Below are 56818 nucleotides of genomic sequence, written 5' to 3' on the forward strand. Positions count from 1 at the left end.
CGCGGATCGACGTTCTTGTTGGTCCAGTCCATTTCGGAGACGTGCACCAGGCCTTCGATACCGGCTTCGACTTCAACAAACGAGCCGTAGTCGGTCAGGTTGGTGACCTTGCCGAACAGGCGGGTGCCTTGCGGGTAGCGGCGGCCCAGGCCGATCCAGGGATCTTCGCCCAGTTGCTTGACGCCCAGCGAGACGCGCTGTTTTTCCTGGTCGAACTTGAGGACCTTGGCTTCGATTTCCTGGCCGACGGACAGGACTTCGGAGGGATGGCGGACACGGCGCCAGGCCATGTCGGTGATGTGCAGCAGGCCGTCGATACCGCCCAGATCCACGAACGCGCCGTAGTCGGTGATGTTCTTGACGATGCCCTTGATGATGGCGCCTTCGTGCAGATTTTCGAGCAGCTTTTCGCGTTCCTCGCCCATGCTGGCTTCGAGCACGGCACGGCGCGACAGCACCACGTTGTTGCGCTTGCGGTCGAGCTTGATGACCTTGAATTCCAGGGTCTTGCCTTCATAAGGCGTGGTGTCCTTGACGGGACGCAGGTCGACCAGCGAACCCGGCAGGAAGGCGCGGATGCCGTTGGTCATGACCGTCAGGCCGCCCTTGACCTTGCCGGTGATGGTGCCGTTGACCAGTTCGCCGGATTCCAGGGCCTGTTCGAGCTGCAGCCAGGCCGACAGGCGCTTGGCGCGGTCGCGCGACAGGATGGTGTCGCCATAACCGTTTTCCAGGGAATCGATGGCCACGGAGACGAAATCGCCGTCCTGGACTTCGAGTTCACCCTGATCGTTCAGGAATTCTTCGAGGGGGATGTAGGCTTCGGATTTCAGACCTGCATTGACCACGACGAAATTGTGGTCGACACGCACGACTTCGGCGGAGATGACCTCGCCGGAGCGCATGTTCTGATCTTTGATGCTGGCCGCAAACAGATCGGCAAAGCTTTCACCGCCCAACGCGGCTTCAGTGGTAAGGGTGGACATGAACAATTAATCCATACGCCCCAAGGGGCAATGATGACACGCCAGGGCGAACCCGGCGGAGTGAACAAAAATCCTGCATGACAGATGCCGGAAATCCCGGTCATGCCCGTCAGGCAGGCCCATGCGCCGATCCACGGCTACGCCACAGATCAAGCACCTGATCAACAACCTGATCCACCCCGATCCGGGATGAATCGATTGTCACTGCGCCTGCAGCCGCGACAAGCGGCGCATGCGCCCGATCCCGATCACGTGCATCACGTAAGCGAAGATCATTTAAAAGGTCGTCTAGATTAGCAGAAATTCCCTTGTCCCTCAACTGCTTATGGCGTCTTTCCGCCCGGACAAGCACATCGGCATCGAGAAAGATTTTCAGAGAGGCATCGGGGAATACAACCGTCCCCATGTCACGACCATCCGCCACCAGGCCCGGCGCCTGGCGAAAGTCCTGCTGCCGGGCCAGCAAGGCCGCGCGCACCGCCGGCCAGGCCGCGACTCGCGACGCCAGGCTGCCAATAGCTTCCTGGCGGATGAGGCGTGTGACATCCTGGCCGTTCAATTGGATCAGGCCGGCGCCAAAGCGCGCATCGAGCCGGCGCGCCTGTTCCGCCGCCTGCTGTTCATCGCTGCCATCCCCCCCCGCCTGCTGCACGGCCAGCGCCGTCAGCCGGTACAGCGCCCCGCTGTCCAGCGCATGCCAGCCCAGATGGTCGGCCACGCGCTGGGCGATGGTGCCCTTGCCCGAGGCGGTGGGCCCGTCAATCGTAATGACGGGAATGGCGGATGTGCCACTGGAATCAGTTTTCATGGTCCGTCTCAGGCCTGCAGCAGGCTTTGGAAATCCTGAAAATATGCCGGATAGGTCTTGGCCACGCAATCGGGGTCCAGAATCGTGACCGGGACAGGACCGAAAACCGCCAGCGAAAAGCACATCGCCATCCGGTGGTCGTCGTAGGTGTTGATCCGGGCCGAACGCCACTGCCCCGCTGCCAGGGGATACACCGTCAGGCTGTCGGCATCGGATTCGACCCGCGCGCCCAGCCGGGCCAGCTCGGCATGCATGGCGTCGATGCGATCGGTTTCCTTGACCCGCCAGCTGGCGATATTGCGCAAGCGGCATGGTCCATCGGCGTACAGCGCCAGCACAGCCGCCGTCATGGCGGCATCGGGAATCAGATTGAAATCACGGTCAAAAGCCCGCAACCGTTCCCCCTGCGCCACCACCGGCCCCTGAACGACGAGCGCGTCGGCTTCGCTGCGCACCTGCGCGCCCATGTCCTGGACGACATCCGCAAAAGCCAGATCGCCCTGGATGCTGTCGGCGCCCACACCTTGCAAGCGGATCGGGCCGCCCGCAATCGCGCCCAGCCCCAGAAAATAGGACGCAGACGACGCATCGCCCTCGATGGCATAGCGACCGGGACTGCGATAGCGCGCGTGAGCCGGAATGGTGAATCGTTCCCAGCCGTCACGCTGCACCGTCACGCCGAAACGAGCCATCAGATTCAGGGTGATCAGGATATAGGGCTTGGAAATCAGCGGCCCGTCCAGTTCGATGACGATCGGCTGGCCGGCGCGACCCGCTGCGATCGGGGCCGCCATCAGCAAGGCCGTCAAAAATTGGCTGGACACCGAACCGCGCACCCGGATGGGCTGATCGGCGCGCAGGCTGCCCTGGGAAATCTTCAACGGCGGATAACCGTCCTGGGCTTCGTAACGTAGATCACAGCCCAGCGCGCGCAACGCGTCCACCAGATCCCCGATGGGACGTTCATGCATGCGCGGCACACCCGACAGGCGATAGTCGCCCCCCATGACGGCCAAAGCAGCGGTCAAGGGACGGATGGCCGTGCCCGCATTGCCCATGAACAGATCCGCCTGGCGCTGCGGCCACACGGATGCGCCGACTACGCGCGCGCCCCCTTTGCCATCGAGCTGCACATCCACACCCAGCGCCTGCAAGGCCGCCACCATCACCCGCGTATCGTCGGAATCCAGCAGGCCGGTCAGCGTCGTTTCACCCTCGGCCAGCGCCGCCAGCAGCAGCGCCCGATTGGAAATGCTTTTGGAGCCAGGCAAGGCCACGGCGCCTGCGGCCCGAACGGACGGCGGCAGAGTCAGGAAGGGGGTGCGATCAGTCATGGCATCGGATTGCGCCCGCCCCAGAACCGGCGCGCCAGCGCCGATTGTTCGAGCAGGGTCTCAAGAGTTTCAGGGTGGGTGTCGTCATTCAGCGCAGCCCGCCAGGTATCGAGCACCTGGACGAAATCATCGAGTTCGCTGAGCACCGCGGAACGATTGGAAAAGAAAATGTCGCGCCAGACTTCCGGAGAGCCTGCCGCAATACGAGTGAAATCCCGAAAGCCGGTGCCGGCCAGGCCCAGCCGGGTATCGGCATCGTCGGCCCGAATGACCTGCGCCATGAAGACCGCCGCCAAGAGATGCGGCAGGTGACTGACGCAGCCCAAGGCCCGATCGTGCGCGGCAGGGTCCATCAGTTGCACTCTGGCGCCGGTGGCTTCCCAGATGCGGATCAGGCGATGCTGGACCGCGCCGGGGGTATCGTCGAACGGCGTCAAGACGACTTTACGACCGTGGTACAGCAAAGAATCGGCAGCTTCGGGACCAGTCATTTCGGACCCGGCGATCGGATGCCCCGGAATGAACTGCACGCAGCGATCGCCCAGGACGTCTCGCGCGATCCTCGCCACGTCGGATTTGGTGCTGCCGGCATCCGTGACCAGCGTCTGCGGGCGCAAATGCGGCGTCAAGGCTTGCAGAATGCCGGTCATCGCGCCCACCGGCGTGGCCAGAAAGATCAGGTCGGCCTGGGCGGCTGCCTGCGGCAGCGTGACGATCTCGTCGATCAGGCCCAATTCGCGGGCGCGCTGCAGGGATGCCGGCTGACGCCCCACTCCCAGCACGCGCCCCACCTGCCCTACCCGGCGCAAGGCCGCCGCAAACGAGCCGCCGATCAGACCGGTGCCCACCACGGCCAGCACCGGCACCAGAGGGTCGGTCACACTGCTCATGGCCGCAGAATATCGGTCAGCGCCTGAATGAAGCGGGTATTTTCCTGAGGCAGACCAATACTGACGCGCAGATGCTGCGGCAGCCCGTCGCCCGCCACCGGACGCACGATGATGCCCCGGCGCAGCAATTCACCGTGCACACGGGCGGCATCACCGATTTTGACCAGGACAAAATTGCTGTGGCTGGGCACATATTCCAGGCCCAGCGCCGCAAAGGCGTTTTGCAACTGGGTTCTGCCCTCGCGATTCAGGGCGTAGGTGCGCGCCAGGAAATCCGTATCCGCCAACGCCGCCCGGGCCGCCAGTTGGGCCAGCGCATTGACGTTGAAAGGTTGGCGCACACGGTTCAACAAATCCGTCAAACCCGGCTGAGCCAGCGCATAGCCCACCCGCAAGCCCGCCAAGCCATAGGCTTTGGAAAAGGTGCGGGTCACAATCAGATTGGCATATTCACGCACCCAGAGGGCGCTGTCCGTCCGCTCGTCGGGGTCCAGATAGTCGTCGTAGGCCTCGTCCAGCAGTACCGTCACGCGATCGCCGTGACGATCCCGAACGGCATCCAGAAAGGACTGCACCTGGGCCGGCGGCACATGGGTGCCGGTGGGGTTATTGGGATTGGCGATGAACACCAGACGGGTATCGTCGGCGATGGCATCCAGCATGGCCGGCAGATCATGCCCGTAGTCGCGGGCCGGCACCTGCACGTGTCGCGCACCGCGCGCCTGCGTGCTGAGCCGGTAGACGACAAAGGCATGTTCGGCGTATACGGCGGACGCGCCCTCGTCCAGCAAAGCCAGGGAAGCCAGTTCCAGCAGATCGTTGGATCCATTGCCCAAGGTAATCCAGGTCGCCGGCACGGCGTGGCGAGCCGCCAGATCCGCCTTGAGGTCGAAGCCGTTGGGGTCGGGGTAACGGCCCTGCAGGCCGGCCACGGCCTGACCAAGCGCATGACGGACCTGATCGGAACAGCCCAGCGGGTTTTCATTCGACGCCAGCTTGATGATGCCGGCTGGGTCCAGGCCGAATTCACGGGCCAGCTCTTCGATGGGCTTGCCGGCCTGGTAAGGCGCAATCGCCCGGATATGATCGGGGGCCAGGGGCTGGGTCATGACGAAATTACCTCATTGCCGGGGATAGGAGCCCAGAATCTTGAAAAAAGCTACCTGCTGGCGCAATTCAGCCAGGGCTTCGCGCACGGGTTCGTCTTGATGATGACCCAGCAGGTCGACATAGAAATAGTATTCCCACTGACCGGTGCGGGCGGGCCGGGATTCGAAGCGCGTCATGGACACATCGTGTCGCGACAGGGGCGCGAGCATATCGTAGACCGCTCCCGCCCGGTTGGGGACAGCCAGGATCAGGCTGGTCTTGTCGCGGTTGGTCGGCCCGGCATCCTGCGCGCCGACCGCCAGAAAACGCGTCTGGTTCTGAGGATCGTCCTGGATGCCGCTGACGACCGCACTGAGTCCCCACGCGGCGGCGGCGGCATCGCCGGCAATGGCGGCACAAGTGGGGTCCTCGGCTGCCATGCGGGCCGCCTCGGCATTGCTGGCAACCGGCAGACGTTCCAGACGGGGATGATTGCGGCTCAGCCAGGCCTGGCACTGGGCCAGCGCCTGGGGATGCCCCAGTACGCGGCGCACCCCTTCCAGCCCCCCCGTCAGGGTCAGCAGATTATGGTGGATGCGGATGGTGCGCTCGCCCAGGACCTTGAGCGAGGAACTGAGCAGCAAATCCAGACTGCGGTTGACGGCGCCTTCGGTGGAATTTTCGACCGGCACCATGCCGACGTCGGCCTGGCCGGCTTCCACAGCGCGAAACACCTCGTCAAAGGATTCGCAGCGCAGGCCGGTGATGGCCCGACCGAAGTGTTCATAGGCGGCTTGTTCCGAAAACGAGCCCTGCGGCCCCAAGAAGGCCACGGTCAAAATGCTTTCCAGGCCCCGGCAGGCGGAAATGACCTGCCCCCAGATAGCTGCAACGGCTGCTTCCGGGATGGGCCCGCTATTGATGGTCTGCAGGCGACGGATGATGAGGGCCTCGCGCTCTGGCTTGAGCACCGGCCCATTGGCATCAAAGCGCTTTTTGACGTCGCCCACCTGCAAAGCCGCCTGGGCGCGCTGATTCAGCAGGATCAGGATCTGCTCATCCAGCGCGTCGATGCGTGCCCGCAAAGGTTCCAGGCTGGCCTGCAGATCTGATTCAGCCATGACGGGCCTCGAAATCCTGCATGAAACTGATCAGCGCCTGGACGCCCTCGAAGGGCATGGCGTTGTACAGAGACGCCCGCATGCCGCCGACGGCTTTGTGGCCCTTCAGGGCCAGCAGACCGGCGGATTCCGATTCCGCCAAAAAGGCGGCATTCAGCGATTCGTCGCGCAGGAAGAACGGGACGTTCATTCGCGACCGGACCGCCGGATGGATGCGGCTTTCGTAGAAGGACGAACTGTCCAGATAATCATAGAACGCACGGGATTTGCGCATGCTGGCGGCGTCCATGGCGGCGACGCCGCCGTTGTTCAACAGCCATTTGAACACCAACCCAGCCATATAGATGGCGAAGGTGGGCGGCGTATTGAACATGGACTGAGCAGCAGCCACCGGCGCATAGTCGAATACCGAGGGACAATATGGCAACGCATGGCCGATCAGGTCCTTGCGCACGAATACCAGCGTCACGCCCGCCGGACCGGCATTTTTCTGCGCCCCGGCGTAGACCATGCCCAAGCGGGAAAAATTGATGGCCCGCGACAGGATATTCGAAGACATGTCCGCCACCAGCGGCACATCCGGCGCCCCCAGATCCGCCATATCCGGCATGACGGCCTGTTCAATGCCGCCAATGGTTTCATTGGCGCACAAGTGCAGGTAGGCCGCATCCGGGCGGACGCGCCACTGATCCTGGGCAGGCAGCCAGCACCAGGGACCATAGGACTGTCCATCCAGATCGACGGAGGATTCAGCCGTGGCCGCCACGGCGACGTCGCCATAGCGCTGAGCCTCGTTGAAGGACTTTCGCGCCCAATGGCCGCTGAGCACGTAATCCGCGCGTCCTAGACCATTTCTGCCCATCAGATTCAGGGGAACCAGGGCATTCTGCGCCGAGGCGCCGCCCTGCATGAACAGGACTTCGAAATCATCCGGCACCGCCAACAGGGTACGCAGATCGGCTTCGGCCTCGTCGCGGATGCGGCTGTAGTGTTTGCCGCGGTGGCTCATTTCCATGACCGAGGTGCCGCTGCCCTGCCAGTCGCACAGGTCCGCCGCAGCCTGCTGCAGCACTTCCAGAGGCAGCGTCGAGGGGCCTGCGGCAAAATTCCAGGGGCGGTTCATGAAGGATCCTTGGGGGAAGAGTCGGCTTCGGGCGCAACATCGCCCGTCGGCGTATCGCCTGCCTGGCCTTCTGCGTGACCGTCGGCGTCGTCGGCAGACGCATCGCTTTCGTCATCCATATCGCTTTCGGCCACGCGACGCACCCCGATCAGGCTGCTGTCCTCGTCCACATTAATCAGCGTCACCCCTTGGGTGGCCCGACCCATCTCGCGGATTTCCGAGACCCGGGTGCGCACCAGCACACCGCTGGTGGTGATCAGCATGATTTCGTCTTCGGGCTGCACCAGCACGGCGCTGACGACCTTGCCGTTGCGCGCCGAGGTCTGAATGGCGATCATGCCCTTGGTACCGCGTCCGTGACGGGTGTATTCGACGATGGACGTACGCTTGCCATAGCCGTTTTCGGTGGCGGTCAGCACGCTTTGCGTTTCGTCCTCGGCCACCAGCAAGGCGATGACGGACTGGCCTTCTTCCAGGAACATGCCCCGCACGCCGCGCGCCGTACGGCCCATCGGACGCACGTCGTTCTCGTCGAAACGCACGGCCTTGCCGGCGTCGGAGAACAGCATGACGTCATGCTTGCCGTCGGTCAGTTCAGCGCCGATCAGGAAATCGCCTTCGTCCAGGCCGACGGCAATGATGCCGGCCTTGCGGGGATTGGAGAAGTCCGACAGCGGGGTCTTTTTAACCGTGCCGCGCGACGTCGCCATGAAGATGTAATGATCGTCGCTGAAAGCCTTGACCGGGAGCACGGCGGTAATGTTTTCGCCATCGACCAGCGGGAACATATTGACGATGGGACGGCCACGCGAATTGCGCGATCCCTGCGGGACTTCCCAGACCTTCAGCCAATAGACCCGGCCACGATCCGAGAAACACAGCAGGAAATCGTGCGTATTAGCGATGAAGAGCTGGTCGACCCAGTCGTCTTCTTTCATGGTGGTGGCCTGCTTGCCGCGACCGCCGCGTTTCTGCGCCCGGTATTCCGACAAGGGCTGGCTCTTGATGTAGCCGCTGCGCGACAAGGTCACCACCATATCCATGGGAGTGATCAGGTCTTCGGTTTCGAGTTCGGTAGCGTTGAATTCGATTTCGGAACGGCGGGAGTCGCTGCCCGGGGCAGAGAATTCCGCACGGATCGACTGCAGTTCGTCACCAATGATGGCCGTCACACGCTCTGGCTTGGACAAAATATCCAGCAGATCGGCGATCGTATCCATGATCTCGCGGTATTCGCCGACGATCTTGTCCTGCTCCAGCCCCGTCAGGCGCTGCAACCGCATGTTCAGGATTTCCTGGGCTTGAACCTCGGACAGGTTGTACTGACCATCGGCCTGCAGTCCGAAGCGGGGTTCCAGCCCATCGGGACGATAGGCGGCCCGCCCGCCGGACGCCACATTGCCATCCGCGCGCGCTAGCATTTCCCGCACCAGAGACGAATCCCAGCTGCGATCCATCAGGGCCTGGCGCGCCACCGGCGGCGTGGGGGCCGCTTTGATGATGGCGATGAAATCATCGATATTCGCCAATGCCACGGCCAGGCCTTCCAGCACATGGCCGCGCTCGCGGGCCTTGCGCAGCTGGAAGATCGTGCGGCGGGTGACGACTTCGCGGCGATGCTGCAGGAAATACTGCACCATCTGTTTCAGGTTCAGCAGGCGCGGCTGGCCGTCGACCAGCGCCACCATGTTCATGCCGAAGGTTTCCTGCAACTGGGTGTTCTTGTACAGATTGTTGAGGACGACCTCGGGCACTTCACCGCGTTTGAGTTCGATGACCAGACGCATGCCGTCCTTGTCCGATTCGTCGCGGATGTCGGAAATGCCCTCGATCTTCTTTTCATTGACCAGTTCGGCGATGCGTTCCTGCAGGGATTTTTTGTTCACCTGATAGGGGATCGCATCGACGACGATGGCCTGGCGATTGCCGTGCGGCAGGTCTTCGAAGTGAGCCTTGGCGCGCATGATGACGCGTCCGCGCCCGGTGCGGTAGCCTTCGCGCACCCCCGACATGCCGTAAATGATGCCGCCCGTGGGGAAATCCGGCGCCGGAATGCGCTCGATCAACTCATCGATGGTGCAATCGGGGTTGCGCAGGCAATACAGGCAGCCCTCGACGACTTCGGACAGATTGTGCGGCGGGATATTGGTGGCCATCCCCACGGCGATCCCGGCGCTGCCGTTGACCAGCAGATTGGGCAGGCGCGAGGGCAGCAGCAGGGGTTCCTGTTCGCTGCCATCGTAGTTAGGACCAAAATCGACCGTTTCCTGATCGATGTCGGCCAGCAATTCATGAGCGATCTTCGCCAGACGGACTTCGGTGTAACGCATGGCGGCGGCATTATCGCCATCCACGGAGCCGAAGTTACCCTGGCCGTCGACCAGCATGTAGCGCAGCGAAAAATCCTGCGCCATGCGGACGATGGTGTCGTAGACGGCTGAATCACCGTGCGGGTGATATTTACCGATCACGTCGCCGACGATACGGGCGGACTTTTTATAGGCCCGATTCCAGTCGTTGTTCAATTCGTGCATGGCGAACAGAACGCGCCGGTGCACGGGCTTGAGGCCATCGCGCACATCAGGCAGGGCACGCCCCACGATCACGCTCATGGCGTAATCCAGATAGCTGCGCCGCATTTCGTCTTCAAGCGAAATAGGCAGGGTCTCTTTAGCGAAGGATTCCATGTGTATGTCCGAAACCGATAGGCGTCAAACCGCCGGGAGGCAATCGGTGATTCTATCATCCACCTCAGGACACCATCGGTGCGGGCAAGCGATGCGGGCGCTCGTCCGAGTCCGGCTGGAAAAGGCCCAGCGTTGCAAAAAGCCCACAACCAGGGGGTCGGTCCCGGATAAATTGCCCTCAGAGTACCGGACGGGGCGTTCAATACTTAACCCGATCAGGGAAAATGCCTTAAGATTTCGGCTAACACGCACCAAGCCCAGCGCAATTGACAGTTTTCCAACTAGACATTGCTATACTGGAAATGTTCTTTCGAGATGCGGCGGGGGTTCGCTGCGGTCACTTTCAAGCATCATGCTCAAACGAGGAGAAACATGAATAAACCCTCCAAAATCGCTATTGGACTCGCCATTGCTGCCATGGCTGCCATGGGTACTGCGTCGGCTTCCGACAACTGGACCAACGTTGATGGCCATGTCTGGAAGAATGCCAGCGGTGAACAATGCTGGCGCGATGCGTTCTGGACGCCCGCCACCGCTGCCGAAGGCTGCGGCAAGCCCGTCGCCGAAGCGCCTGTCGTCGCCCCGACCGCCAGCAAGGTTGTCCTGAACGCCGATACGTTCTTCGACTTCGACAAGTCCACCATCAAGCCCGAAGGCAAGCAAGTTCTGGATCAGGTCGCCCAACAAGCCGGCACCATCAATCTGGAAACCATCATTGCTGTCGGCCACACCGATTCCATCGGTACCGAAGCCTACAACCAGAAACTGTCCGAGCGCCGTGCCAATTCGGTCAAGCAGTATCTGGTCAGCAAGGGTGTTGCTGCTGATCGTATCTACGCCGAAGGCAAGGGCGAACTGCAACCGGTCGCGTCCAACAAGACGCGCGAAGGTCGCGCCCAGAACCGCCGCGTGGAAATCGAAATCGTCGGTACCCGCAAGTAATTCTGCAGGCCGTACGAGCCATCGCGCCCCAGGCGCGATGGCGCCTCAAGGCTCCGCGCATGCGGAGCCTTGTTCATTTCTGGAACCCGAATTCATGCAAACCACCAACGCCGATCCCGCCGAGCTCGACAAATTCAGTGCCCTGGCTTCCAATTGGTGGGATCCCCAAGGCGACCTGAAGACGCTGCACGACATCAACCCCCTGCGACTGGACTGGATCCGCACCCAGGCAGGCGCACTGAAAGGGCTGCGGGTGCTGGACATCGGTTGCGGCGGCGGTCTGCTGACCGAAGCCATGGCAGCCGAAGGCGCTCAGGTCACCGGTATCGATCTGGCCAAGGCGTCATTGCAAGTCGCCCGCCTGCATGGCCACGAATCGGGCGTGCACGTGCAATATGAATGTGTCAGCGCCGAAGACTACGCAGAGCAGCAGCCCGGACAATTCGATCTGGTGACCTGCATGGAATTGCTGGAACACGTGCCGGACCCGGCTGCCATCGTGCAGGCTGCCGCCCGCCTGGTCCGCCCCGGCGGATTGGTCTGCTTTTCAACATTGAATCGCAATCCGAAATCTTTTCTGCTGGCGATCGTGGCGGCCGAATACCTGTTGCGCATGGTGCCAAAAGGCACTCATAGCTACGATCACTTCATCACGCCCAGCGAACTGGCTGCCGCCGCCCGCGCGGCAGGCCTGGAAACCAGCGCGCTCAGCGGCCTGGAATACCTGCCGATCACCCGGCAGTACCGCCTGTCCCCAGATACGGGGGTGAATTATTTCATGGCGGCGCGCCGCCCGGAATGAACCTCATGCAGCCTTGTCTCGTTCTCTTTGACTTTGACGGCACGTTAGCCGATACGGCGCCCGATCTGGCCGCCGCCGCCAACCGTCAACGCAGTTACCGGGGGCTGGATCCCCTGCCCTACGAAGCCCTGCGCCCGTACGCCTCGCATGGGGCGCGCGGTCTGCTGAAGGCCGCGCTGGATCTGGACCCAGGCAGCGAGGAATACGAACGCAGCCGCCAACAATTCCTGCAGGACTATGCGCAGGACATGCTGACGCACACCCGATTGTTTTCCGGCATAGACGCTTTGCTGGATCAACTGGCCGATGCCTCGGTGGGCTGGGGCATCGTGACCAACAAGGTGGAATCCCTGGCCTTGCCGATCGTGCGTCACCTGGGGCTGGAACCCCGCTGTCGCGTAACGGTGGGCGGCGACACGACCCCCCATGCCAAGCCGCACCCCGAACCCCTGCTGCATGCGGCCCGACAGGCGGGCTTCACCCCGGACCAATGCCTGTACGTGGGCGATGACGAGCGCGACATCGTGGCGGGCAAGGCCGCCGGCATGGCGACCGTGGTCGCCGCTTATGGCTACTGCTCGCTGGACGATCCGAACCGCTGGCAGGCGGACGCTATCGCCCGCCAGCCGGCAGATCTGTGGCCCATCATTCAGCGCTGGGCGCAGCAGCGCGAGCCGAACCCGCTGCCGTAAACAGCACGTCGGTCGAGGAATTCAGGGCGGTTTCCGCCGAATCCTGCAGCACGCCGATAATGAAGCCTACCCCGACGACCTGCATCGCCAGGTCGTTGGAAATGCCGAACAGACTGCACGCCACCGGAATCAGCAGCAAGGACCCGCCGGCCACGCCCGATGCACCGCAGGCGCAGACCGCCGCCACAATGCTTAGCAACAAGGCGGTGAACAGGTCCACAGGCACCCCCAGCGTATTCACGGCGGCCAGCGTCAGCACCGTGATGGTGATGGCCGCGCCGGCCATATTGATCGTGGCGCCCAGGGGAATCGAGACCGAATAGGTGTCTTTCTCCAGACCCAGCTTTTCACACAGCGCCATATTGACCGGAATATTGGCGGCGGAACTGCGGGTAAAGAACGCCGTCACCCCCGATTCACGCAGGCAGGTCAGCACCAGGGGATAGGGATTGGCGCGAATCCGCCAGAATACGATCAGGGGATTGACCACCAGCGCCACGAAGATCATGCAACCCAGCAGCAGGGCCAGCAGACGAGCATAATCCAGCAAGGCGCCGAACCCGGTATCGGCAATCGTGGCGGACACCAGGCCGAAGATCCCGAGGGGGGCCATGCGGATCACGACGCGCACGATAAAGGACAGCCCCAAGGACAGGTCGGCCATGATGTTCTTGGTGGTCCCATGTGCATGGCGCAAGGCGATGCCCAAGCCTACCGCCCAGGCCAGAATGCCGATGTAATTTGCTTCCAGCAGAGCATGCACCGGATTGTCCACCACGCTGAACAAGAGATTGCGCAAGACCTCGATCACGCCGCTGGGCGGCGACAAGGTGGCATCTCCCTGTTGCAGCTGAATGGTCAGGGGGAACAGGAAGCTGGCGACCACCGCCACCAGCGCCGCCGCAAACGTGCCCACCAGATACAAGCCCAGGATCGGCCCCAGCCGCGTCTGGGCGCCCTGTTTATGATTGGCGATAGAGGCAGCCACCAGAACGAACACCAGCAACGGGGCGACGGCCTTCAAGGCCGACACGAACAAGCCGCCCAGCAGGCCGACAGCCTGCGCGGTATCGGGGGAGACATAAGCCAACAGCACACCGGCGATCAGGCCGATGAGGATCTGCGTCACAAGGCTGCCATTGCTGACGAACTGCAGCAGCGGATTGGGTTTGAGGGCGGTAGACGCCATGACGGTACTCCAGGATGAACCACTGGCCACGGGCCAGGAAGATCAACCATGTACCTGCTCTGCCCACATCACCCCGCCCCGGAAAACCGGCAGGAGGCTGCGCCAATAAGAAATGGCCGCCATTCTAACATCCGGCCACCCTGGCCCCATGAGCCGATACAATTCATCATCCGCCGCATCCGGTCGATCACTACTGAAAGGAATTTCATGGCTTCATCCCCCATCCGCATCGGCATCGCCGGCTATGGCAATCTGGGCCGCGGCGCGCAAGCAGCCATCGCCCGCCATGCCGACATGCAGTTGGTCGGCGTCTTCACGCGCCGCGATCCCGGATCCCTGGTGCTGGACGATCCGTCGGTGCCGGTCTGGTCGCTGGACAGCGCAGCAGCACGCCGCGACGACATCGATGTCCTGATTCTGTGCGGCGGGTCCAAGGACGATCTGCCGGTGCAAGGCCCGGAACTGGCCCAATGGTTCACCACCGTGGACAGCTATGACACCCATGCCCGCATCCCCCAGTATTTCCAGGCGGTCGATCACGTAGCGCGCGCGCATGGCAATCTGTCCATCCTGGCCGTCGGCTGGGATCCCGGCCTGTTCTCCATCAACCGCCTGATGGGCGAGGCCATTCTGCCCGAGGGCGACACCTATACGTTCTGGGGCAAGGGCCTAAGCCAAGGCCATTCTGACGCCATCCGCCACGTGCCGGGCGTGGCCGCAGGGGTGCAATACACCATCCCGGCGCAGGACGCGATCGAACGGGTACGTTCCGGCCACCGACCGACCCTGAGCACGCGTGAAAAACACACGCGCACCTGCTATGTCGTGCTGCAGGACGGCGCCGATGCGCAACAGGTGGAACAGGCCATCGTAACCATGCCGGACTATTTTGCCGACTACGACACCACCGTGCATTTCATCGATGCAGATACGCTGCAGCGCGAGCACGCCGGCATGCCGCACGGGGGCTTTGTCATCCGCAGCGGCCAATCGGGCCGGGATGATCAGCAGGTGATGGAATATTCCCTGAAACTGGCCAGCAATCCCGGTTTCACATCCAGCGTGCTGGTCGCCTATGCGCGGGCCGCCTGGCGTATGAAATCCGCCGGAGAAAGCGGCGCCCGCACGGTCTTTGACGTGGCCCCCGGCCTGCTGTCCCCCAAATCTGCGGCGGACCTGCGCCGCGAACTTCTATAGGCAAAACTGTCATGACGACTTCCCGCCACTCTCCGACCGCCCTCGCGCCAACTGCCCAGGCCATGATCGATTTCTGGCGGGAAGCCGGGCCAGCGAAATGGTTCGCCAAAGATGCGGCATTCGATGCCGCCTTCCGCAGCCGTTTCTACGACGCCCATTACGCAGCAGCGCGCCAGGAACTGGAAGACTGGTTGCAGCAGCCCGAATCCGCCCTGGCGCTGATCCTGCTGCTGGACCAGTATCCGCGCAATGCCTTTCGCGACACGGGCCATATGTTCGCCACCGACGGGCTGGCGCTGGCTTATGCGCGCCGCAGCCTGGGCTTTCTGGACCAGCTCGAACCCTCCCTGCGCAATTTCATCTGCCTGCCCTTCATGCATTCCGAAGACCTGGCCGTCCAGCGCGAAGCCTTGATTTTGTATCACCAGCATGCGCCTGATTCCATGCCTTGGGCGAAGATGCATTACGACATCATTATCCGATTCGGTCGGTTTCCCCACCGCAATGCCGCGCTAGGCCGCATCACCAGCGCCGAAGAACAGGCCTTTCTGGATTCCGGGGGATTCTCTGGGTAAGGTCAGTCGGCGGCTTGCCACGCATCACGCTGCCCTGCCGATACGCCACTGCGCGTACCAGCCATAGCCGCTGAGCAGCACGACGCCCGCCACGACCAACAAGGACCCCAGCAGAAAACCCGGCCCGATGGGCTCGTCCAACAACCAGGCGCCCAGGATCACGCCAAACAAAGGCGTCAGGAATGAAAAGACGCCCAGGCGCGACGCCAGGTATTTTGTCAGCAGCCAGAACCAGGCCAGATAGCTGAAAAACGCCACGAACACGACCTGAAAGGCCAACCCCGCCCAGACCAGCGGCGTGGAATGAAAAGTCGTCTGCCCCATCAGCATCGCCGCCAACAGCAATAACGTCGAACCGCCTGCCAACTGGTACATCAGGGTCTGGCTGGCCGGCAGCGACGCCAGCGGTGTCACCCGGACCACAACAGTCGTCGCCCCCCATGCCGCACCGCCAAACAAGGCTAGCAGATCCCCCCACAGCATGGCGCTGGCCAAGGTCGGCGTATGGTCTCCACGCAGCAGAAAGGCGATCCCCACGCCGACAAACGCTAGAACGACCCCGGCCCATTGCACTGCGGCCAGGCGTTCCTCGGCCAGTTTCCAGTGCAATCCGATCGCGGCGAAGATCGGCGCCGTATACAGCAAGACAATCACGTGGCCCGCGGTGGTGAAACGCAGGCTTTCTCCGATCAGGATGAATTCCAGAGCGTACAGGGCGCCGGCGCACAGGCCGGGTTTCCAGAGGGCCAAGGCGCCGCCGATCCGTTCACGCCGCCAAATCATCGCCACACCGACCAGCAGACCGCCCAGCGCCGTGCGCACGCCAATCTGAAACACAGGGGAAAAGTCCTCGGTCGTGGCCTTGAGCGCAATCTGCTGCATCGCCCAGATCAGGCACAGCAACAGCATGAGTCCGGACGCCCGGCCATCCATGGGTTGACGGTGTTCCACGCAAGAATCCCCAGACTAAAGCCCGTATTGTAGGGTGTCCATCATGGATTTTCGGTCTGACCGGATGCGTGAGCCGCCCCTGCCCCTGCCGGCAACAGGGGTTCGCTGGCTCAGTACAAATACCAGGTCTATGATGATAGAGGCATCAACCATCATCGCATCAGGAGCCGCTCATGGATTCGCCTATGTTCCCCCCAGCCTCCGCCGATCTCGCCAAACGCCGCGCCGAACTGGCCCCCGAACCGCTGGCTGCGTTCAAGGCCTTCAGCAAAGCCGTCTTTGCGCCCGGCGCCCTGGATGCCAAGACCAAGCAGTTGATCGCTGTCGCCGTCGCCCATGTCACCCAGTGTCCCTACTGCATCAAGGGCCACACCGAAGGCGCATCGCGCGCAGGCGCCACGGATGCCGAAATCATGGAAGCCATCTGGGTCGCTGCCGAAATGCGGGCCGGTGGGGCCTATGCGCATTCCAACCTGGCCCTGCAAACCCTGGATGGCCTGCACGGCAAAGACCACGCCTGATCCGGCTGGCCGCCAGACGGGGCTGTGAAACGTTTTCCCGCCTGGCTGCATCCAATCACGTCCAGGCCTATTCGGGGAAGCAAAGTGGATACTCAAATTCCGCAGGACTTATCAAAGGAAAGCGATCTATCGCTGATCAGCTGGTGCCGTGCCGGCCAGTTGCAGGCATTCGATTTGCTGATGCGCCGGCACAACCAGCAACTGTACCGGGCCGCGCGCAGCGTGCTGCACGACGAGGCCGAAGCCGAGGACGCCGTCCAAGAGGCCTGGTGGAAAGCCTACCAGCACTTGGCGGATTTCCGCGCCGACGCGCAACCCGCCACATGGCTGACCCGCATCGCAGTGAACGAAGCCCTGATGCGCCTTCGACGAAACAAAACCCGTGAAGCCCACATCCAATCGGCATATCAGGTTTCCACTGAACCAGACAATATGCATACGCCCGGCTCCGACCTTCCGGCTTCCAATGCCACTCGCCCAGACCAAGCCGCCTGGCGGGCGGAGTTGCGCCATCAGATAGAAGAGCGCATCGATGCCCTGCCCGACATATACCGGACGGTTTTCATGCTGCGCGGGGTCGAGGAAATGTCCGCCGCCGAGGTCGCCCAGGTCTTGAACATGCCGGAGGCGACCGTCCGGGTGCGCTTCATGCGGGCCCGTCGCTTGTTGCAGGACGCCCTGAAGCAGGATTTCGACCCGCAGACCAGCCAGGCATTCTCGTTTGCCGGAGAACGCTGCAACCGCATCGTCGCAGGCGTTCACGCCCGGATGCGGGCTGCCGGCATTCTGAAGGATTCCACCTGACCCAAGACGGCACCGCCCCCGTCAGGTACCCCCCGAGCGATCATGCTAAGGGACTTTGGCCAGCCATTCGGGAGCGCCGAATTTTTCCCCGATCAAACGCTCGGCCTGAGCCAGTTCGTCGACTGTCAAGCTGTCATCCCGCAAGCCATTGCGCTGCCGAAACGTATCCAGCATACGGGCGATGATGGCTTCCCTGGACAGACCGGTCTGGCTGCGCAGCGGGTCCACACGCTTGGCGGCGGACGTAGTGCCCTTGTCTGATAGTTTTTCCCGACCGATACGCAGAACCTGCAGCATCTTGTCCGCGTCGATGTCGTAGGCCATGGTCACGTGATGCAGCACGGCGCCGCCCCGGCGGGCCTGGGCGGCGCCGCCGATCTTGCCACCCTCGGAGGTGATGTCGTTCAGCGGCTGATACCAGGCTTTGATGCCCAGATCCCCCAGTGCCTGCAAGACGAAATCATCCATATAGGCATAGGCATCGCGAAAACTCATGCCGTCCACCAGGGACAGCGGCGCATAGATCGAATACGTGATGGTATTGCCGGGTTCCACGAACATCGCGCCGCCGCCGCTGATGCGGCGCACGATCTGAATACCTTGAGCCTGGGCCGCCTGGGCGTCCACCTCGTTTTTCAGGGATTGGAAAATACCGATGACGACGGCGGGCGCGGCCCATTCCCAGATGCGCAGGGTCGGCGCCCGGCGACCGGCGGCGACCTCGTCCAGCAGCACCTGATCCAGGGCCATGTGCTGCAAGGGCATCAAAGGCGCTGGATGCAGCAGTTGCCAGTCGAAATCGGTCCAGGCGCTGCGGGGCGCGGATTCGCTCATAGCGCCCTCTGGATCACGACGGCGATCCCTTCCGGGGTCAGGCCGAACATCTGAACATCCGTCCCCAGGACATCATTCACCGCCCGCGTCAGGCGCGCCGCATCGGCATCTGCCGGCAGGCCTTCCAGCGCTGCGTTGATGGCATCCAGAGTCTCGGGCGGTTCGAGAAAGAAATCCCCCGACAACCGCACTTTGCTCAAGCAGCCATCCACCACCTGCAGATCCACCACCACCAGCTTTCCGCCTGGGATTTTGTATTCGCCATGCCCTGGGTCAGGGTTCACAGTAGGACTATTCATCCGTTTTTTCCGCCAATCGTGTGGACTAAGATTGAAGCTTCGTTGCACAGCCGCCATTATGACCGCGATCCCCCCTGAAAAACAGGATTCCCCCTACAGCCAGCCCGCCGACATCGCTCCGGTCGCTCACCGAGGCTGGATACTCGCCGCCCTGATGCTGACCATGTCGCTGGCGGCCATGGACATCACCATCGTCGCCACCGTGATTCCGCAGATCGTCGGCGACCTGGGCGGCTTCGATCAATTCACCTGGCTGTTCTCCATCTACCTGCTGGCCCAGACCGTCACCATCCCCATCTACGGCAAACTGTCCGATCTGTATGGCCGCAAACCGGTGCTGATCGGCGGGTCCGCCTTGTTCCTGCTGGGCTCGGCGGCCTGCGCCCTGGCCTGGGGCATGGTGCCGCTGATCGTCTTTCGCGCCATACAGGGCCTGGGGGCCGGATCCATCATGGCCACGGTCAACACACTGGCGGGCGATCTGTACTCGACCCGCGAACGCGCCAGGGTGCAAGGCTGGCTGTCCAGCGTCTGGGGCATGGCCGCCATCGCCGGCCCCACCCTGGGCGGCGCTTTTGCCGAATATGCCACGTGGCGCTGGGTCTTCCTGATCAATCTCCCCATCGGACTGGCGGCCATCGGCCTGATCGCTCGTTACCTGCACGAGCAGGCGCCCGCCCAGCGGCATGCCATCGACTACGTCGGCGCCATCCTGATGATGCTGACGGGGGCCGTCGGGGTCTTCGGCCTGCTGCAAGGGGGCAACGCCTGGGCATGGCTGTCCGGCCCCAGCCTGGCGACCTTCACCCTGTTCACACTGCTGATCATCGCCACCGTGAAGCGCGAACGGCGCGCCGCCGAACCCATCATGCCCGGATGGGTCTGGCGCCACCGGCTGATGCTGGGCTCGAACCTGGGCGCGCTGGGCATGGGCCTGGTCATGATGGCGCCGGGGACTTATCTGCCGGTGTTCGCCCAATCGGTCATGGGCCTGGGGCCGATCAGCGCCGGCCTGGTGCTGGCCAGCATGAGCCTGGGCTGGGTCTGTGCATCCGCGTGGTCGGGGCGCCTGTATCTGCAGTTCGGCTTCCGGGATACGGCGCTGTTTGGCGGTGTCCTGATTCTGTTGGCGATCCTGGGGTTCGTTGCCTTGCCACCCCAGCCTGCCACCTGGCTCGTCACCGCAGACCAGGTCCTGCTGGGCGCCGGCTTCGGCATGCTGTCCACTCCCCTGTTGGTCAGCGTGCAATCCGTCGTTCCCTGGCACCAGCGCGGCGTCGCCACCAGCGCCAATATGTGGTCGCGTTACCTGGGGCAGAGCCTGGGGGCCGCCGTGGTCGGTGCGCTGTTCAACAACACCATGCGCGACGCGCTGGCTGCCGCGCCGGCCGCGCTGGATGGCGCCCTGCCCACCGTCAACGGCGTCATCACGGCGCTGCAGACGGACCCGGTTGCATCCGCCACCCGCCAGTATCTGTTATCGGCCTTCGATGCGGCCACCCATCAGGTCTACATGGGGATGATCGGCATTGCGGTTCTGACGCTGCTGGCCGTGCTGCTGATGCCGCGACACACTGAACAGGCGACGGCCTGATCCATGCCAGCCCCACGACACGGCAGCCAGGCCGGAAAGCACCGGGCGCCGCCCGTCCAGACAGATTCAGGCCGGCTGGCTTTCGCAGAGCAGCTCTGGCAGATCACGCAGCACCACACTGGCATCCAGCGAACGCAGCGGCACGCCTGCATCCGTCGGGATGCGACCGCCGACCTGCAGCATCTGATAACGCAGGCAACAGACCCGCAGGAATGAGGCGAAATTGCCGGTCTCGCCCCGATGCTGCAGCAATTCGTCGTACAGACGCTCGATCAGTTGAGTCACCCGCATGCCGTCGCGCCGGGCAATGTCTTCCAGCACATGCCAGAACAGATGTTCCAGACGGACGCTGGTCGCCACGCCATGCAGGCGCAGCGAACGGCTTTCACTGTCGTAGGACCCGGGATTGGCCCGGATGAAGATTTCACACATGGCACAGGCTCCTGAGCAGGCGCTTCATCTCTTGATTGTAGAGACGGACGCCGATTCGGGGAATCAGTGCTGAATGCGCGTCCCCAGAACCGCCAGGAACTGGGCGATCCAGGCCGGGTGCGCAGGCCAGGCCGGCGCCGTGACCAGATTGCCATCCGTATGTGCCTGATCGACCGCGATGTCGGCATACTGGCCGCCCGCCAGGCGGACTTCCGCCGCGCAAGCCGGATAGGCGGAACACGTGCGGCCCTGCAGCACGCCGGCCGCCGCCAGCAACTGCGCCCCATGGCAGATCGCCGCGATGGGCTTGTTGGCCTTGTGGAAATGACGCACGATGTCCAGCACACGGTCGTCCATGCGCAGGTATTCGGGCGCCCGTCCCCCCGGGACGACCAGCGCGTCATAGGCTGCCGCATCCACCGTGTCGAAATCGTGGTTCACCGTGAAGCGATGTCCGGGTTTTTCGCTGTAGGTCTGGGCGCCGTCAAAATCATGCACTGCCGTGGCCACCCATTCGCCTGCCTTTTTCCCTGGGCACACCGCATCGACGCGATGCCCGACCGCCTGCAAGGCCTGGAACGGCACCATGACTTCGTAGTCTTCGACGTAGTCACCCACCAGCATCAGTAGTTTCTTAGCCATCACGTGTCTCCTGTTCTGAGTATGGATATCAGGTCCATTGTGATGCTTTCGCCAAGGCCACGGGTGGTATGCCTATACCGCTCGACGGCCATCCTGGTCGGAGCCGCCATAAAATAGCGGCTAGCCATCTCACTCAGGCCGCCCCCATGACCTTCCTGCCGCAGGTCCTCGTTTTCCTCATTGCCGCTTGCGTGGCGGTGCCGCTATCGCGCAAATCAGGCTTCGGCTCCGTCCTGGGCTATCTGGTCGCCGGCGTGCTGATCGGACCGTGGGGCTTGCGGCTCATTACCGGGGTGGACGCACTGCTGAGCTTTTCACAGATCGGCGTCGTGCTCCTGCTGTTCATCATTGGGCTGGAACTGCAGCCGTCCCGCTTATGGGCGCTGCGACGCACCGTATTCGGCATCGGGGCGCTGCAGGTGGCGGTCACCACCGTCTTGCTGTTGCTGGCCGCCCGCGCGCTGGACATGGCCTGGGCGCCTGCGCTCATCGCCGGATTCGGGCTGTCGCTCTCGTCCACCGCCTTTGTGTTGCAGATGCTGGCCGAGAAAAAGCAGCTCACCGCCCATCATGGCCGTGCGGCGTTTGGCACGCTGCTGTTTCAAGACATCGCCGCCATCCCGGTGCTCGCCATGCTCAAGCTATTCTCGGACGGAGCGGATGGCGCGTCTGGCGTCAGCCTGGTGCCCACCCTGCTGGTCGTTGCCATCGTCCTGGCCTTGCTGTTCCTGGGGGGCCGATACGTGCTGCGCTGGGCATTCAGCTTCATCATGCACTTTGGCACGCCGGAAATTTTCACGGCCATGGCGCTGCTGATCGTCATTGGCGCAAGTCTGGCCGCCGAACTCTTGGGCCTTTCCATGGGTCTTGGCGCCTTCGTTGCCGGCATGCTGTTGGCCGATTCAAAGTACCGGCATGAGTTCGAAGCAGACATCCAGCCCTTCAAGGGGCTGCTGCTGGGACTGTTCTTCGTGGCCGTGGGCATGTCGGTGAATCTGGGCCTGCTCGCCGCCATCCCGCTGCAGGTGCTGGGCCTCACGATAGGTTTCCTGGCAGTCAAAGCGCTGGTGCTCTATGGCGTGGCTCGTACCTTTGGCCTGCCGGCGCCGGCACCGCGCCACTTCGCCGTGGTGCTGGCGCTGGGCGGCGAATTCGCCTTCGTGATTTTCTCCACTGCTGCGGCATACCACTTGTTGCCGCAAGACACGGCAGACCTGCTCACTCTGGCCGTGACGCTCTCCATGGTGGTGACACCCTTCATCGTGATGTTCAACGACCGCGTGCTGAACGCCCGCGCCCACCGCCATGAAACACCTGATTTCGATGCCATCACCGACACGGGAACGGCGGTGGTCATTGCGGGTTTCGGTCGATTCGGCCAGATCGTAGGACGTGTACTGAGCATGCAGAACATCCCGTTCACGGCGCTGGACGCGGATCAGGACGAAGTCAGCGCGATTCGCCGCTTCGGAAACAAAGTCTATTTCGGCAACGCGACGCGGCTCGACCTGCTGCGCGCAGCGCATGTGAATGACGCCAGGATCTTCGTGCTGGCCATCGATGACGTGCAAGACTCGGTCCATGTGGCCACGCTCGTGCGCGACCATTTTCCTGGCGTGGAGATCTACGCCCGCGCCCGCAACCGATACCATGCCCACCTGCTGCGCGAACTGGGCGTGAAGCTCAGTGTGCGGGAAACGCTGTATTCAAGCCTGGAACTGGGCAGAAATGTGATGGAAGGTCTGGGCCTGCCCGCGCACGAGACACGCGATGCGCTGGAGCGCTTTCGACGCTATGACCACGAACTGCTGGATCGTCAGTACGCGGTTTTTCGTGATGAGAATCAGCTCATTCAAACCACGCGCCAAGTGGCCCAGGAGCTCGAGCACCTGCTCTCGGAAGATGCTCGGAAGGGGCGCTGAGCCCGATGAACCGGACAGCCCAGCGATCCGGAAAAAGAAAACGGCACCAAGGATTGCGCCCTTAGTGCCGTAGCAGCTTGATTTTATTGATGTTCTGGCGGAGAGGGTGGGATTCGAACCCACGGTACGGGGTTACCGTACGCCTGATTTCGAGTCAGGTACATTCGACCACTCTGCCACCTCTCCGGCTCTGACTGCGGTCAAGTCGGGCATTCTAGCACGAAAATGTTTTCCCATGACGCCCAGGGCGGGCGGAAGGACGGCCGGCCCCCGCCAGCGGTACACGATTGTCCAAACCTGACAAACCGCCTATAGTGAAAGCAGGCATGACAAGCTGCTGGAGGACATCATGAACATCCATGCATTGCGTTTTGTGCTCGACATCGACGGCAACGGCACCATCGCCGGTTGGGAAGTCATCGCTGCCTTGAAATGGGGTTTTACCCTGCCCGGTCGTCTGCTGGTCGAAGGCTTGGGCAATATTCCCCTCATTGCCAATACGTTCGACATCCAGGCCTCTGCAGCCACTGGCTACGCCAGTTTCAACGGGTTGTTGGCGACCGGCGCCAGCCTGCTGTTCTGGGTGCTGATCCTGTACGGCCTGACCCGCATCGGGGCGCAAAACGATACCGAATCCGCCGCCAACACGCCTGCCATGTCAGGCCGGCCCCGCTATCGGGGGCCTCAGCCCAAAAAGCATCACAGTTGACGGCGGCGCTTGGCCCGTCGGCTACGCGCTGATGACTTCCAGCCCGCCCATATAGGGACGCAGCGCGGGCGGAACGACGACACTGCCGTCGGCCTGCTGGTAGTTTTCCAGCACGGCGACCAGGGCGCGACCCACCGCCAGGCCGGAACCGTTCAAGGTATGCAGGTATTCCGGCTTGGCCTTGGGGCCTTCGGGACGGAAACGCCCCTGCAGGCGGCGGGCCTGGAAATCCAGGCAATTGGACACAGAAGAAATTTCACGCCAGGTGTTCTGCGCCGGCAGCCAGACTTCCAGATCATAGGTCTTGGCCGAACCAAAACCCATGTCACCCGCGCACAGCAGCACGACACGATACGGCAGACCCAGAGCCTGCAACACGTGTTCGGCGTGACCGACCATCTCGTCCAGCGCAGGCCAGGACTGATCAGGATGCACGATCTGCACCATCTCGACCTTGTCGAACTGGTGCTGGCGGATCAGGCCGCGCAGGTCGCGCCCGCCACTGCCGGCCTCCGAACGGAAGCACGGGGTATGCGCCGTCAGTTTCACGGGCAGATCCTGGGCGTCCAGGATGCGGTCGCGCACCGTGCCGGTCAGCGGAATTTCCGCCGTTGAAATCAGGTACAGGTCTTCGGCGGGGCCGTCTTCATCCGGCGTGCTGCCCTGCCCGCCTTTCGTCACCCAGAACATGTCGTCCTTGAATTTCGGCAGCTGGCCGGTGCCAAACAGCGTGGAGCTGTTGACGATGTAGGGCGTATAGCATTCCTGATAGCCATGTTCGCCGGTCTGCAGATCCAGCATGAATTGCGCCAGAGCGCGATGCAGGCGGGCAACGGGGCCGCGCAGCATCATGAAGCGCGCGCCCACCAGGGACCGCGCCGCCTCGAAATCCAGGCCAAAGGGCTCTGCCAAGGCCACATGGTCGCGCGGCTCGAACCCCAGGCCGGCGGGGTTTCCGGCGGCATCGGCTGCGCCAGGCAGCCAACGGCGGACTTCCACATTGTCAGCCTCGGACGCGCCATCGGGCACGCTGTCGTCCGGCAGGTTGGGAATGGTCATCAGCCACTGCGCCAATTCCTGCTGTACGGCGCCCAGATCCTGTTCCAGGGCCTTCAGGCGATCAGGAATCGCTTGGGATTCCGCCAGCACGGCGGAGGCGTCCTCGCCCTTGGATTTCAGCTGGCCGATCTGCTTGGCCAGCGCATTGCGTCGGGCTTGCAGCTCTTCCGTCTGCACCTGGACTTCTTTGCGGCGGGCTTCCAGAGCATGATAGCGGTCTGTATCGAAGGTCAGGCCGCGACGCCCCAGCGCGTGCACGACGCGGTCCAGGTCCTTGCGCAGCAGATTGGTATCTAGCATGGCGATGAGCAAATGGTGAAGACGTTCCGGGCGTCCCTGAACGTCCATGACTGGGCCCGCACAGCGGGCGGGCCGAAACCGGATATCCCGGATGGTGGCATCCGGGGCCGGGTTATTGTATTAAATTAAACCATTCCGTACGCGAGCTTTCATGCAGGACGCCATCCGCTACATCCCCGCCGCCGAGCTGCAGCCTACCCCCTGGAAAAACGGCGGCGGCACAAGCCGCCAGATCGCCATCTCCCCGGACGATGCCGGGCCGGACGATTTTGTCTGGCGTATCAGCGCCGCCGACATCGCTTCGGATGGGCCATTTTCGTATTGGGAAGACATCGACCGCATCCTGATCCTGACCGGTGGCGGCCCGCTGCGCCTGACCCAGACGGATACCGGCCAGGAAACACTGCTGGAGACCGGCGCCCGCCTGTATTTCGCAGGAGAAACGCCGTACACAGCCGCCCTGACGGCTGGTCCAGCCCGGGATTTCAACCTGATGCTGCGCCGCAAACAAGCGCACGGTTGCATCGACATGCGCAGCAGCGCTCAGCAACTGCCCCTGCGTCCGGGCGAGACGATTCTGCATTGCGTGCAAGGGCGCTTCCAGACGGACCTGCCCGCCCATCTGGGAGGGCAGCGCATCCTGGACACAGGCGACACCCTGCGCATCACCCTGGATTACGTGCCCTTCTTCAAACTGGGCCTGACCCCGCTGACGCCGGATGCGCGGCTGGTGGATGCGCGCGTCAACTTGTATCCCTGAGGGCGGGCCTTAGCGACCCAGCGCGGCTTGCGCCGCCGCCTGGGCATGGATCGACGTGGTATCGAAGAGCGGCACGCCAGCGTCCTGCGGACCGACCAGCAGGGAAATTTCCGTGCAGCCCAGGATGATGCCCTGGGCGCCTTGATCCATCAGTTTCTGCATCACGGCGCGATACGCCTGGCGTGAGGCGTCTTCGATACGGCCCAGGCACAATTCGTCGTAGATCACGCGATGCACCAGGGCCCTGTCTGCGGCGTCCGGCACCAATACCTGGATGCCGTGCCGATCCTGAAGGCGATCGCGGTAAAAGGGTTGTTCCATCGTGAACGCCGTACCCAGCAAACCGATGCGATCCAGGCCCGCCTGGCGGATGGCGGCAGCCGTAGGATCGGCGATGTGCAGCAGCGCAATCCGGACGGCGGATTCAATGGCGGGCGCGATCTTGTGCATGGTATTAGTGCACAACACCAGGAAATCCGCGCCGGCGCGCTCCAGTGCACGGGCCGCATCCGCCAGGATGGCGCCGGCGGCATCCCAATCGCCGGCATGCTGCAGCCGTTCGATCTGGGCGAAATCCACGCTATATAGGACGATCTTGGCGGAATGCAGGCCGCCCAGCTGCGCTTTGACGGCCTGGTTGATCTGCCGGTAGTAGGGCACGGTGGATTCCCAGCTCATGCCGCCGATCAGACCGATGGTTTTCATGCTCATTCCCCTGCTGCCTCGTCCCACAGGCGTAGCTGCGCCAGTTTTTCGCCGATTTTCAATTCCAGCCCTCGTGGCACCGGCTGATACCATCCGGGTTCCGGCATGCCGTCGGGCAAATACGTTTCCCCCGCCGCATAGGCATTGGGTTCGTCGTGAGCATAGCGGTATTCATGCCCGTAGCCCAGTTCCTTCATCAACCGGGTGGGCGCATTGCGCAGGTGCACGGGGACTTCGCGGCTTTTGTCCTGCTTCACGAATGCTCTGGCCTGGTTGTAGGCCATGTACCCTGCATTGCTTTTGGCAGCTACCGCCAGATAAATCACGGCCTGCCCCAAGGCCAGCTCACCTTCCGGACTGCCCAGCCGTTCATAGGTCAAGGCGGCGTCATTGGCGATCTGCAGCGCGCGAGGGTCGGCCAGACCGATGTCTTCCCAGGCCATGCGCACGATGCGGCGCGCCAGATAGCGGGGATCAGCGCCGCCGTCCAGCATGCGGGTCAACCAGTACAGGGCGGCGTCGGGATGCGAGCCGCGCACGGATTTGTGCAGGGCGGAAATCTGGTCGTAGAAATTGTCGCCGCCCTTGTCGAAACGGCGGGCGTTCAGCGTCAGGGCGTTCTGGATGAACTCGGCGTCGATCTGCTTGACGCCGCTGGCGCCGGCGGCGGTCTGGCACTGTTCCAGCAGATTCAGCAGGCGTCGCGCGTCGCCATCGGCGTAGCCCACCAACGTCTCGATCGCCAGATCGTCAAACACCAGATCGCTCATGGCCTGGGACTGCGCCCGCTGCGCCAACTGGCGCAATTCCTGATCGTCCAGCGATTTCAGCACGTAGACCTGGGCGCGCGACAACAAGGCCGAGTTCACTTCAAAGGAAGGGTTCTCGGTGGTTGCGCCAATGAAGGTGACCAGGCCGCTTTCCGCATACGGCAGCAGCGCGTCTTGCTGGGACTTGTTGAAGCGATGAATTTCATCCACGAACAAGATCGTGTGCTTGCCCATCGCCAGGTTCTGCTGCGCCTGCTCCATCGCAGCCCGGATGTCTTTGACGCCCGAGAACACCGCCGACAGGGCAATGAATTCGCACTTGAACGCCGTGGCCGTCAAGCGCGCCAAGGTTGTTTTGCCGACCCCCGGCGGCCCCCAGAAAATCATGGAATGGGGCTTGCCCGACTGAAAAGCCAGGCGCAGCGGCTTACCCTCGCCCAACAGATGCGATTGGCCGATGACTTCGTCCAATGTCCGGGGGCGCAGGGCCTCGGCCAAAGGTGCATGCTCAGAGACAGCGGCCCCCGCAGGCAGCCCCCCAGGTGCTTTCTGACCGAAACCCGCGCCCTTGCCGGACGGGGCGGGGGCACCGCCCAGCAAGTCTCCCTGGGTCGCCATCAGTTCATCTTGACCAGATCCGCGCCCTTGGGCACGGTGAACTGGAACTGGGCGGCGGGAATAGCGGGATTGGCCTTCAGGTCGGAAAAGGCAATGCGGGAGGTCTGGCCGAAAGCGTCCAGCAGTTCCAGCCGCCGGGGCAAACCATCGGAAAAGCCGATATCCACGTGGGTGAAACCCGCGTCCGGGGTCTTGGGCACCGCCCGCAACCACTGCAGACCATCGCGGTCAGGCTGTGCTTGCACCGTAAAGGCATCGTCCAGCGACCCTGATCCGAACAGCAGGGCGGCTGGCGAAGCGCCGATCGCCTGCCCGGCCTTGCGTTCCGTGACTTGTTCCAGATCCGGATCGTATTGATAGACCAACTGCCCATCGGACACGATCAGTTGTTCGTAGGGCTTGAGGACCTGCCAGCGGAATTTGCCGGGGCGTTGAAAAGCGAATGTTCCTGTCTGGGTGCGCGCGACGCCATTGGGCGCGGCCTGCGTCTGCTGAAACTGGCCGGTGGCGGATTGGACCTTGCCGACGAAGGCCTGCAGCTGCACCTGGGCCGTGTCGACGGCCCAGGACAGGCCCGGCAGACCTGCCAGGCCGACCGAGATGGCGACAGCCAGCGCGCGGCGGCGAATAGTCGGAAAACAAGCGCTCATGCTCATGAATCGTCCTCGCTTGTATGGGCAGGCACCAGAATATCGCGGTTGCCATTGGGCTGCTGCGGACTGACCAGCCCGCTGCGTTCCATTTGTTCCAGGATCCGCGCGGATCGGTTGTAGCCGATGCGCAGATTGCGCTGCACAAAAGAGATCGAGGCCCGGCGGCTGCGCAGCACGACCTCGACGGCCTGATCGTACAGAGGGTCGTTTTCCTGATCGGAAAAGCCGGTAACGGAACTGACCCCATCGCCGGTCTCGCCTTCCAGAGCGCCTTCCAGGAGGCCTTCGATGTAGTCGGGCTCACCGGCCTCTTTCAAGGCCTCGACCACGCGGTGAACCTCGTCGTCATGCACAAACGCGCCGTGCACCCGGGTAGGCACGCTGGTGCCGGGCGGTTGATACAGCATGTCGCCCTGCCCCAGCAGAGTTTCCGCGCCCATCTGATCCAGAATGGTGCGCGAGTCGACTTTAGAGGACACCTGAAAGGCGATGCGCGTGGGAATATTGGCCTTGATCAGGCCGGTGATGACGTCCACGCTGGGGCGCTGGGTCGCCAGAATCAGATGAATGCCGGATGCCCGCGCCTTTTGCGCCAGACGGGCGATCAGTTCCTCGACCTTTTTGCCCACCACCATCATCAGGTCGGCCAGCTCGTCGATGACCACGACGATCATCGGCAGGGTGTTCAGGGGTTCGGGCGCATCCGGCGTCAAGGAAAACGGATTGGGAATCGGCTGTTCCTGTTTCTGGGCCTCGCGGATCTTGGTGTTGAAGCCCGACAGATTGCGCACCCCCAGCTTGCTCATGAGCTTGTAGCGCTTTTCCATTTCGGCCACACACCAGTTCAGGGCGTTGGCCGCGTGGCGCATATCGGTGACCACCGGCGCCAGCAGGTGAGGGATGCCCTCGTAGACGGACATTTCCAGCATTTTCGGGTCGATCAGGATCAGGCGCACCTGGCTGGCATCGGCCTTGTACAGCAAGGACAGGATCATGGCGTTGATCCCCACCGATTTACCCGAACCCGTGGTACCGGCCACCAGCAAATGCGGCATTTTCGCCAGATCGGCCACCACCGGATTGCCGGCGATGTCCTTGCCCAGCGCCATAGTCAGCAGCGACGCGCTGCTGTGATAGACCTGCGACCCCAGGATTTCCGACAAGCGCACCATCTGGCGGCGCGGATTGGGCAGTTCCAGCCCCATCAGGTTCTTGCCCGGAATGGTTTCCACCACCCGGATGCGCACCAGGCTGAGCGCCCGCGCCAGGTCCTTGGCCAGATTGACGATCTGGCTGCCCTTGACCCCCGTCGCGGGCTCGATTTCGTAGCGGGTGATGACGGGGCCGGACTGGGCCGACACCACGGTGACGCTGACCCCGAAATCCGACAGTTTCTTTTCGATCAGGCGCGAGGTGAATTCAATGGTTTCCGGCGAGACGGTTTCCTGTGTCTGTTCGACCGGATCCAGCAAGGAAAGCGCCGGCAGGCTGCCGCCCAGGGCAGGGTCTTCCTTGGCCGTGAACAAGGTCTGCTGTTTTTCCTGCTGCACGCGCGGGGACTTGGGCACCGTCGTCACGGTAGGTTCGATGCGCACCGGTTGTTCGTGCACCAATTGCGTCTGACGGGTCTCGACCAGTTCCTGGCGCTCGGCCTGGGCCGTCATGCCGGCACGGCGATCCTGCCAGGCGTTTTTCAGATCCAGCAGGCGGCGGGCGCCGACTTCCAGATAGAAGCCGACCTGCTCGGATACATTCAGCCAGGAAAAACCGAAAAACAGGCTGGATCCCATGACGATGAAGGCCAGCAGCAGCAAGGTGCCCCCCGCCTGGCCCGCCGTCTGGGCGAGCACCCCCGCCAGCAGATGGCCCAGCTGGCCGCCCGCGCCGGCGGGCAACTCGTTCCCCCAGCTTTGCAGCCGAAGGGCTTCGATGCCCATGCAGCCTAGAAACAGCAAGGTAAAGCCGATGCCGACTTCCCAGCGCACTCGCGGCAGCAGTTCCGGAATTTTGGTCGGCAGCACGACACGGGTCAGGCGATAAAACCCGGCGGCGACGTGGCGCAGCATCAGCAGCACCCACAGCCAGGCCGACGCGCCGAACAGATACAGCATCAGGTCGGCCACGTAGGCGCCAAATGTACCGCCCCAGTTCTGGGTCGCGCCAGCCATCAGGGAATGCGACCAACCCGGATCAGTCCGGTGCCAGGTGGCCAAGACCAGGATCAGCCAGCCGGCCACCGCCGCCAGCAGGATCCAACGCGCTTCGCGCAGCAGACCGCTGAGGCGCACCTGCAAGGGGGAAGGGCCATTACGCACATTGCGCGAGGAGCGGGAGGAGGTCACCGGAATTCTAGCCATCCCGCCATTATAATTGGGAGGTCGATGATGAATGGATTTTCTGTGATGTCTACTGTAAAACACGCGAAAGTGATGATTCTGGGCTCTGGACCGGCCGGTTATTCCGCCGCAGTCTACGCCGCGCGCGCCAACCTGTCTCCGGTGCTGATCACCGGCCTGGAACAAGGCGGGCAGCTGATGACCACCACGGATGTGGACAACTGGCCCGCCGACGTGCACGGCGTCCAAGGGCCGGACCTGATGCAGCGCTTCATGGAACACGCCCAGCGATTCAATACCGAAATGGTGTTCGACCACATCGCCAGCGTCGACCTGTCCAAGCGCCCCTTCGTGCTGAACGGCGACACGGGCGCGACGTACACCTGCGATTCCCTGATCATCGCCACCGGCGCATCCGCCCAATACTTGGGGCTGGAATCCGAACATTCCTTCATGGGACGCGGCGTGTCAGCCTGCGCCACCTGCGACGGATTCTTCTATAAAAACCAGGACGTGCTGGTGGTGGGCGGCGGCAACACGGCGGTCGAAGAGGCCCTGTACCTGTCCAATATCTGCCGCACCGTCACCCTGGTGCACCGGCGCGACAAATTCCGCGCCGAGCCCATCCTGGTCGACAAACTGATGGACAAGGTCGAGAACGGCAATATGCGCCTGAAGCTTTTCTACGAGCTGCAGGAAGTCCTGGGCGATGCGTCCGGCGTCACCGGCGCCCGCCTGCTCAACACCCAGACCGGCCAGACCGAGGACATGGCGGTCACCGGAACCTTCATCGCCATCGGGCACAAGCCCAACACGGCCATCTTCGAAGGCCAGCTGACAATGGAAAACGGCTACATCACGACCCGCAGCGGTCTGCAGGGACTGGCCACCATGACCTCGGTGCCGGGCGTGTTCGCCGCCGGCGACGTGCAGGATCACGTCTATCGTCAGGCGATCACCAGCGCTGGCACCGGCTGCATGGCCGCCCTGGACGCACAACGTTGGCTGGAGAATGAAGGCCAACACTAAGCCGACGCTGGCGGATTTACGCCGCCTGCGGGCCGCTGCGCAAGAAGCAGCCGCATCACGGGCAGCCGCCCAGGCGGCTGCGCCGCGCGAGACGCAGCCCGCCGTCACGCCCCCTGCGGCGCTGGACGCCAGCGACCGCGTCCTGTTCCGGCAAGCCATGCGCTTTGTGCAGCCCCTGCCGGATCACGGGCCGCGCGCGCGGGCTACGCTGCGCCGCGATCCCGACACCCTGCTGCAAGCCCGCCGCGAACACGCCCAAGGCGCCCCTGCCATGCAGCCGGCGCCCAGGCAGCCGCGTCAGCGGCATGCCCAGGCTGCGGTCCTGGACCTGGAGGCCGGTGAATTCCTGCAGCCGGGCTGCGGGCCGGATCTGCTGCGCGGGCTGCGGCGCGGAAAATGGGTCCCCCAAGCCACGCTGGATCTGCACGGCAGCACTGCCGACGAGGCCCGCGAACGCCTGGATCGGTTTCTGTCATCCTGCCTGGAACACGACATCCGCTGCGTGCGCGTCGTTCACGGCAAGGGCATCGGATCGCGCCAGGGGGAACCCATCCTGAAAGCCGCCGTGCGCCAGCACCTCAGCCGCCTGGAAGCCATCCAGGCCTGGGTCCAGGGAGGCGAGCGCGAAGGCGGCGCCGGCGCCGTGACCGCGCTGCTGCGTGTGCCCGCACCGTAACCGCCAGCCCGCCGCCAGGGCTTGCGACACATCATCATTCCCACCGGACGCTCGATAACTTATGAATCCCAGCTGGACATACCTGATCATCGCCATCGCGGCCGAAGTCGTCGCCACGTCCGCGCTCAAGGCATCGAACGGTTTTACCCGCCTGCTGCCGTCCAGCATCACGGTCATCGGCTATGGGCTGGCGTTCTACCTGCTGGCGCTGGCGCTGAAGACCATCCCGGTAGGAATCGCCTATGCGGTCTGGTCCGGCGTAGGCATCGTCGCCATCGCCGCCATCGGTTACCTCGTGTTTGACCAGACGCTGGATGCCGCCGCCCTGATCGGCATCGGCCTGATCCTGGCCGGCGTGCTGGTGCTGAATGTCTTTTCAGCATCCGGCGGACACTAGAAAATGAACAGGGCCAGTGATTGGATCACCGGCCCCGTCAGATTTTATTTTTTATGGGTACAGCCTACAAATGAAAGCGCTATCTCCGCAGCGCCAGTGCCCAAGCAGGGCTGTCTCCTCACCTGCATGAACGGCATTATGCAACTTGAAACAGTCTCTGACACCTAGGGAAGTCCCTAGGGAATCGCATCACGGAGTATCGTAGTCTGTCGGCAACCCTTTCATTACACCAGGAACTCTCATGGACGCCACCTTACTGATCGACCGCCGCATACACGATCTGGGGGGCGGACTGACCGTCGGTCGCGTGCTGCCCTTCCGCAAGCGCCGCATGGTCGGCCCCTTCATCTTTCTGGATCATATGGGGCCGCTGGATCTGGCGCCCGGCATTCCCAAGGCGCTAGACGTCAGACCTCATCCGCATATCGGCCTGTCCACCGTGACCTATCTGTACAGCGGCGCCATCACCCACCGAGACAGCCTGGGCTTCGAGCAGGAAATCCGCCCCGGCCAGGTCAACTGGATGACTGCCGGCAGCGGCATCACTCACAGCGAACGCCTGGAATACGCGCGCAGCCACGGCGCCCGCCTGCACGGGATTCAAGCCTGGGTCGCTCTGCCCAAGGAATTCGAGGAAACCGCCCCCGGTTTCTATCATCACCACGGCGCCGACCAACTGCCGGAAGCCCATGAAGAAGGGGTCGTCAGCCGCCTGATCGCCGGATCCATAGATGGCGAGACGGCCCAGGTCCAGACCCATTCCCCGCTGTTCTACCTGCACTGGGAAATGACTGCCGGCGCCCGCCGCAGCCTAAGCGCTCAATACCCGGAACGCGCCGTCTACGTCGCGCGAGGCGAAGTCGAACTGGACGGCCACATCCTGCCCGAAGGCCGCATGCTGGTGCTGGCCGCCGGTCACAGCGCCCAGATCACGGCTCGCCAGCCATCCACCCTGATGTTGCTGGGCGGTGAACCCATCGGCGAACGCTTCATCTACTGGAATTTCGTGTCCTCGTCCAAAGACCGCTTGGAGCAGGCCCGCGAGGACTGGCGCGCTCAGCGTATGGCGCTGCCGGTCGGCGACGACCAGGAATTCATTCCCCTGCCCGAAGACCCGCCAGGCAACCGATAAATCCTCAGGACGGCGGCCAGGTGCCCGCCGGGGCGGGCCTGCCGAACAGAAACCCTTGCGCCTGTTTACACCCCATCGCCAGCAAGGTATCGCGCTGAACCGTGGTTTCCACCCCTTCGGCAACCACGTCCAGATCCAGGGATTTCGCCAGGCTCAGGACAGCCGAGACAATGGCCGAGCTGCGCTGCTGCTGCCCCCGCCCCAGGGGGTCGATGAAGGAACGGTCGATTTTCAAGGTCTTGAGCGGAAATCTGTGCACGTGACTGAGCGAGGAATAGCCAGTCCCGAAGTCATCCAAGGCGATGCGGATGCCGGCCTCGTGCAGATCGCCCAGGATCCTGCCAGCCGCATCCGGGTCCGACAGCAAGGTGCCCTCGGTCACTTCGATGCACAGCTGATGCGTCGCGATACCCGTCTGTGACAACATGTCCAGCAGCCGCTGGGGGAAATTCCGGCTATGGAAATGATGCGGCGAAATATTGATGTTCAACACTTGCTGGTCGCCGACGATGCCGCGCGCCGCCTGACACGCCAGGCGATACAGATGCCAGTCAATGGCCTCGATCAGGCCGGTGGCTTCGGCGGCGGGCAGAAAATCCGCCGGCCCCAGCAGACCGCGCTCGGGGTGCTGCCAGCGGATCAAGGCCTCGTAGCCCGTGATGCCGGCATCGGCCAGGCGCACGATAGGTTGAAAGAAAGGGACGAACTGGCCGGCTTCCAGCGCGGTGCGCATCTGCTGCTCCAGATCCAGCACGTTCACGGCTGAGGCATGCAGCTTTTCGTCGAACAGCACGTAGCGCTGCCGGCCCGCCGCCTTGGCGCGATACAGGGCCGTGTCGGCATCATGCAGCACCTGATCGACCGCCTGATAGCCCTCGTGGCTCATGGCAATGCCGATACTGACCGACACATGCAAGGCGCGACCATCGATCAGGACGGCTTGAGCCATCCGGGCCTGAATGCGCTGCGCCACCTGGCAGGCGGTGGACGGTTGAGGGCAGTTTTCCAGCAGGATAGCGAATTCGTCTCCGGACAAACGGCCCACGATATCGGGCGGGCGCACACATTCGGCCATCCGCGCAGCGACCTCGCGCAGGACCGCATCGCCCACCAAATGACCCAGCCCGTCGTTGAACAGCTTGAAGCGGTCCACATCCAGATACAAGAGCGCGAAGCAGCCCCCGCTTTGCCGGGCGTTCAGGGCGCGCTCCAGGCGTTCGCGCAAGTACAGGCGATTGGGCAGCCCCGTCAAAGGATCATGCATGACCTGGTGCCGCAGTTGCTGCTGCGCCTGTTCCCGCACCGTGATCTGCTGGCGCAATTCCAGCGTCCGGTCCAGCACACGCTGCTCTAGCTGCGCGTTCAAGACTTGCAAGGCCTCGTCCTGCTGACGCCGCTGCAGCGTATTGGCGATCTGGTAGGACACAAAGGTCAGCAGATCGGCGTCCTGAGACGTGTAATACAGATTCTCGCGGTAGCTTTGCACCACGACCATGCCCATGACCCCCTGCGAACCCAGCAAGGGAGCCCCCAGCCAGCAAACGGATTCCTGGCCGTAGGTGACGGCATCGACTTCGCCTTGGGCGATCAGGCGGCTGATCCCCGCCTTGTTCATCAGCACCGTCTGGCCGCCCCGGATGGCGTATTCGCTCATGCCCAGCCCCCAGGGCCGGGTCTCCAGCTTCGCGCCGGCTTCGTCCACATAATAGGGAAAGTCCAGCCGCTGCCGGTCTTCGGATACCAGGACGATATAGAAGTTGTCGGCGTTGAGCAGCTCGCCGACCGCCTGGTGGATGCTGCGATAGAAAGTCTTGCTCCCACCCGGGCTGTGGCCGAGCGCTGCGATACGATAGAGCGTCGTCTGCAGGTGCGCCGCCCGTTCGCGTTCGCGCACCTGCTCTTGCAGGCGGGCATTGACGGTGGCCAGCTCGCGGGTGCGATCCGCCACCCGATGTTCCAGGGCTTCCTGACCCAGCTTACGCTCGACGGCATTGAGCACGTGTTCCGCCACAAAGGCCAGCACATTCTGATCGGTCTGGGAATACCCCCTGCCCGTCTCGTAGCTTTGCACGGTCAGAACGCCCAGGATCTGGCCATCATGGCGCATTGGCACACCCATGAAGTCCACCGAGGGCGTTCCTACAGCCTGACCGCCCAAGCCCAGGTCCCGGGCGACTTCACGGGAAGCGCCGCGCTTGGGCTGCCCATGGCGGATCAGGGCCAGCGTGATCGTGTTGTTCAGCTGTTCTGCCGTGAATTCCTGGTCGGGCTTATACAGCTCGCCATCCATGACATCGGCAAAGTAAATGAAACGCACGGTCTGGCGCTGCGGATCATACAGAGCGATATAGAAATTTTCGGCATACATCAGCTGAGCGATGATGCCGTGCAAGCCCTTCAACAGGCTTTGCACGTCCAGCTCTGATGCTGCCATATTGGCAATGGCAAACAGGGCCTGCTGCAAACGCTCGGACCCTTTCAGCCGTCGGACCGAGGCCCTCAATCGCTGAATGGCCCGGGTTTCGATCAGCTTCCGCCGCTTACCACGCGACGTGATGCGGCGCAGGCGACTCATAGGCTTTCCAATACCGCCATACCCGCTTGAACCGACATCGCAGTCCTCTCCTTGGCGTCGAATTTGTAGGGATTCTACAAGGCCAACCAAAAAATGCGAAGAATCCGGCGGGATGCCTGTTGCGGTACCGTGCGCTATATCAATGCAGGCAACAAACGCCGGTAATTCGCCGGCAAGGCAAACAGCGCCCCGTGATATTCGGGGCTGTAGACCTGCAGATCGGCGATCTGGCGAGCCTGAAGACGCGCCTCGATTTCCTGGGCGGACAGGCTGGCGGGCTTGAGCGTGGTCGACGCCACGGCAAACGCCCAATAAGACCCATACAGCGGAATATGCAAGCCGTAGCCATGCACCTGCGGGAAAATTTCGTTCAGGGAGGCCGCCAGGCCGGCTACCTGATCGGGTTCATGAAACGGCGCCCCCAGGTGCAGGACCAGGGCGCCGTCCGGCGCCAGGATATTCCGGCATGCCTCGAAAAAAGCCGGCGTATACAGCGGCCCAGCCGGTGTTTCGGGATCGGTCAGGTCCAGATAGACCAGATCGAAGGTCTCGCCGCACTCGCGCACAAAGGCCGCCCCATCCTGGATGCGGATGCTTGCCCGGGGATCATCAAAGCTGCCCCGATGGATTGACGTCAGATGGGTGCGGGCGACATCCACCACGCCGCCATCCAGTTCAACCAGCGTGGCCGATTCGATGCTGGAATGCTTCAGCAATTCTTCCAGCGCGCCGCCGTCGCCCCCGCCGATGATCAGCGCCCGGCGAGGCGCCGGATGCGCCAGCGCCGCCGGGTGGATCAGCGCCTCGTGGTAGAACGCCTCATCGGCCTCGGACGTCATCAAACAGCCATCCAGGCGCAGCGTCAGCCCCAGTTCACGGGATTCCAGCAATTCCAGCCGCTGTAAACCGGTATCGCAATCCAGAATACGGCGATCGAAACGAAAGCCGTATTCGGCGCCCTCGGTCAGGGACTCCAGCAGCAATTCCCGATTGGGCGCCGGACCGTCGCGGTCTCCGCGCATCAGATGCTCACGTTGGCTTTGGGTGGGCTGGAAGGCCTGCTCAAGCCGATTCATCAGCTGCTCGGCCCGAGCGGAATTATCCGCCTCGAAGTTGCAGACGTAGACATCCAGCGTCACACCGCCACGCTCCGGCCAGGTGTGCACCGCCAGATGGGATTCCGCCAGCAGCAAAGCGCCGGTGACGCCGCCTGGCTGCCCCTGATAATCGGGAAAGGTCTGCCATTTCTCACCCACGATGGTCAGCCCCGCTTCCAGCGTGGCTTGACGGCACAGATCGGCGAGGACGGTCTCGTCGGTCAGCAATGCGATATCGGATTGGCAGCGGTAGAGATCCGCAGTGAGGTGCAGGCCTTGCATGATGGCATCCCCTGAAACAGGACGGCGCGACGCGCGCGGTGAATCAGCCTGGACAAAAGGGGCGCCCACCAGCGCAACCCTGCGCCAGCGCGACAGAAATCCGAAGATAGTAGACGAAGAAAACTTTTATTGCAAGATGGTAGCTTATTATCTACAAATTGCGCGCATACTGAGAGTGATGCGTTACTGCGCCGGGCCCCATCCCGCTTGTCCCGACCCTCACAAAATCAGGCGCTCCAAAGCGCCGTTGGCCAGCGCCTGCCGGGGAAGACCGCCCTGGCGCTGTTCAAGCACCAGCTTCAAGCCCCCCAGCCAGGCGCCGTGACCGAAAACCAGCACAGGCCCCGGCGCGGATTTTGCGCGGTCGCGCACCCGCGTGATGCGGGCAAGAAAGTCATCCAGCGTTTCGCCAAGCGGCAGGCTGTGCAGCGCATGTTCCCATGCCCCCGGATGAGCGGCCTCCATCTCGCCCCAGGTTTTGCCTTCCCATTCCCCAAACGCGATTTCGAGCAAATCGGGATCCGGCTCGGCATCGGGAAAGCCGTGCAGAGCCGCCGTCTGGCTGGCCCTGCTCAGGGGAGAGGTCAACACCAGGGCAAACTGCCGGCCCGCCAACGCCTGCCGGTTGGCCTGCAGCATGGCAAGGTCTTGCACCCCCATCGGATCATCCAGAGCGACGTCGCGCTGCCCTTGCAGGCGGCCCTGGCTATTCCACGGCGTCCGGAAATGCCGGATGAACCAGAATTCAGCCATACCTGATCAATCCGCCAGCACGGGGGCGCCGTGGCTGTCGATCTCCAGGGAAACCGGCGCGCCCTGATCATGGGGAGGCACGCCAGTGGCATGCAGGGTATCCACAATGATCTGACCGTCGACCGTTTCCACCAGATAGCGGATCTGGCTGCCCAGAAACTCGCGGTGAGCGACGGTGCCCTGAATGGCGCCGCCCGATGTCACCAGACGAATATTCTGTGGACGCAACACGATGCGATTGGCATTCGCAACGGGGTTGGCAATCGCCAAACGCTGGCCGCCCGCGGTCACGAAAGTCTCGCTTTGCATCGAACCCGTCAGGATATTGGCCGTGCCCAGGAAACCCGCCACGAAGGCATTCGCCGGATGATCGTACAGCGCCTGCGGCGTGCCGATCTGCTGGATAACGCCTTTGTCCAGCACCGCCATCCGGTCCGACGTGGTGTTCGCTTCTTCCTGGTCGTGCGTCACGAAAATCGTCGTCAGCCCCAGCTTGCGTTGCAAAGCCAGCAGTTCACGCCGCATCTGGACACGCAGCGCGGCATCCAGGTTCGACAAAGGCTCGTCCAGCAGCAGCACTTGCGGTTCAATCGCGATGGTGCGGGCCAGCGCCACGCGCTGTTGCTGCCCCCCCGACAGCTGCGCCGGCATGCGATCCGCCAGGTGCAGCAAATCCACGGTTTCCAGGGCAGCCTCGACCTTGGAGCCGATTTCCTGCGCCGGGACCTTGCGCTCTTCCAGACCGAAAGCGACGTTCTTGCGCACCGACATATGCGGCCAGAGCGCATACGACTGGAACACCATGCCGACATTGCGCTTCCAGGGCGGCAGCGCAGCGACATCGCGGTCCCCGATCAAGATGCGACCACGCGGAGTCGGGCCGAAGCCCGCGATGGCGCGCAGCAGCGTCGACTTGCCCGATCCCGAGGGCCCCAGGAAGGCGAAGAACTCGCCTGGCTCGATCACCATATTGATGCCTTCCAGGACCTTGGTGTCGCCGAAGGACAGATGCAGATCCTCGATACGGATACCTGCTTTGGGTTGTGTCATTTTTGTCTCCTTCGCTTATTGCTGTCCGCCGCCGGCCAGCGTCTGGCGCGCGCGTTCGCGTTCGATGATGCGCTGTGAAAGAAAAGTGCCCAATGCCACGATCACGACGGCCACAATGCCAAGGGCCGCTCCGGGTCCGCGCCCAGCGGGCGATTGCATGTAAAGATAAATGCCGTAGGCCAGCGGCGCGTCAGAGGATTGCGCCACCAACATGATCGTCGCCGACAATTCCACTGCCGCCGTGGCGAAGCTGGTCACGAAACCGGCCAGAATGCCCCCCGTCATCAGCGGCACCACGATGCGCCGGATGGTGCTGGTGCGGGATGCGCCCAGGCTTTCGGCGGCTTCTTCGAGCGACAGCGCGATCTGCTGCAGCGCCGCCATGCATGCCCGCAGCGCATAAGGCAAGCGGCGTACCGCCAGTGCCACGATGATGATGCCCCAGAAACTGGACATCTGCCCCAGGCCGAAGGGGAGCTCGATACCGTGGAACATGCGCAGATAGCCGATGCCCAGGACCACGCCCGGCACCGCCAGCGCGGCAGTCGCCATATAGTCCAGCCATTTGCGCCCCGCCAGTTTGGTGCGGATCACGATGTAAGCGATGGCCGTACCCAGCACCACGTCGATGATGGCTGCCGAACCCGCATATACCAGCGTATTCCAGACGTACTCTGACGATTGGGTGAAGATGGTGCCGAAGTGCTGCAGCGTAAACCCGTCTGGCAGGGGCGAAAAAGACCAGACCGTCCCGAATGCGAGCAACATCAAGCCAAGATGCGGCGACAGCACCAGGGCAAGGATCAGCCCGATCACACCCCATGCCAGCCATTTCTCGCGGGGCTGCAAGTCGCGCCGTGACAGCCCTCCGCCGCCCTTTTGCACCGTCGCATAATCCTTGCCACGCATGAACAGGAACGACGCCCACAGAGAAAAGACCGAAAACGCCACGAGGATGAACGAGATCACATACCCCATCGGGTCGTTGATCCCGACGCCGGTGATGCGCAAATAGGCCTGCGGCGCCAGCATGTTATTGACGTTCAGCAGCAAAGGCGTGCCCAGGTCATCAAACACCTTGATGAACACCAAGGCCGCCCCCGCCAAATAACCCGGCATCGCCAGCGGAAAAACAATGCGGCGGAACAAGCGCATCCCATAGGCGCCCAGATTCTGCGCGGCTTCTTCCATCGAGCGATCAATATTGCGCAGGCTGGCCGACAGATTGATCAATATGAAGGGGAAGTAATGGATCGACTGAACCAGAATGACGCCATTCAGGCCATCCATGAATGGAATACGAAAACCAAAATATTCGTTCAACAGCAGATTGATCGAGCCGTTGCGGCCAAACAGCAGCGACATGGCTACCGCGCCCACAAAGGGCGGCATGATCAAGGGAATGATGCCCAGCGATTGAATCACTGCCGTGCCGGCGAAATTGAAGCGCGTGGTGATATAAGCCAGCGGCAGGGCAATCGCAGTGGCGACGACGACCGACATCGCCGACACATAGAACGAGTTCACGAAGCTTTCGCGAAACAGCGTCGTATTGAAGAAATCCTGAAAATGCTGCAGCGTGAAACTGCCCGTCCCCACTTCCAGAAAAGCGACATAGATGACCTGCGCCACCGGCAGGATCAAAAAGGCCATCAGAAAAATGGCGATCAGGATGCCGGCCATCGCAGCACCCGACAGACGCGGAAACAGCGTGAACCGGCGCAGGGTGGCGCCCTGGGAAATAGAATCCATCGTCCTCATCCTAAAAGGGATTGGCGTACATGCAGGATCCGCCTCCGGCCCGGTGGCGGATCCTGACTGGCCTTGCCTGTCAGCCTGTTACAGCTTGGCTGCCTGTTCGGCCAGCTCGCGGGCCTTGCGATAGTTTTCAACCGCAAAGGCATCCCAGCCTTGTTCCACTTCGGCCTGACGACCCACGACCTTGGTGTCGGGCTTGGCGCGCGACGTCGTGAAGACCTGGGTGAACGACGGGTCTTTGGATTCCGCCTCGGTGATCGGCAATGCCTCGACCAGCTTGCGGGCTTCGGCGATCAGCTCGGCGGCTTTGGCATTGCCGCTCTTGGCCTGTGCGGCCTCGGCCTTCTGGATGGCGGACACGGCGGCGCGCAGATCGTTCAGGCGATAGGTCACCATCACATCAAACAGCGAGTTCACGAGGTTATAGCGCTCTCCGGACAGATCGACGTCAAATGCGATCGCACCCGGCGCAAAGTCTTTGGAGAAGGGATTGGGGAAGCCTTCCGGCGCATTCTTATAGGCGGCGGGATTGACGGGCAAGCGCATGATCGCCGGGTTGAGCAAGGTCTCCTGGCCCTTGGGCGACAGCAGGAATTCGACGAACTTCACGGCGCCGGCCTGATTGGGGGCGTTTTTGATGACGCCGATATTCGCGGGCACGATGGCGGTTACGCTGGGATAGACCAGATCGACCGGAAAACCGGATGCCTTCGAGGCCAGCCCGAAGAAGTCAATCACAATCCCAAAACCCGTCGCGCCCGAGTTCACCGCATCGGGAACGCCAAAGCTGCGTTCCGTCACGGTGTTCATATTGCCCGCGATCCATTTCCAGGTGGCCCAGCCTTTATCCCAGCCTTCGCCCTGCAGCACGGTTTCCACGGTCAAGTGCGTGGTGCCGGAACGCGACGGCGCAGACATGGCGACGTGGCCGTAGTATTCCGGGCGTTTCAGATCGTCCCATTCCTTGGCGATAGGCAGATCGTTGGCCTTGATATAGCGGGTGTTGTACATGATCCCGTAGCCCGAAGCGGCAAAGCCGAAATAGGTACCATCGGAATCGTTGATCGGATAGCCGCCGATCGCATCGGGAATGCCGTCCGCCTTCACGTCGACCTTGGCCAGCAAGCCATCGGCCTTCAGCACTTCAAACGCGTCGGGGGCGGAGGCCCACATCAGGTCCACGGCGTTGGCGCTGCGGGTTTCCTGCAGATACGACACTGCCGCATTGGTATTGCGGCTGACGACTTCCAGGGTGGTGCCGGGATGAGCGGCTTCAAAGGCGGTCTTGAACGGATCCGTCAGGTCGCGTGGAAACGAGGTCACCACGGTGACGGTGTCGGCAAAGGCCATGGCGGACGTCATCGCCAGGGCAGCGGCGGTGAGGCTCAGGGTCAAGGCTTTCTTCATGTCTTCCTCCTGTGTTGTTCACTTATTTTTTCGATGTCTGCTGGGCAAGTCGCGGCGGCAATGCGCCAGACATTCAGCAGACCAGAAGGACTATGCACGAACAATGAAAATCACGCAAGTATTTGTTTTATAAGAATAAAATGGGTTATTAACGACACACGAAATGGGTCACATCTGACCCATTTCCGCCTTGTCCAACATATTGTGATGACGCAAACGCAGGTACAGCCGCTTGCGTGGAATACCCAGCAGATTGGCTGCCTCGGTCTTGCGGCCCCCGGTTTCGATCAGCGCGGTACGCAACAGGCGGGCCTCAAAATCATCCATCGCCGCGTCATAGCCGGGGCGAACGGTCTCGCTGCGATGTTCGTCCTGGCCTGGCAGACCGGCATCCATGCCAATGGCAAGACGCTCGGCCAGATTGCGGGCCTCGCGAACGTTGCCAGGCCAGTCATGCCAGGCAATCCGGCGGCGCAAGGCATCGTCCACATGAACCTTGGGCAGATCGTGGCGCGCTGTCGCCTGAGCTAGAAAATGAGCCAGCAGCAGCGCCGCATCGTCGCCACGTTCGCGCAAAGGCGGCAGCTGCAATGCCACGGTGAAACGATGAAACAGATCCGCTCGCAACACCCCGTCAGCCAGCAATACATCCGGCGCGCGCTTCACGCTGCCAAAGATACGCACATCCACGGGACGCGGCGCGGCGCCAAGCGGGGTAATCTCGCGCGCGTCCAGGACACGCAGCAGCCGCACCTGCAATGCATCCGGCATGGACTCCAACTCATCCAGATACAGCGTTCCCCCCTCGGCCCGAGCGATCAGGCCTGGACTGTCATCGGTGCCGAACAATTCACGATCCACTTCGGATTCAGTCAAAGCCCCGCAATTGATGGCGATAAAGGGACCACCGTTTCGCGCAGACAATTCATGCAGGACACGCGCCACCAGTTCCTTGCCGGTGCCGGTTTCACCCACGATCAGCAAATCCAGCTGCAAGCCCGCCAAGGTTCGCACTTTCCGACGCAGCTCCTGCATAGCGGGGGAGCGCCCGATCAATAGCTCCTCGGGTGCGGCATGACGGTCCAGGCGGTCACGCAGCCGCGCGTTTTCCAGTTGCAGACCGCGCATCGCCTGCGCGCGCCGCAGGACATCCATCATCAGTTCGGGCGGACAGGGTTTTTCCAGAAAATCATGCGCGCCGCCACGCATGGCGCGCATGGCGGCAGGCACATCGCCATGTGCGGTGATCAGGACAAAAGGCACGTCCGGCGCAAGCGCGCGCGCCCTATCCAGGAAATCCAGGCCTGACAGACCCGGCATTCGCAGATCCGACAGGATCACACCGGGGAAGTCGGCGGTCAGCACTGCCAGCGCGGCAGTCGCGTCCGCAAAATCCAGCACCTGAAACCCAGCCAGCTCCAGCGTCTCGATCGTGGCCAGCCGCAGGTCCGCGTCATCTTCGACCAACATCACGTGTTGCACATCACTCATCATCGTCTCCTTGCCAGCGCTTCAGGCGCAGTCGCACGACAGCCCCGCCCTGCGCCTGCTGCTCGATCTCCAAATGCCCGCCCATATCCTGCATGACGTTAAATGAGATCGACAACCCAAGCCCCAGCCCCTTGCCCGGCTCTTTTGTCGTCACAAAGGGATCCGTCAGGATTTGCCCGCTCTGCCCGCCCAGGCCCACGCCATTGTCGCGGATCAACAGATTGACCGGATCGTCGCCATCCCGCTCGATCCGGATGAGGCCTGGCGCGGATGCTTCCTCGCGCGCGAGGATGGCGTCCAGCGCATTGCCCAGAATATTCAACAAGACTTGTTCCAGCAGAATCTCATCGGCAGCGACCGCCAGCCCGTCCAGATCATCGCATTGCACTGCCACCCCTTCGGTGCGGAAACGGTGATCCAGCAGCTCCAGCGCGGCGTTCATCGGCTCGGCCACCAGCACACGGCTGTTGCGATGAGCGGATCGACGGGCAATACGGCGCAGATGGCCGATCGTGCGGGTGATCCGCTCGAGCAGTGCGTCGATCCGCGACAGCGCCGGACGGATCTCAGGATGAGCAACGCCGAGATTGTGCAGCCGATAGCCGATGGCAGCCAGCGGCTGGTTGATCTCGTGGCTGATGGCAGCGGACATCTGACCCAGCGCGGCCATCTTGCCTGCCTGCACCAGATCGCGCTGAGTCAGCTCCAAGCGCTCGATCGCCTGTTGGCGTTCACGCACCGACACGCGAAACACGTCCACTGCCCGCGCCATATCGGCGATTTCGTCATCAACATCCGGTCGGGCATGCGCCAGATCCAGGCTTGTCTTTCCCGCCGTCAGATCGCCTCGGGCAATGCGCCGCAAATCCCCTGACAAAGCCTCGATCCGCAATAGAATGCGGCGATGGACGCCAAGCACCAAGATAAGGGTTGTCGCAACCGCTCCCAGCAATGTCACCACCGCCAGCCAGATTGAACCGCTGCGAATGGCGGTGGCCGCCGCATCGGCACTGTGCTGCGCTCCGATGCGTTCGGATCTCCCCAGCTCGGTCAGCGCCGCCTGCATCCGCGCTAGCGCCGCCTGCGCGGCATGCAACCGGGTCACGGCGGACCGGTGCAGATCCAGACGCTGCGCTTGCTGCGCGAAGACGTTTCCTTCTCCCGTCGCCAGGGCTTTCAAGCGATCCAGGGCCTGGACCAGCAATCTGATTCCTACTCGCGGCGCCAGATTCAGTTGCGCCAGCGCCAGCCTGTCCAGCGTGTCGCGGCCCAGCCCACGTGTCTGTTCCAGCACATCCAGGCTGCTGGCCGAGCGCGCCTGCAATAGCAGCGCCGTCAGGGTGGCAGCCTCGGACCCGATCTGCTGTACCCGGTCGCGCAGCAGCCAGTCGCGCGACAGGGCCTGTTCCGCCGCGCGCCGCACCCCCAGATCGGTTTCGACGACCAGCGCGGCAAGCTGCGTATCCATATTGAAGGACAGGTCGCTGAGAATCCCCTGCACCTGATCCTGCACATCGGCATGGATCCAGCGCAAGTCGACACCCGCCTGGGCTTCCTCGCGTGCATGGCGAGCCAGATCCGCGCCGATCCGGCTGAAATGATTCAAGGCCTCGCGCAGATCGCGTTCCGCCGCCCCCGTCGCCACGCGTGTCGCGGCACGTTCCGGCACGGCCTGCAGCACAGGCGAAGCCAGCACCGCCTGGACTCCCCGTGTGGCCTTGTCGATGGCCTGAGACACCTGCGTAGCGGGCATGGCAGGATCCGCAACCATCTGCATGGCAAGCGCGGCCAATTCCCCCGTGGCCTCGGCCAATTCGCCCGCCAAGGCAACCGCCGGAATCCGATCCTGGGCCAGCATGTGGAAGTCGCGCTCGGCCCGCAGCATCACGGCCATCCCCACCGCCAGCACGCCAGCCGCAATCACCACGACCAGCAGCAGTACGGCCAGCACACGGCCTCTGATCGAGCCTCGCCATCGTCTCATGGCAATTCCAGCAAACGGATGTACGCCTCGGCCTCGAGCAGCATCGTGTGAGACCGCTCGGCCCACGCCACCAGGGTCTCGCGGGTCTGAGGGGCTGAGCGCGCCTGGTGTTCGGTCATCGGCATCCAGGTCAGCAAGCGCCGGATGCGGGCGCGTTCAGCCGCCGAAGCCTGATCCAGCGCCCGCAGACGGCGCCACAGATCCCGGCGCAACAACAAGTCGCGCGCGACAAAGGCTTCGAAGACCTGATTGACCTGCCAGTACCGCCGCGCAGCCAATTTGGCATCGTAACGGGACCAGCTGAAATTCAAGGCCGCCCGGATCTCAGGCTGCAAGGATTCCGCCAATTCCGCCCGCACGACAGGATCCACTGGAATGCGGCGGATGTCGGGACGCAACAAAATACGCTGGCCTTCTTCGGACAGCAGGAACTTCATGAATGCGAGCGCCGCCTCCGTTTGTCGGCCTCCCCGCAACGCGGCGATTCTTGCCGGAATCATCAGCACCGGGCGGCCATAGCGAAACGCCAAGCCGTCCACCCCGCGCGTCAGCGCCAGAAAGTCGATGCTCAACCCGATCTCGGCCTCGCCCCTCTGGACGCCTTCCAGCACGCCAAAGCTGCGGGCGGAGATCGTATTCAACTGCCCGGCCAGTTCCAGGATCCATGCCCATCCTGCCCGCCATCCGCGATCCTGCAAAATGGTTTCCAGCAACGAATGCGTCGTGCCCGAGCGCATCGGATGAGACATCACGATACTCTGGGAAAAAGCGGGATCCAGCAGATCGTTCCAGTCCTGCGGCACCTGGAAATCCTGCGCGGCGCCCTGAGCGCTGCGCCATGTCCAACCCACTGCCGACCACGCGAAATCCGCATGCGCCCCCAAGCCCAGATCCCGCAGCTGGCCGGCATCTTCCAGCACGACGAAGGCCTCGGGCGCAGAGGCCCAGAACAGGTCGAAGCGCCGGTCGTTGCCGGCCAGCACCTCATCCACGGCGGCAGGCGTGTTCTTGTTCAGCACCCGGACATGGATATCCGGGTGACGCTGCTGAAAAACGGCAAGCAGCGGGTCGACCATATCGGCCTGGTACGAGGTGATGATCCGCAGTTCCGTCGTCGCGAAGACGGCAGGCGGCACCAGGATCGCCAGCAAAAAGAGCAGCCTGGACATCCAGCCTCGAATCCACATCGGACGACTCGGGGCCGAGCGCCGCGCTTTACTTGTACGCCGCAATGTTTGCATCCTCCATACTCACGATTCTGAAGCGCCATTTTTGATCGTGACAATATACGGTACTCTCTTCGCTGATGCCCTTCTTGACAAGCCAAGCGGGACAGACAAGACTTGGCAAACATTGAACCAGGAAGGAATCAGCACCGCACTGCGGATCCTCATCAACACACAGTCGTCTTACACGGAGGCACAGTGCAGCGCGCGACGCATCATGAAAAAACAGTTCCACAAGGTCATGGCACAAGGAATCTGATATTTTCAAAATACCGCCTGAAGATCGCGCTGAGCGAGCCGACGGCGCTGATCGGTGTCCTTGCCGCCCTGCTGTTCTCTTACCTGATCGTCGCGCCGATCGTGTCACTGCTGAGCGACGCCTTTCGGGTCCAGTATGCCGATGCCATGCGCACAGGCCAAAAGATCGGGGCCTTCACGCACTACCACCTGGAACGGGTATTCCAGTCCATCGTCGCGCCCGATATTTTATGGAACCCGCTGATCAATACACTCAGCATCGCGTTCGGGGCAATGGCCATCGCCCTGGTCGGCGGCGGCATTCTGGCATGGTTGATCAGCAGAACCGACATTCTGGGGCGCAAGTGGTTCGCGACCGCTCTCATTGTTCCGTACATGCTGCCGTCGTGGACCATCGCACTGGCATGGAGCTCGATCTTTCTGAACCGCACCGTCGGCGGCCAACCGGGTCTGCTGGAATCCCTAGGATTCGAGCCGCCCGACTGGCTTGCCTATGGGCAGTTCCCCATCACTATCGTCCTGGCGCTGCATTACACGCCGTTCATCATCCTGCTGTTCGGCAACGCCCTGCGTTCTCTTGATTCTCAGCTCGAGGATTCCGCGCGCATGCTGGGCGCGCGCCCCTGGACCGTCGCCCGAAAAATCATTATTCCGCTGATGCGCCCCTCTCTACTCTCAGCCGTCACGCTGATTTTCGCAAAGTGTCTGGGAGATTTCGGTGTGGCCTACATATTGGGGGCCCCAGTCAAATACGATGTGCTGGCCACATCCCTGTTTCGCAGCGTCACCGCCAGACAAGGCGGCGAAGCCGCCGTGCTGGCCGGTGTGATCATCCTGATTGGTTCCCTCTCCGTCCTGATCGATGCCCGTCTGGTTCGCGAGGCGCGCCGCTTCATCACGATCGGCTCGAAAGGCTCGATGAACCGGACCCAAAGGCTTGGGTCCTGGCGATTGCCCATGACCGCCTTCGCTGGCGCAATGTTCACCGTCAGTGTCCTGATCCCATTGACGGTCCTGTTTCTGAGCACCGTCATGCGCACACCGGGCAACTTTGCGCTCGACAACTTTACCTGGGCCTACTGGATAGGCCATGACCTTCCCACGACAGCGCTGCGCACCGGCATCCTGGTCACCCCCGATTTCTGGCAGGCCGCCTGGAACTCTCTCTGGATTGTCGGCATCGCCGCCATCGGCGCAGGCGTACTCGGCATGCTGGTCGGGTACGTCGTGGTGCGCACGTCGCTCAAATCCATCGGCGCCTATCTGCGGTACATCACTTTCCTGCCCTATCTGGTGCCCGGCATCGCATTTGCTGCGGCATGCCTGTCGATCTTTGCGGTGCCCCATGGGCCGATCCCCGCTCTTTACGGCACTGCCTTGATCCTGATACTGGCCCTGCTGGCCGACCAGATGCCATTTGCGTCGCGCGCCGGCATCTCCGCCATGATGCAGCTTGGCAAAGACCCGGAAGAAGCGGCCCAGGTTGCAGGCGCAGGCTGGTGGAAACGCCTGCTGAGCGTGGTGATCCCTATCCAGAAAGGGCCACTGGCCGCCGGCATCCTGCTGCCTTTCATATCCGGCCTCAAAGGATTGAGCCTAGTCATCATGCTGGCGACACCTGGGACCGATTTGCTGACCACCTATGCAATACGGCTGGTCGACTTCGGCTATGGTCAAGCCGCCAATGCCGTGGTGCTGATGCTGTCGGCAATCGCATTCTTTGGAACACTGTTTTTGCAAAAGACGACGAAGACAAGTCTAGCGTCGGGACTGGGAGGTTGATCGTGCCGAGAATCATGCTACGGGGAATTGAGAAGCGCTATGGCGGCAGCGCCACTGCATCCGTCCGGAACCTGGACCTCGATATCAGCGACGGAGAATTCCTATGCGTACTCGGCCCGTCAGGCTGCGGAAAAACGACCACGCTACGCATGATCGCTGGACTGGAACACCCCACAGCCGGTGAAATTCAAGTCGGCGAGCAAGTATTCGATTCCACCAAAGCGGGCATCTTCGTGCCGCCCGAAAAGCGCGGCATGGGTTTCGTCTTCCAGAGCTACGCGCTGTGGCCGCATCTCACCGTGCAGGACAATATAGATTTCGGCTTGACCTTGCGTCGTATGGACCGCAAAACCAGACAAGCGGCAGCGGGCGAGGTCATGGAAAAGCTGGGGATCGCCAAATACCGCGATCGTTATCCATCGGATCTATCCGGCGGTCAGCAACAACGCGTCGCCCTGGCACGCATGCTGGTCATGCAGCCAAACGTCATCCTGATGGACGAACCGCTGTCCAATCTGGATGCCAAACTGCGACTTGAGATGCGCGCCGAACTCAAGAGAATCCATCTTGAGTCCGGGTCCACCATCATCTTCGTGACCCACGATCAGTGGGAAGCCATGACCCTGGCCACCACGATCGCCGTCATGCGCGAAGGAACACTGCAGCAGTTGGGCAGCCCCGAAAACATCTACAACCGCCCTTGCAACCGATTTGTCGCCGAATTCGTCGGCAGTCCGCCCATGAACTTCATCGAATTGGGGCCAGGCGCGGACTCTGCACTATCGGACTCACTGCGCACCCATCTGGATGGCGCCGGCCTTGGTCCCTGTCAGGGATCGGCGGGCATACGGCCCGAAAGCATACGCCTTGGGAACCTTTCCGAGGCCGTCTCCGCCACCACCTATTCCGGGCAGGCCACCGCAACCGGCATCATGCCGACTGGCGGCAATTGGATCATCGAACTCACTGTGGCGGGTGAAAAGTTGTTTGCCACCACCAATATCTCCCCCCGCATCCAGGTGGGGGAACAGACAGGCTTCCTGGTTGATCAGGCTGATCTGCACCTTTTCAATGCAGATGGAAATCGATTGCCCTCATGACGGCTGGACTCCCTGACGGCCCGAAGACAGGTAACATCAGCGGTAAATCAGTCGCCACTGGCGCATGACACGATTAAAACAAAGGAGATGACTGTGAGACATTCGACATCGGCTCAGACACACAAAACCTTGTTCCCGGCATCGGCCCTTGCAGCGGCATTGCTGCTGGCCGGATACGGCGCTACCGCCCAGGCCGCATCCGATGGCAGTACTGATCTGGGTATCCCCGATGCTCAGTACAGCCTGGAAAAACTGATCGAAGCCGCGAAAAAAGAAGACCCCATCACGGTCGTGGACGCGACCGGCAAGATCAAGGTCATGGCCCAGAAATTCTCCGAAAAATATGGGATCAAAGCGACAGGCGTGAAAATGTCGGCCTCGAACCAGGAAGAAATCCTGGTGCGCGAAGCGCAGGCCCGCAATGTGCGGCATGACGCATTCAACATGAGCAATCTGCCCGACGTCACGGCGCAGTTTCTGCCACAGGGCATTGCCGTCAGCTGGATGCCGCCCGACCTGAAAGACGAAACCCCGACCGAATATCAGCACCCGGCCATCACCAGCCTAAATGCATGGGTATGGGCCTACAACCCCGCCGTCTTTGGTGACAAGTGTCCGGTGGATAATCTGTGGGCGCTGACCGATCGGAAATGGCAGGGCAAGATCAGCATTCCTGATCCCTTACTGCGTAACGAAACGATGTTCTGGTTCAACCAGATTGCGGACAACGCCGATACCAAGATGAAAGCAGCCTACGAGGCGTACTTCGGCAAGCCCATCGAAACCAAAGAACCTACCGCCACGGCGGAATGGGTGAAACGTTTCGCGAACAACAAGGTCAAAGTGCAAAAGAGCGATACGGACGTCGGTCCTATCGTCGGCGCCAGCACAAGCGAGCACCCCGTCATCGGCTTCGTCAGCGCAGCGATCTTCAGCCATGCCAAGAACGAAAACTTCCCGCTGGCCATCTGCAAAGAGATGACGCCCTGGATCGGCCAGCTGACACCCCGCGTGGCCGTCATCGCGGCAGGCACAAAAAGCCCCAATGCCGCCAAACTGTTCGTGCACTACATGATGTCAGCCGAAGGCATGCAACCGCAGATGGAGGACGGTAAAATTTCCACGAACCGAAACGCCAAAATGCCCGACGACGAACCATCCGGTGTAGGCCAGCTCACCGCTCGGATGTTCGTCAACAACTCGGACACAACACCTGAAGACTTCAAGAAACTCCAGTACTGGCGTGATCTCTGGACGGTCAGCAGCCGATAGTCCGACCCCTGCCTTGTCCGCAGGATATAAAAAGCCCTGCCTTCTTGCGAAGGCAGGGCTTTTTCAAGCGTCGGTGAATCAGCTAAGCACCGATCACATGTTGTCGATCATCACCTGACCGAAACCGGAACACGACACTTGGGTCGCGCCTTCCAGCAGGCGGGCGAAGTCGTAGGTGACCTTTTTCGACAGAATGGACTTTTCCATGCTGCTGATGATCAGGTCGGCGGCTTCGGTCCAGCCCATGTGACGCAGCATCATTTCGGCGGACAGGATTTCGGAACCGGGGTTCACGTAGTCCTTGCCGGCATACTTCGGTGCCGTGCCGTGCGTGGCTTCGAACATGGCGACGGAGTCCGACAGGTTGGCGCCCGGGGCGATGCCGATGCCGCCGACCTGAGCGGCCAGAGCGTCGGACACATAGTCGCCGTTCAGGTTCAGCGTGGCGATGACGTCATATTCTGCCGGGCGCAGCAGGATCTGCTGCAGGAAGGCATCGGCGATGACGTCCTTGACCACGATGTCGCGACCGGTCTTCGGGTTCTTGAATTTGCACCACGGACCGCCGTCGATCATCTGGGCGCCGAATTCCTTCTGGGCCAGAGCATAGCCCCAGTCGCGGAAGCCGCCTTCGGTGAACTTCATGATGTTGCCCTTGTGCACCAGGGTGACGGAGGGGCGGTCGTTGTCGATGGCGTACTGGATGGCCTTGCGCACCAGACGTTCCGTGCCTTCGCGCGACACGGGCTTCACGCCGATGCCGGACGTGCCCGGGAAGCGGATCTTGTTGACGCCCAGGGTGTTCTGCAGGAACTCGATCAGCTGACGGGCCTTGTCGGATTCGGCTTCGAATTCGATACCGGCGTAGATGTCTTCGGAGTTCTCACGGAAGATGACCATGTCGGTCTTTTCCGGTTCGCGCACGGGCGAAGGCACACCCTTGAAGTAGCGCACCGGGCGCAGGCAGACATACAGGTCCAGCTGCTGACGCAGGGCCACGTTCAGGGAACGGATACCGCCGCCGACGGGCGTGGTCAGCGGGCCTTTGATGGACACGACGTAGTCGCGGACCGCTTCCAGGGTTTCTTCGGGCAGCCACACGTCCGGGCCGTAGATCTTGGTGGATTTTTCACCCGCAAAGACTTCCATCCAGTGGATCTTGCGCTTGCCGGCATAGGCCTTGGCCACCGCCGCGTCCACTACTTTCAGCATCACCGGTGTGATGTCCTGTCCCGTCCCGTCGCCCTCGATGTAGGGGATGATGGGTTCGTCGGGGATATTGAGGGAAAAGTCGGCGTTGACCGTGATTTTCTGACCACCGGCCGGGACCTTGATGTGCTGATAGGACATGAGTGCTCCAGTGTTGCTGGGGTTGTTGTTCAAAAGGAGGGGGTTGATCGCTTCAGTAGCAGTCTTATATAAGAGTTTAACGTAAACTGCCGCTGGCAGGGTGCCGACATCCGTTGCCGGACCAGCGGCGGCTAAAATGAAGATTACGCCCGATCAATCCTCCTGCCCACCCCATGTTTAATCCGTCCAAAGAACAGGTCCGTGAATTTTTCACCGTCGCCTGGCGTAAACGCCGCGAGGGCGGTGTCTTGACGCCCCTGGAAACCATGGCCGCCGATCTGGTCGCGCGCCACCCCGAATACCACGACGATCTGCAGGACCCCGATGCCGCCCAGCGCGACTACCCCGTCGAAGCCGGTCGCACCAATCCCTTTCTGCACCTGTCCATGCACCTGGCGATCCAGGAACAGCTGTCCATCGACCATCCGCCCGGTATCCGGGCAGCCTGGAACAACCTGCTGACCACGCACGACGAACACGACGCGGCCCACATCATCATGGAAGCCCTGGGCGAAGTCGTCTGGGAAGCCCAGCGCCTGGGCAAGCCCCTGGACAACGACCACTATCTGGACCTGATCCGCCGCCACGCCAGCCGCACATAATGTCCGCGCAAACGGCAAGGCCAAGGCGGCCCGTCGCGGGCCGCCTTGGTTCTATCCGATCAAGAAGCTGATCGCTTATTTGCGCACCGCCAAGGGGCCGGGCAGCGTAGCCAGCCAGGACGAAATATTGACGATATCCGCCGCCGACAACTGCATGGCCATTGCGCCCATCACAGCATTTTTACGCACGTTGGCCGAGGCCGGTTCGCCTTTTTGGCCGCGCTGATAGGCGACCAGGGCATGCGCCAGGTAATCCTGGTGCTGGCCGGCCAGGATCGGGTATTCCGACATGATGGGCGATTTGGCATCCGCCCCGTGGCAGGACGCACAAGTGAATTTTTCAAAGGCGGCTTTGCCGGCGTTCAGATCGGCGGCCTGTGCGCCCGCCGTCATCAGACCGCACCCCAACAGGGCAATCCAGAATGCTCGCATGGTGTTCCCCTATTTGAGATTGGAGTAATAGGCTGCGACGTCGGCCATGTCCTGTTCCGACAGGGACTTGGCGATGGCATCCATGGTCGGAAAGGCGCGGGCGCCGCTCGCGTATTCCTTTAGCGCAGCAACGATATAGGCTGCGTTCTGACCGGCAATCATAGGGACATGGTACAACTCGGGATAGGCTGCCTTGTACTCTGGGATTCCATGGCATCCGATGCACATGGAGACCTTCTGAGCGCCTGCCTGCGCATCACCCTGAACCGCCGGGGGATCTGCCGCCAGGGCAGACCCGGCAAACAGACAGGACACCAGCAAGCCGGCAACCCCCAAACCATGCTTTGTCATTCCTTGTGACTTCATATGGCCTCTTGTCTCGTGTTTCGAATTTTAATGTCGGCATCGGCCCCCTCTTGCCGGGTCGATGAGGCACATCGATTGTACGATAGTTGACCCGATACAGACAGCCATCGAATATTGAACCTTATAACAACCTGCTGGATACACGCCCCATTCATGTCTGACGCCGCCGTTTCTCCCGACCCCCAACGCTTCCAGGGCACCGACCACTATGTCGCCACCGACGCCCTGAAAATGGCCGTCAACGCGGCGCTTGTCCTGCAGCGCCCGCTGCTGGTCAAGGGCGAACCCGGCACCGGCAAAACCCTGCTGGCCGAAGAAGTCGCCAAGGCGCTAGGCCGCCCCCTGCTGCAATGGCACATCAAATCCACGACCAAGGCGCAACAGGGGCTGTATGAATACGATGCGGTCTCGCGGCTGCGCGATTCACAGCTGGGCGATGACCGCGTCCACGACATCCGCAACTACATCGTGCAGGGCGTGCTGTGGCAAGCCTTCGAATCCGAATTCCCCTGCGTGGTGCTGATCGACGAAATCGACAAGGCCGATATCGAATTCCCGAATGATCTGCTGCGCGAGCTCGATCGCATGGAATTCCATGTCTACGAGACCCGGCAGACCATACAGGCGCGGCACAAGCCGCTGATCGTCATCACCTCCAACAATGAAAAAGATCTGCCCGATGCCTTCCTGCGGCGCTGCTTCTTTCACTACATCGAATTTCCCGACCGCGACACGCTGACCGACATCGTGGCCGTGCATTTCCCGCACTTGCGCGAGGACATCCTGGGCGCAGCGCTGGATGTGTTTTTCCGCCTGCGCGACGTGCCCGGCCTGAAGAAACGCCCCTCGACCTCCGAATTCCTGGACTGGCTGCGTCTGTTGCTGGCCGAATCGGTATCGCCGCAGGCGCTGGCCCAAGGCGACATTCCCCCGCTAGCGGGGGCGCTGTTGAAAAACGAGCAGGATCTGAACCTGCTGCAGCGCCTGGCCGCCCTGGCGCAGCGGGGTCGCTAGACAGCCACCCTATCCCTCAGACACTCTCACCGGACCGCGTCCATGAGCACACTCGCCTTTGCATCGCTACCCGCCCCTGTCACCCTGGAAGGCCACGGCATCCGCCTGATCCCGCTGGATACCGCGCACGCCGCCGGCCTGCGCGCCGCCGCAGCCGATGGCGAGCTATGGCATCTGCGGGTGACGTCAGTCCCCGAGCCAGAGCAGACCGACGCCTACATTGACACCGCGCTACAGGGCCAGGCGGCGGGCCACATGCTGCCGTTCACCGTGACGGACGCCGCCAGCGGCCAGATCCTGGGCACGACGCGCTACCACGACATCGTGCCGGCGCTGGCGCGGCTGGAAATTGGCTACACCTGGTACGGCCTGTCCCGGCAGCGCTCGCACGTCAACACCGCCTGCAAGCTGCTGCTGCTGGAACACGCTTTTCAGACCCTG

General features: G+C 62.4%; 52 protein-coding genes and 1 tRNA gene (1 of these 53 cut by a window edge). 21 read left to right on the top strand and 32 right to left on the bottom strand.

The window, feature by feature from the left end; translation table 11 throughout:
• The 8 genes from WBF69_RS03670 to gyrA form a co-directional block, all read right to left on the bottom strand.
• The coding region (locus WBF69_RS03670; RefSeq protein ID WP_424261342.1) for a 30S ribosomal protein S1 at window positions 1-986 on the bottom strand (986 nt) is incomplete at its 3' end.
• A gap of 109 nt (window positions 987-1095) precedes the next feature.
• The gene (cmk, locus tag WBF69_RS03675; RefSeq protein ID WP_424261344.1) at window positions 1096-1794 is read right to left on the bottom strand and encodes a (d)CMP kinase; all 699 of its coding nucleotides are present in this window, start codon (window positions 1792-1794) and stop codon (window positions 1096-1098) included.
• 8 nt (window positions 1795-1802) lie between these two features.
• Window positions 1803-3128, bottom strand: coding sequence for a 3-phosphoshikimate 1-carboxyvinyltransferase (gene aroA, locus WBF69_RS03680; protein ID WP_424261346.1), 1326 nt, complete (start codon window positions 3126-3128; stop codon window positions 1803-1805).
• Window positions 3125-4018 (bottom strand): prephenate dehydrogenase, encoded by an 894-nt coding sequence (locus WBF69_RS03685; protein ID WP_424261348.1) that lies wholly within the window; start codon window positions 4016-4018, stop codon window positions 3125-3127. Before WBF69_RS03685 ends, aroA begins: the two co-directional genes overlap by 4 nt.
• Window positions 4015-5127, bottom strand: a complete 1113-nt coding sequence (gene hisC / locus WBF69_RS03690) for a histidinol-phosphate transaminase (RefSeq protein WP_424261350.1) — start codon at window positions 5125-5127, stop codon at window positions 4015-4017. Before hisC ends, WBF69_RS03685 begins: the two co-directional genes overlap by 4 nt.
• Window positions 5128-5139: 12 nt before the next feature.
• A complete protein-coding gene (gene pheA, locus WBF69_RS03695; protein WP_424261352.1) occupies window positions 5140-6228 on the bottom strand; it encodes a prephenate dehydratase in 1089 nt (362 codons plus the stop codon).
• Window positions 6221-7351: a 3-phosphoserine/phosphohydroxythreonine transaminase gene (gene serC / locus WBF69_RS03700; protein ID WP_424261354.1), complete on the bottom strand. Its 1131-nt coding sequence runs from the start codon at window positions 7349-7351 to the stop codon at window positions 6221-6223. Before serC ends, pheA begins: the two co-directional genes overlap by 8 nt.
• Window positions 7348-10038 carry a DNA gyrase subunit A gene (gene gyrA / locus WBF69_RS03705; RefSeq protein WP_424261355.1) on the bottom strand — a complete coding sequence of 897 codons (2691 nt, stop codon included), beginning with the start codon at window positions 10036-10038 and terminating at the stop codon, window positions 7348-7350. The genes serC and gyrA overlap by 4 nt, the downstream gene beginning before the upstream one ends.
• Before the next feature lie 372 nt (window positions 10039-10410).
• Here gyrA and ompA point away from each other — a divergent pair, with 372 nt between their 5' ends.
• From ompA to WBF69_RS03720, 3 genes are all read left to right on the top strand, one after another.
• Complete coding sequence (gene ompA / locus WBF69_RS03710) at window positions 10411-10980, top strand: outer membrane protein OmpA (protein WP_424261357.1); 570 nt, start codon at window positions 10411-10413, stop codon at window positions 10978-10980.
• A 94-nt stretch (window positions 10981-11074) separates the two neighbouring features.
• Complete coding sequence (gene ubiG, locus WBF69_RS03715) at window positions 11075-11782, top strand: bifunctional 2-polyprenyl-6-hydroxyphenol methylase/3-demethylubiquinol 3-O-methyltransferase UbiG (RefSeq protein ID WP_424261359.1); 708 nt, start codon at window positions 11075-11077, stop codon at window positions 11780-11782.
• Between the two features lie 5 nt (window positions 11783-11787).
• Window positions 11788-12474, top strand: a complete 687-nt coding sequence (locus WBF69_RS03720; RefSeq protein WP_424261360.1) for an HAD family hydrolase — start codon at window positions 11788-11790, stop codon at window positions 12472-12474.
• Here the strand turns inward: WBF69_RS03720 and sstT are convergent.
• Entirely contained in the window at window positions 12428-13663 is a 1236-nt protein-coding gene (gene sstT, locus WBF69_RS03725) for a serine/threonine transporter SstT (protein WP_424261362.1), read from the bottom strand. The two genes, WBF69_RS03720 and sstT, sit on opposite strands and share 47 nt — an antisense overlap.
• Window positions 13664-13870: 207 nt before the next feature.
• On the opposite strand from sstT, the gene WBF69_RS03730 reads away from it, so the two are divergent.
• Together WBF69_RS03730 and WBF69_RS03735 are read left to right on the top strand one after the other, a co-directional pair.
• The gene (locus WBF69_RS03730; RefSeq protein ID WP_424261364.1) at window positions 13871-14860 is read left to right on the top strand and encodes a diaminopimelate dehydrogenase; all 990 of its coding nucleotides are present in this window, start codon (window positions 13871-13873) and stop codon (window positions 14858-14860) included.
• Between the two features lie 11 nt (window positions 14861-14871).
• The gene (locus WBF69_RS03735; protein ID WP_424261366.1) at window positions 14872-15435 is read left to right on the top strand and encodes a DUF924 family protein; all 564 of its coding nucleotides are present in this window, start codon (window positions 14872-14874) and stop codon (window positions 15433-15435) included.
• Between the two features lie 24 nt (window positions 15436-15459).
• Here WBF69_RS03735 and WBF69_RS03740 read toward each other — a convergent pair whose 3' ends face one another.
• Window positions 15460-16386: a DMT family transporter gene (locus WBF69_RS03740; protein ID WP_424261368.1), complete on the bottom strand. Its 927-nt coding sequence runs from the start codon at window positions 16384-16386 to the stop codon at window positions 15460-15462.
• 185 nt (window positions 16387-16571) lie between these two features.
• Here WBF69_RS03740 and WBF69_RS03745 point away from each other — a divergent pair, with 185 nt between their 5' ends.
• Both WBF69_RS03745 and WBF69_RS03750 read left to right on the top strand, forming a co-directional pair.
• Window positions 16572-16907: a carboxymuconolactone decarboxylase family protein gene (locus WBF69_RS03745; RefSeq protein ID WP_424261370.1), complete on the top strand. Its 336-nt coding sequence runs from the start codon at window positions 16572-16574 to the stop codon at window positions 16905-16907.
• Window positions 16908-16991: 84 nt separating this feature from the next.
• Window positions 16992-17711, top strand: coding sequence for an RNA polymerase sigma factor (locus tag WBF69_RS03750; RefSeq protein WP_424261372.1), 720 nt, complete (start codon window positions 16992-16994; stop codon window positions 17709-17711).
• Window positions 17712-17756: 45 nt separating this feature from the next.
• On the opposite strand, the gene WBF69_RS03755 is transcribed toward WBF69_RS03750, so the two are convergent.
• Both WBF69_RS03755 and WBF69_RS03760 read right to left on the bottom strand, forming a co-directional pair.
• Window positions 17757-18545: a lipoate--protein ligase family protein gene (locus WBF69_RS03755; RefSeq protein ID WP_424261374.1), complete on the bottom strand. Its 789-nt coding sequence runs from the start codon at window positions 18543-18545 to the stop codon at window positions 17757-17759.
• Complete coding sequence (locus WBF69_RS03760) at window positions 18542-18844, bottom strand: biotin--protein ligase (protein WP_424261376.1); 303 nt, start codon at window positions 18842-18844, stop codon at window positions 18542-18544. Before WBF69_RS03760 ends, WBF69_RS03755 begins: the two co-directional genes overlap by 4 nt.
• Window positions 18845-18902: 58 nt before the next feature.
• Between WBF69_RS03760 and WBF69_RS03765 the strand changes: the two genes are divergently transcribed.
• Window positions 18903-20438: an MDR family MFS transporter gene (locus tag WBF69_RS03765; RefSeq protein WP_424261378.1), complete on the top strand. Its 1536-nt coding sequence runs from the start codon at window positions 18903-18905 to the stop codon at window positions 20436-20438.
• Between the two features lie 66 nt (window positions 20439-20504).
• On the opposite strand, the gene WBF69_RS03770 is transcribed toward WBF69_RS03765, so the two are convergent.
• Together WBF69_RS03770 and WBF69_RS03775 are read right to left on the bottom strand one after the other, a co-directional pair.
• Entirely contained in the window at window positions 20505-20870 is a 366-nt protein-coding gene (locus tag WBF69_RS03770; RefSeq protein WP_424261380.1) for a ribbon-helix-helix domain-containing protein, read from the bottom strand.
• Between the two features lie 63 nt (window positions 20871-20933).
• Window positions 20934-21512 carry a DJ-1/PfpI family protein gene (locus tag WBF69_RS03775; protein ID WP_424261382.1) on the bottom strand — a complete coding sequence of 193 codons (579 nt, stop codon included), beginning with the start codon at window positions 21510-21512 and terminating at the stop codon, window positions 20934-20936.
• A 146-nt stretch (window positions 21513-21658) separates the two neighbouring features.
• Here WBF69_RS03775 and WBF69_RS03780 point away from each other — a divergent pair, with 146 nt between their 5' ends.
• Complete coding sequence (locus WBF69_RS03780) at window positions 21659-23434, top strand: monovalent cation:proton antiporter-2 (CPA2) family protein (protein WP_424261384.1); 1776 nt, start codon at window positions 21659-21661, stop codon at window positions 23432-23434.
• Between the two features lie 95 nt (window positions 23435-23529).
• Here WBF69_RS03780 and WBF69_RS03785 read toward each other — a convergent pair.
• Window positions 23530-23620 (bottom strand) — tRNA-Ser (locus WBF69_RS03785).
• Window positions 23621-23783: 163 nt separating this feature from the next.
• Here WBF69_RS03785 and WBF69_RS03790 point away from each other — a divergent pair.
• The gene (locus WBF69_RS03790; protein WP_424261385.1) at window positions 23784-24143 is read left to right on the top strand and encodes a hypothetical protein; all 360 of its coding nucleotides are present in this window, start codon (window positions 23784-23786) and stop codon (window positions 24141-24143) included.
• A gap of 21 nt (window positions 24144-24164) precedes the next feature.
• Here WBF69_RS03790 and serS read toward each other — a convergent pair whose 3' ends face one another.
• Complete coding sequence (gene serS, locus WBF69_RS03795; RefSeq protein ID WP_424261387.1) at window positions 24165-25502, bottom strand: serine--tRNA ligase; 1338 nt, start codon at window positions 25500-25502, stop codon at window positions 24165-24167.
• Between the two features lie 151 nt (window positions 25503-25653).
• Here serS and WBF69_RS03800 point away from each other — a divergent pair, with 151 nt between their 5' ends.
• Window positions 25654-26262, top strand: a complete 609-nt coding sequence (locus WBF69_RS03800) for a HutD family protein (RefSeq protein ID WP_424261389.1) — start codon at window positions 25654-25656, stop codon at window positions 26260-26262.
• A gap of 9 nt (window positions 26263-26271) precedes the next feature.
• Here the strand turns inward: WBF69_RS03800 and WBF69_RS03805 are convergent, their stop codons facing one another.
• From WBF69_RS03805 to WBF69_RS03820, 4 genes are read right to left on the bottom strand one after another with little or no spacing between them, the layout of a single operon-like run.
• Window positions 26272-26967, bottom strand: a complete 696-nt coding sequence (locus WBF69_RS03805) for an aspartate/glutamate racemase family protein (RefSeq protein WP_424261391.1) — start codon at window positions 26965-26967, stop codon at window positions 26272-26274.
• A gap of 2 nt (window positions 26968-26969) precedes the next feature.
• Window positions 26970-28355: a replication-associated recombination protein A gene (locus WBF69_RS03810; protein ID WP_424261393.1), complete on the bottom strand. Its 1386-nt coding sequence runs from the start codon at window positions 28353-28355 to the stop codon at window positions 26970-26972.
• Window positions 28355-29005, bottom strand: coding sequence for an outer membrane lipoprotein chaperone LolA (gene lolA, locus WBF69_RS03815; RefSeq protein ID WP_424261395.1), 651 nt, complete (start codon window positions 29003-29005; stop codon window positions 28355-28357). The genes WBF69_RS03810 and lolA overlap by 1 nt, the downstream gene beginning before the upstream one ends.
• Window positions 29006-29007: 2 nt before the next feature.
• Window positions 29008-31365 carry a DNA translocase FtsK gene (locus WBF69_RS03820; protein WP_424261397.1) on the bottom strand — a complete coding sequence of 786 codons (2358 nt, stop codon included), beginning with the start codon at window positions 31363-31365 and terminating at the stop codon, window positions 29008-29010.
• Window positions 31366-31410: 45 nt separating this feature from the next.
• On the opposite strand from WBF69_RS03820, the gene trxB reads away from it, so the two are divergent.
• From trxB to WBF69_RS03840, 4 genes are all read left to right on the top strand, one after another.
• The gene (trxB, locus tag WBF69_RS03825; protein WP_424261399.1) at window positions 31411-32373 is read left to right on the top strand and encodes a thioredoxin-disulfide reductase; all 963 of its coding nucleotides are present in this window, start codon (window positions 31411-31413) and stop codon (window positions 32371-32373) included.
• Complete coding sequence (locus WBF69_RS03830) at window positions 32357-33049, top strand: Smr/MutS family protein (protein WP_424261401.1); 693 nt, start codon at window positions 32357-32359, stop codon at window positions 33047-33049. Before trxB ends, WBF69_RS03830 begins: the two co-directional genes overlap by 17 nt.
• Before the next feature lie 61 nt (window positions 33050-33110).
• The gene (locus tag WBF69_RS03835) at window positions 33111-33446 is read left to right on the top strand and encodes a DMT family transporter (RefSeq protein ID WP_424261403.1); all 336 of its coding nucleotides are present in this window, start codon (window positions 33111-33113) and stop codon (window positions 33444-33446) included.
• Window positions 33447-33687: 241 nt separating this feature from the next.
• A complete protein-coding gene (locus tag WBF69_RS03840; protein WP_424261405.1) occupies window positions 33688-34578 on the top strand; it encodes a pirin family protein in 891 nt (296 codons plus the stop codon).
• A 4-nt stretch (window positions 34579-34582) separates the two neighbouring features.
• On the opposite strand, the gene WBF69_RS03845 is transcribed toward WBF69_RS03840, so the two are convergent.
• From WBF69_RS03845 to WBF69_RS03885, 9 genes are all read right to left on the bottom strand, one after another.
• Window positions 34583-37153, bottom strand: a complete 2571-nt coding sequence (locus WBF69_RS03845) for a bifunctional diguanylate cyclase/phosphodiesterase (protein WP_424261407.1) — start codon at window positions 37151-37153, stop codon at window positions 34583-34585.
• Between the two features lie 134 nt (window positions 37154-37287).
• The gene (gene speE / locus WBF69_RS03850; RefSeq protein WP_424261409.1) at window positions 37288-38532 is read right to left on the bottom strand and encodes a polyamine aminopropyltransferase; all 1245 of its coding nucleotides are present in this window, start codon (window positions 38530-38532) and stop codon (window positions 37288-37290) included.
• 219 nt (window positions 38533-38751) lie between these two features.
• On the bottom strand, window positions 38752-39285 hold the full coding sequence (locus WBF69_RS03855; RefSeq protein WP_424261411.1) for a histidine phosphatase family protein: 534 nt from the start codon (window positions 39283-39285) through the stop codon (window positions 38752-38754).
• A 6-nt stretch (window positions 39286-39291) separates the two neighbouring features.
• On the bottom strand, window positions 39292-40335 hold the full coding sequence (locus tag WBF69_RS03860; RefSeq protein ID WP_424261413.1) for an ABC transporter ATP-binding protein: 1044 nt from the start codon (window positions 40333-40335) through the stop codon (window positions 39292-39294).
• Between the two features lie 15 nt (window positions 40336-40350).
• A complete protein-coding gene (locus WBF69_RS03865) occupies window positions 40351-42087 on the bottom strand; it encodes an ABC transporter permease (RefSeq protein ID WP_424261415.1) in 1737 nt (578 codons plus the stop codon).
• An 87-nt stretch (window positions 42088-42174) separates the two neighbouring features.
• Window positions 42175-43500, bottom strand: coding sequence for an ABC transporter substrate-binding protein (locus tag WBF69_RS03870; protein ID WP_424261417.1), 1326 nt, complete (start codon window positions 43498-43500; stop codon window positions 42175-42177).
• A 168-nt stretch (window positions 43501-43668) separates the two neighbouring features.
• Window positions 43669-44991 (bottom strand): sigma-54-dependent transcriptional regulator, encoded by a 1323-nt coding sequence (locus tag WBF69_RS03875; RefSeq protein ID WP_424261419.1) that lies wholly within the window; start codon window positions 44989-44991, stop codon window positions 43669-43671.
• Window positions 44984-46975 carry an ATP-binding protein gene (locus tag WBF69_RS03880; RefSeq protein WP_424261421.1) on the bottom strand — a complete coding sequence of 664 codons (1992 nt, stop codon included), beginning with the start codon at window positions 46973-46975 and terminating at the stop codon, window positions 44984-44986. Before WBF69_RS03880 ends, WBF69_RS03875 begins: the two co-directional genes overlap by 8 nt.
• Window positions 46972-48144, bottom strand: coding sequence for an ABC transporter substrate-binding protein (locus WBF69_RS03885; RefSeq protein ID WP_424261423.1), 1173 nt, complete (start codon window positions 48142-48144; stop codon window positions 46972-46974). The genes WBF69_RS03880 and WBF69_RS03885 overlap by 4 nt, the downstream gene beginning before the upstream one ends.
• 255 nt (window positions 48145-48399) lie before the next feature.
• On the opposite strand from WBF69_RS03885, the gene WBF69_RS03890 reads away from it, so the two are divergent.
• From WBF69_RS03890 to WBF69_RS03900, 3 genes are all read left to right on the top strand, one after another.
• On the top strand, window positions 48400-50241 hold the full coding sequence (locus WBF69_RS03890; protein WP_424261425.1) for an ABC transporter permease: 1842 nt from the start codon (window positions 48400-48402) through the stop codon (window positions 50239-50241).
• A gap of 14 nt (window positions 50242-50255) precedes the next feature.
• Window positions 50256-51341 carry an ABC transporter ATP-binding protein gene (locus WBF69_RS03895; protein ID WP_424261427.1) on the top strand — a complete coding sequence of 362 codons (1086 nt, stop codon included), beginning with the start codon at window positions 50256-50258 and terminating at the stop codon, window positions 51339-51341.
• 93 nt (window positions 51342-51434) lie between these two features.
• A complete protein-coding gene (locus WBF69_RS03900) occupies window positions 51435-52613 on the top strand; it encodes an ABC transporter substrate-binding protein (protein ID WP_424261429.1) in 1179 nt (392 codons plus the stop codon).
• Between the two features lie 93 nt (window positions 52614-52706).
• On the opposite strand, the gene icd is transcribed toward WBF69_RS03900, so the two are convergent.
• Window positions 52707-53963 carry an NADP-dependent isocitrate dehydrogenase gene (gene icd / locus WBF69_RS03905; protein ID WP_424261431.1) on the bottom strand — a complete coding sequence of 419 codons (1257 nt, stop codon included), beginning with the start codon at window positions 53961-53963 and terminating at the stop codon, window positions 52707-52709.
• A 173-nt stretch (window positions 53964-54136) separates the two neighbouring features.
• On the opposite strand from icd, the gene WBF69_RS03910 reads away from it, so the two are divergent.
• Window positions 54137-54565 carry a DUF1841 family protein gene (locus tag WBF69_RS03910; RefSeq protein WP_424261433.1) on the top strand — a complete coding sequence of 143 codons (429 nt, stop codon included), beginning with the start codon at window positions 54137-54139 and terminating at the stop codon, window positions 54563-54565.
• 75 nt (window positions 54566-54640) lie between these two features.
• Here the strand turns inward: WBF69_RS03910 and WBF69_RS03915 are convergent, their stop codons facing one another.
• Together WBF69_RS03915 and WBF69_RS03920 are read right to left on the bottom strand one after the other, a co-directional pair.
• Window positions 54641-54997 (bottom strand): c-type cytochrome, encoded by a 357-nt coding sequence (locus tag WBF69_RS03915; protein ID WP_424261435.1) that lies wholly within the window; start codon window positions 54995-54997, stop codon window positions 54641-54643.
• 9 nt (window positions 54998-55006) lie between these two features.
• Complete coding sequence (locus WBF69_RS03920; RefSeq protein ID WP_424261437.1) at window positions 55007-55363, bottom strand: c-type cytochrome; 357 nt, start codon at window positions 55361-55363, stop codon at window positions 55007-55009.
• A gap of 153 nt (window positions 55364-55516) precedes the next feature.
• Between WBF69_RS03920 and WBF69_RS03925 the strand changes: the two genes are divergently transcribed.
• Together WBF69_RS03925 and WBF69_RS03930 are read left to right on the top strand one after the other, a co-directional pair.
• Window positions 55517-56377, top strand: coding sequence for an AAA family ATPase (locus WBF69_RS03925; RefSeq protein WP_424261439.1), 861 nt, complete (start codon window positions 55517-55519; stop codon window positions 56375-56377).
• 42 nt (window positions 56378-56419) lie between these two features.
• A protein-coding gene (locus tag WBF69_RS03930; protein WP_424261441.1) for a GNAT family N-acetyltransferase crosses the window boundary here: on the top strand, window positions 56420-56818 show its 5' portion. 228 nt of this gene lie beyond the right edge of the window; the window shows 399 of its 627 coding nt (coding positions 1-399); the start codon lies at window positions 56420-56422; the stop codon falls past the right edge of the window.

The sequence above is a fragment of the Castellaniella sp. genome (assembly GCF_049673105.1).
Lineage (GTDB): Bacteria > Pseudomonadota > Gammaproteobacteria > Burkholderiales > Burkholderiaceae_B > Castellaniella.

Excerpts from the sequence above, each read along its gene's own strand:
- serC (WP_424261354.1), bottom strand. The coding sequence starts at position 7,351 with ATGAACCGCCCCTGGAATTTTGCCGCAGGCCCCTCGACGCTGCCTCTG.
- WBF69_RS03830 (WP_424261401.1), top strand. The coding sequence starts at position 32,357 with ATGAAGGCCAACACTAAGCCGACGCTGGCGGATTTACGCCGCCTGCGG.
- WBF69_RS03745 (WP_424261370.1), top strand. The coding sequence starts at position 16,572 with ATGTTCCCCCCAGCCTCCGCCGATCTCGCCAAACGCCGCGCCGAACTG.
- WBF69_RS03790 (WP_424261385.1), top strand. The coding sequence starts at position 23,784 with ATGAACATCCATGCATTGCGTTTTGTGCTCGACATCGACGGCAACGGC.
- aroA (WP_424261346.1), bottom strand. The coding sequence starts at position 3,128 with ATGACTGATCGCACCCCCTTCCTGACTCTGCCGCCGTCCGTTCGGGCC.
- WBF69_RS03800 (WP_424261389.1), top strand. The coding sequence starts at position 25,654 with ATGCAGGACGCCATCCGCTACATCCCCGCCGCCGAGCTGCAGCCTACC.
- WBF69_RS03915 (WP_424261435.1), bottom strand. The coding sequence starts at position 54,997 with ATGCGAGCATTCTGGATTGCCCTGTTGGGGTGCGGTCTGATGACGGCG.
- WBF69_RS03895 (WP_424261427.1), top strand. The coding sequence starts at position 50,256 with ATGCTACGGGGAATTGAGAAGCGCTATGGCGGCAGCGCCACTGCATCC.
- WBF69_RS03810 (WP_424261393.1), bottom strand. The coding sequence starts at position 28,355 with ATGGCGACCCAGGGAGACTTGCTGGGCGGTGCCCCCGCCCCGTCCGGC.
- serS (WP_424261387.1), bottom strand. The coding sequence starts at position 25,502 with ATGCTAGATACCAATCTGCTGCGCAAGGACCTGGACCGCGTCGTGCAC.
- ompA (WP_424261357.1), top strand. The coding sequence starts at position 10,411 with ATGAATAAACCCTCCAAAATCGCTATTGGACTCGCCATTGCTGCCATG.
- WBF69_RS03840 (WP_424261405.1), top strand. The coding sequence starts at position 33,688 with ATGGACGCCACCTTACTGATCGACCGCCGCATACACGATCTGGGGGGC.
- ubiG (WP_424261359.1), top strand. The coding sequence starts at position 11,075 with ATGCAAACCACCAACGCCGATCCCGCCGAGCTCGACAAATTCAGTGCC.
- cmk (WP_424261344.1), bottom strand. The coding sequence starts at position 1,794 with ATGAAAACTGATTCCAGTGGCACATCCGCCATTCCCGTCATTACGATT.
- WBF69_RS03925 (WP_424261439.1), top strand. The coding sequence starts at position 55,517 with ATGTCTGACGCCGCCGTTTCTCCCGACCCCCAACGCTTCCAGGGCACC.
- WBF69_RS03775 (WP_424261382.1), bottom strand. The coding sequence starts at position 21,512 with ATGGCTAAGAAACTACTGATGCTGGTGGGTGACTACGTCGAAGACTAC.
- WBF69_RS03910 (WP_424261433.1), top strand. The coding sequence starts at position 54,137 with ATGTTTAATCCGTCCAAAGAACAGGTCCGTGAATTTTTCACCGTCGCC.
- WBF69_RS03770 (WP_424261380.1), bottom strand. The coding sequence starts at position 20,870 with ATGTGTGAAATCTTCATCCGGGCCAATCCCGGGTCCTACGACAGTGAA.
- WBF69_RS03685 (WP_424261348.1), bottom strand. The coding sequence starts at position 4,018 with ATGAGCAGTGTGACCGACCCTCTGGTGCCGGTGCTGGCCGTGGTGGGC.
- WBF69_RS03720 (WP_424261360.1), top strand. The coding sequence starts at position 11,788 with ATGCAGCCTTGTCTCGTTCTCTTTGACTTTGACGGCACGTTAGCCGAT.
- WBF69_RS03875 (WP_424261419.1), bottom strand. The coding sequence starts at position 44,991 with ATGAGTGATGTGCAACACGTGATGTTGGTCGAAGATGACGCGGACCTG.
- WBF69_RS03820 (WP_424261397.1), bottom strand. The coding sequence starts at position 31,365 with ATGGCTAGAATTCCGGTGACCTCCTCCCGCTCCTCGCGCAATGTGCGT.
- icd (WP_424261431.1), bottom strand. The coding sequence starts at position 53,963 with ATGTCCTATCAGCACATCAAGGTCCCGGCCGGTGGTCAGAAAATCACG.
- WBF69_RS03765 (WP_424261378.1), top strand. The coding sequence starts at position 18,903 with ATGACCGCGATCCCCCCTGAAAAACAGGATTCCCCCTACAGCCAGCCC.
- WBF69_RS03780 (WP_424261384.1), top strand. The coding sequence starts at position 21,659 with ATGACCTTCCTGCCGCAGGTCCTCGTTTTCCTCATTGCCGCTTGCGTG.
- WBF69_RS03870 (WP_424261417.1), bottom strand. The coding sequence starts at position 43,500 with ATGAAGAAAGCCTTGACCCTGAGCCTCACCGCCGCTGCCCTGGCGATG.
- WBF69_RS03755 (WP_424261374.1), bottom strand. The coding sequence starts at position 18,545 with ATGAGCGAATCCGCGCCCCGCAGCGCCTGGACCGATTTCGACTGGCAA.
- WBF69_RS03885 (WP_424261423.1), bottom strand. The coding sequence starts at position 48,144 with ATGTCCAGGCTGCTCTTTTTGCTGGCGATCCTGGTGCCGCCTGCCGTC.
- WBF69_RS03760 (WP_424261376.1), bottom strand. The coding sequence starts at position 18,844 with ATGAATAGTCCTACTGTGAACCCTGACCCAGGGCATGGCGAATACAAA.
- WBF69_RS03730 (WP_424261364.1), top strand. The coding sequence starts at position 13,871 with ATGGCTTCATCCCCCATCCGCATCGGCATCGCCGGCTATGGCAATCTG.
- WBF69_RS03855 (WP_424261411.1), bottom strand. The coding sequence starts at position 39,285 with ATGGCTGAATTCTGGTTCATCCGGCATTTCCGGACGCCGTGGAATAGC.
- lolA (WP_424261395.1), bottom strand. The coding sequence starts at position 29,005 with ATGAGCGCTTGTTTTCCGACTATTCGCCGCCGCGCGCTGGCTGTCGCC.
- hisC (WP_424261350.1), bottom strand. The coding sequence starts at position 5,127 with ATGACCCAGCCCCTGGCCCCCGATCATATCCGGGCGATTGCGCCTTAC.
- speE (WP_424261409.1), bottom strand. The coding sequence starts at position 38,532 with ATGCAAGGCCTGCACCTCACTGCGGATCTCTACCGCTGCCAATCCGAT.
- sstT (WP_424261362.1), bottom strand. The coding sequence starts at position 13,663 with ATGGCGTCTACCGCCCTCAAACCCAATCCGCTGCTGCAGTTCGTCAGC.
- gyrA (WP_424261355.1), bottom strand. The coding sequence starts at position 10,038 with ATGGAATCCTTCGCTAAAGAGACCCTGCCTATTTCGCTTGAAGACGAA.
- pheA (WP_424261352.1), bottom strand. The coding sequence starts at position 6,228 with ATGGCTGAATCAGATCTGCAGGCCAGCCTGGAACCTTTGCGGGCACGC.
- trxB (WP_424261399.1), top strand. The coding sequence starts at position 31,411 with ATGTCTACTGTAAAACACGCGAAAGTGATGATTCTGGGCTCTGGACCG.
- WBF69_RS03805 (WP_424261391.1), bottom strand. The coding sequence starts at position 26,967 with ATGAAAACCATCGGTCTGATCGGCGGCATGAGCTGGGAATCCACCGTG.
- WBF69_RS03880 (WP_424261421.1), bottom strand. The coding sequence starts at position 46,975 with ATGAGACGATGGCGAGGCTCGATCAGAGGCCGTGTGCTGGCCGTACTG.
- WBF69_RS03845 (WP_424261407.1), bottom strand. The coding sequence starts at position 37,153 with ATGAGTCGCCTGCGCCGCATCACGTCGCGTGGTAAGCGGCGGAAGCTG.
- WBF69_RS03865 (WP_424261415.1), bottom strand. The coding sequence starts at position 42,087 with ATGGATTCTATTTCCCAGGGCGCCACCCTGCGCCGGTTCACGCTGTTT.
- WBF69_RS03735 (WP_424261366.1), top strand. The coding sequence starts at position 14,872 with ATGACGACTTCCCGCCACTCTCCGACCGCCCTCGCGCCAACTGCCCAG.
- WBF69_RS03920 (WP_424261437.1), bottom strand. The coding sequence starts at position 55,363 with ATGAAGTCACAAGGAATGACAAAGCATGGTTTGGGGGTTGCCGGCTTG.
- WBF69_RS03860 (WP_424261413.1), bottom strand. The coding sequence starts at position 40,335 with ATGACACAACCCAAAGCAGGTATCCGTATCGAGGATCTGCATCTGTCC.
- WBF69_RS03835 (WP_424261403.1), top strand. The coding sequence starts at position 33,111 with ATGAATCCCAGCTGGACATACCTGATCATCGCCATCGCGGCCGAAGTC.